General features: G+C 44.0%; 43 protein-coding genes (2 of these 43 cut by a window edge). 32 read left to right on the top strand and 11 right to left on the bottom strand.

Going from position 1 to position 57,671, the window contains the following annotated elements; translation table 11 throughout:
- The 10 genes from AC1DO4_RS07250 to AC1DO4_RS07205 form a co-directional block, all read left to right on the top strand.
- On the top strand, nt 1-1,387 hold the 3' portion of the coding sequence (locus AC1DO4_RS07250) for an acetylxylan esterase (RefSeq protein WP_477414312.1). Its footprint begins 14 nt before the window's first position; only the last 1,387 of its 1,401 coding nucleotides appear in the window; its start codon lies beyond the left edge, outside the window; its stop codon occupies nt 1,385-1,387.
- A gap of 5 nt (nt 1,388-1,392) precedes the next feature.
- A complete protein-coding gene (locus AC1DO4_RS07245; protein WP_477414310.1) occupies nt 1,393-2,286 on the top strand; it encodes a sugar phosphate isomerase/epimerase family protein in 894 nt (297 codons plus the stop codon).
- 6 nt (nt 2,287-2,292) lie between these two features.
- On the top strand, nt 2,293-4,215 hold the full coding sequence (locus tag AC1DO4_RS07240; protein WP_477414308.1) for a right-handed parallel beta-helix repeat-containing protein: 1,923 nt from the start codon (nt 2,293-2,295) through the stop codon (nt 4,213-4,215).
- Nucleotides 4,212-4,946 (top strand): L-rhamnose mutarotase, encoded by a 735-nt coding sequence (locus tag AC1DO4_RS07235; protein ID WP_477414306.1) that lies wholly within the window; start codon nt 4,212-4,214, stop codon nt 4,944-4,946. The genes AC1DO4_RS07240 and AC1DO4_RS07235 overlap by 4 nt, the downstream gene beginning before the upstream one ends.
- Before the next feature lie 7 nt (nt 4,947-4,953).
- Nucleotides 4,954-6,033, top strand: coding sequence for a Gfo/Idh/MocA family protein (locus AC1DO4_RS07230; protein WP_477414303.1), 1,080 nt, complete (start codon nt 4,954-4,956; stop codon nt 6,031-6,033).
- Nucleotides 6,034-6,041: 8 nt separating this feature from the next.
- Nucleotides 6,042-7,631: a sodium:solute symporter family transporter gene (locus AC1DO4_RS07225; protein ID WP_477414301.1), complete on the top strand. Its 1,590-nt coding sequence runs from the start codon at nt 6,042-6,044 to the stop codon at nt 7,629-7,631.
- The gene (locus AC1DO4_RS07220) at nt 7,631-9,826 is read left to right on the top strand and encodes an alpha-L-rhamnosidase-related protein (RefSeq protein ID WP_477414299.1); all 2,196 of its coding nucleotides are present in this window, start codon (nt 7,631-7,633) and stop codon (nt 9,824-9,826) included. The genes AC1DO4_RS07225 and AC1DO4_RS07220 overlap by 1 nt, the downstream gene beginning before the upstream one ends.
- 3 nt (nt 9,827-9,829) lie before the next feature.
- Nucleotides 9,830-13,102: a glycoside hydrolase family 2 TIM barrel-domain containing protein gene (locus AC1DO4_RS07215; RefSeq protein WP_477414297.1), complete on the top strand. Its 3,273-nt coding sequence runs from the start codon at nt 9,830-9,832 to the stop codon at nt 13,100-13,102.
- A 31-nt stretch (nt 13,103-13,133) separates the two neighbouring features.
- Entirely contained in the window at nt 13,134-16,541 is a 3,408-nt protein-coding gene (locus tag AC1DO4_RS07210) for a glycosyl hydrolase (RefSeq protein WP_477414295.1), read from the top strand.
- Between the two features lie 242 nt (nt 16,542-16,783).
- Nucleotides 16,784-18,829 (top strand): aceric acid hydrolase, encoded by a 2,046-nt coding sequence (locus AC1DO4_RS07205; protein WP_477414293.1) that lies wholly within the window; start codon nt 16,784-16,786, stop codon nt 18,827-18,829.
- Nucleotides 18,830-19,329: 500 nt separating this feature from the next.
- Here AC1DO4_RS07205 and AC1DO4_RS07200 read toward each other — a convergent pair whose 3' ends face one another.
- From AC1DO4_RS07200 to AC1DO4_RS07170, 7 genes are read right to left on the bottom strand one after another with little or no spacing between them, the layout of a single operon-like run.
- Nucleotides 19,330-21,657, bottom strand: a complete 2,328-nt coding sequence (locus tag AC1DO4_RS07200) for a DUF5703 domain-containing protein (RefSeq protein WP_477414291.1) — start codon at nt 21,655-21,657, stop codon at nt 19,330-19,332.
- A 1-nt stretch (nt 21,658) separates the two neighbouring features.
- A complete protein-coding gene (locus AC1DO4_RS07195; protein WP_477414289.1) occupies nt 21,659-23,083 on the bottom strand; it encodes a sialate O-acetylesterase in 1,425 nt (474 codons plus the stop codon).
- A gap of 32 nt (nt 23,084-23,115) precedes the next feature.
- On the bottom strand, nt 23,116-24,699 hold the full coding sequence (locus AC1DO4_RS07190; RefSeq protein WP_477414287.1) for a sodium:solute symporter family protein: 1,584 nt from the start codon (nt 24,697-24,699) through the stop codon (nt 23,116-23,118).
- A gap of 12 nt (nt 24,700-24,711) precedes the next feature.
- Nucleotides 24,712-25,863, bottom strand: coding sequence for a four-carbon acid sugar kinase family protein (locus AC1DO4_RS07185; protein WP_477414285.1), 1,152 nt, complete (start codon nt 25,861-25,863; stop codon nt 24,712-24,714).
- Nucleotides 25,860-26,906 (bottom strand): 4-hydroxythreonine-4-phosphate dehydrogenase PdxA, encoded by a 1,047-nt coding sequence (gene pdxA / locus AC1DO4_RS07180; RefSeq protein ID WP_477414283.1) that lies wholly within the window; start codon nt 26,904-26,906, stop codon nt 25,860-25,862. Before pdxA ends, AC1DO4_RS07185 begins: the two co-directional genes overlap by 4 nt.
- Nucleotides 26,903-27,835, bottom strand: coding sequence for a dihydrodipicolinate synthase family protein (locus tag AC1DO4_RS07175; RefSeq protein WP_477414281.1), 933 nt, complete (start codon nt 27,833-27,835; stop codon nt 26,903-26,905). The genes pdxA and AC1DO4_RS07175 overlap by 4 nt, the downstream gene beginning before the upstream one ends.
- Nucleotides 27,836-27,841: 6 nt before the next feature.
- Complete coding sequence (locus tag AC1DO4_RS07170; protein WP_477414279.1) at nt 27,842-29,008, bottom strand: iron-containing alcohol dehydrogenase; 1,167 nt, start codon at nt 29,006-29,008, stop codon at nt 27,842-27,844.
- A gap of 446 nt (nt 29,009-29,454) precedes the next feature.
- Between AC1DO4_RS07170 and fbp the strand changes: the two genes are divergently transcribed.
- Nucleotides 29,455-30,477 (top strand): class 1 fructose-bisphosphatase, encoded by a 1,023-nt coding sequence (gene fbp / locus AC1DO4_RS07165; protein ID WP_477414277.1) that lies wholly within the window; start codon nt 29,455-29,457, stop codon nt 30,475-30,477.
- Here the strand turns inward: fbp and AC1DO4_RS07160 are convergent.
- Complete coding sequence (locus AC1DO4_RS07160; protein WP_477414537.1) at nt 30,474-30,728, bottom strand: ankyrin repeat domain-containing protein; 255 nt, start codon at nt 30,726-30,728, stop codon at nt 30,474-30,476. The genes fbp and AC1DO4_RS07160 overlap by 4 nt on opposite strands.
- 68 nt (nt 30,729-30,796) lie before the next feature.
- Nucleotides 30,797-31,906, bottom strand: coding sequence for an acetyltransferase domain-containing protein (locus tag AC1DO4_RS07155; protein WP_477414275.1), 1,110 nt, complete (start codon nt 31,904-31,906; stop codon nt 30,797-30,799).
- Nucleotides 31,907-32,377: 471 nt separating this feature from the next.
- Between AC1DO4_RS07155 and AC1DO4_RS07150 the strand changes: the two genes are divergently transcribed.
- The 3 genes from AC1DO4_RS07150 (at nt 32,378) to AC1DO4_RS07140 (ending at nt 34,184) form a co-directional block, all read left to right on the top strand.
- Complete coding sequence (locus AC1DO4_RS07150) at nt 32,378-32,830, top strand: GNAT family N-acetyltransferase (protein ID WP_477414273.1); 453 nt, start codon at nt 32,378-32,380, stop codon at nt 32,828-32,830.
- Nucleotides 32,831-33,199: 369 nt separating this feature from the next.
- The gene (locus AC1DO4_RS07145; RefSeq protein ID WP_477414271.1) at nt 33,200-33,673 is read left to right on the top strand and encodes a MarR family winged helix-turn-helix transcriptional regulator; all 474 of its coding nucleotides are present in this window, start codon (nt 33,200-33,202) and stop codon (nt 33,671-33,673) included.
- A gap of 4 nt (nt 33,674-33,677) precedes the next feature.
- Nucleotides 33,678-34,184: a transposase gene (locus AC1DO4_RS07140; RefSeq protein ID WP_477414269.1), complete on the top strand. Its 507-nt coding sequence runs from the start codon at nt 33,678-33,680 to the stop codon at nt 34,182-34,184.
- Nucleotides 34,185-34,295: 111 nt separating this feature from the next.
- On the opposite strand, the gene AC1DO4_RS07135 is transcribed toward AC1DO4_RS07140, so the two are convergent.
- Nucleotides 34,296-34,994 carry a Crp/Fnr family transcriptional regulator gene (locus AC1DO4_RS07135; RefSeq protein WP_477414267.1) on the bottom strand — a complete coding sequence of 233 codons (699 nt, stop codon included), beginning with the start codon at nt 34,992-34,994 and terminating at the stop codon, nt 34,296-34,298.
- Nucleotides 34,995-35,052: 58 nt separating this feature from the next.
- On the bottom strand, nt 35,053-35,496 hold the full coding sequence (locus AC1DO4_RS07130; RefSeq protein ID WP_477414265.1) for a DoxX family membrane protein: 444 nt from the start codon (nt 35,494-35,496) through the stop codon (nt 35,053-35,055).
- 130 nt (nt 35,497-35,626) lie between these two features.
- Between AC1DO4_RS07130 and AC1DO4_RS07125 the strand changes: the two genes are divergently transcribed.
- The 18 genes from AC1DO4_RS07125 to AC1DO4_RS07040 all read left to right on the top strand — a co-directional run.
- On the top strand, nt 35,627-37,489 hold the full coding sequence (locus AC1DO4_RS07125; RefSeq protein ID WP_477414263.1) for a chloride channel protein: 1,863 nt from the start codon (nt 35,627-35,629) through the stop codon (nt 37,487-37,489).
- A 23-nt stretch (nt 37,490-37,512) separates the two neighbouring features.
- Entirely contained in the window at nt 37,513-37,794 is a 282-nt protein-coding gene (locus tag AC1DO4_RS07120) for a hypothetical protein (protein WP_477414260.1), read from the top strand.
- A 311-nt stretch (nt 37,795-38,105) separates the two neighbouring features.
- Nucleotides 38,106-38,411 carry an ArsR/SmtB family transcription factor gene (locus tag AC1DO4_RS07115; protein WP_477414258.1) on the top strand — a complete coding sequence of 102 codons (306 nt, stop codon included), beginning with the start codon at nt 38,106-38,108 and terminating at the stop codon, nt 38,409-38,411.
- 48 nt (nt 38,412-38,459) lie between these two features.
- Nucleotides 38,460-38,900 carry an SRPBCC family protein gene (locus AC1DO4_RS07110; RefSeq protein WP_477414256.1) on the top strand — a complete coding sequence of 147 codons (441 nt, stop codon included), beginning with the start codon at nt 38,460-38,462 and terminating at the stop codon, nt 38,898-38,900.
- Nucleotides 38,901-38,926: 26 nt separating this feature from the next.
- A complete protein-coding gene (locus AC1DO4_RS07105) occupies nt 38,927-39,490 on the top strand; it encodes a dihydrofolate reductase family protein (protein ID WP_477414254.1) in 564 nt (187 codons plus the stop codon).
- A gap of 165 nt (nt 39,491-39,655) precedes the next feature.
- Nucleotides 39,656-40,324 (top strand): ABC transporter ATP-binding protein, encoded by a 669-nt coding sequence (locus tag AC1DO4_RS07100; RefSeq protein ID WP_477414252.1) that lies wholly within the window; start codon nt 39,656-39,658, stop codon nt 40,322-40,324.
- 343 nt (nt 40,325-40,667) lie between these two features.
- The gene (locus AC1DO4_RS07095) at nt 40,668-43,847 is read left to right on the top strand and encodes a histidine kinase dimerization/phosphoacceptor domain -containing protein (RefSeq protein ID WP_477414250.1); all 3,180 of its coding nucleotides are present in this window, start codon (nt 40,668-40,670) and stop codon (nt 43,845-43,847) included.
- A 5-nt stretch (nt 43,848-43,852) separates the two neighbouring features.
- On the top strand, nt 43,853-44,593 hold the full coding sequence (locus tag AC1DO4_RS07090; RefSeq protein WP_477414248.1) for a LytR/AlgR family response regulator transcription factor: 741 nt from the start codon (nt 43,853-43,855) through the stop codon (nt 44,591-44,593).
- A gap of 354 nt (nt 44,594-44,947) precedes the next feature.
- Nucleotides 44,948-45,613, top strand: a complete 666-nt coding sequence (locus tag AC1DO4_RS07085) for a peroxiredoxin (RefSeq protein WP_477400561.1) — start codon at nt 44,948-44,950, stop codon at nt 45,611-45,613.
- 243 nt (nt 45,614-45,856) lie between these two features.
- Nucleotides 45,857-46,984, top strand: a complete 1,128-nt coding sequence (locus tag AC1DO4_RS07080; RefSeq protein WP_477414246.1) for an NAD(P)/FAD-dependent oxidoreductase — start codon at nt 45,857-45,859, stop codon at nt 46,982-46,984.
- A 43-nt stretch (nt 46,985-47,027) separates the two neighbouring features.
- A complete protein-coding gene (locus AC1DO4_RS07075; RefSeq protein ID WP_477414244.1) occupies nt 47,028-47,321 on the top strand; it encodes a hypothetical protein in 294 nt (97 codons plus the stop codon).
- An 848-nt stretch (nt 47,322-48,169) separates the two neighbouring features.
- The gene (gene pxpB / locus AC1DO4_RS07070) at nt 48,170-48,886 is read left to right on the top strand and encodes a 5-oxoprolinase subunit PxpB (RefSeq protein ID WP_477414242.1); all 717 of its coding nucleotides are present in this window, start codon (nt 48,170-48,172) and stop codon (nt 48,884-48,886) included.
- A gap of 1 nt (nt 48,887) precedes the next feature.
- The gene (locus tag AC1DO4_RS07065) at nt 48,888-49,880 is read left to right on the top strand and encodes a 5-oxoprolinase subunit C family protein (RefSeq protein WP_477414240.1); all 993 of its coding nucleotides are present in this window, start codon (nt 48,888-48,890) and stop codon (nt 49,878-49,880) included.
- A gap of 9 nt (nt 49,881-49,889) precedes the next feature.
- A complete protein-coding gene (locus tag AC1DO4_RS07060; RefSeq protein WP_477414238.1) occupies nt 49,890-50,651 on the top strand; it encodes a LamB/YcsF family protein in 762 nt (253 codons plus the stop codon).
- Nucleotides 50,652-51,833, top strand: coding sequence for an NRAMP family divalent metal transporter (locus AC1DO4_RS07055; protein WP_477414236.1), 1,182 nt, complete (start codon nt 50,652-50,654; stop codon nt 51,831-51,833).
- Nucleotides 51,749-54,430, top strand: coding sequence for a M1 family aminopeptidase (locus tag AC1DO4_RS07050; RefSeq protein ID WP_477414234.1), 2,682 nt, complete (start codon nt 51,749-51,751; stop codon nt 54,428-54,430). Before AC1DO4_RS07055 ends, AC1DO4_RS07050 begins: the two co-directional genes overlap by 85 nt.
- Nucleotides 54,431-54,773: 343 nt before the next feature.
- Entirely contained in the window at nt 54,774-55,124 is a 351-nt protein-coding gene (locus tag AC1DO4_RS07045) for a hypothetical protein (RefSeq protein WP_477414232.1), read from the top strand.
- A gap of 224 nt (nt 55,125-55,348) precedes the next feature.
- A protein-coding gene (locus tag AC1DO4_RS07040; RefSeq protein WP_477414230.1) for a SusC/RagA family TonB-linked outer membrane protein crosses the window boundary here: on the top strand, nt 55,349-57,671 show its 5' portion. 842 nt of this gene lie beyond the right edge of the window; only the first 2,323 of its 3,165 coding nucleotides appear in the window; it begins with the start codon at nt 55,349-55,351; its stop codon lies beyond the right edge, outside the window.

Below are 57,671 nucleotides of genomic sequence, written 5' to 3'. Positions count from 1 at the left end.
CGGTATACTCATAGCTTGTTTTACATTACTGTTTTACGCAGCTGGTGCCCAGCAAACCACGGATGGCCTGTACAAAAAATCATTAAGGGAAGTACTTGATGAGATTCAGGACAGGTATCATGTAAAGATTAAATACACCGATGCCCAGGTTCAGGATAAATGGGTAAACTATGCAGAGTGGCGTTTCCGGCCGGATGTGGATACTACGCTGGCTAATGTGCTTACCCCGCTCGATCTGAAAATAAATAAAGAAGGCCCCGGCAAGTATAAGCTAAAGGAGTACGAATATTTCCGCTGGGCTGTTACCGATGGCTGGAAGGAGTTGGACCGTATTGCATCGCAGTATCATGATAAAGCGAGCTGGGAACAGCGCAAAGTTTTACTTAAACCGCAACTGTATAAAGCTTTGGAACTATGGCCTTTACCCGCAAAATCAGCTTCAAAACCTATCATCACTCCAAAAAGAGTATTTGATGGTTATACGGTAGAGAACATAGCTATTGAAATTTTACCGGGTTTATACATCAACGGGTCGTTATATAAACCATCAAAAATAAAAGGGAAGATCCCGGTAGTATTAAGTCCCGACGGGCATTGGGAGCATCAGCGCTACCGTGCCGATTGCCAGTTGCGTTGCGCCACCCTGGCCCGTATGGGGGTTATGGCCTATAGCTATGACCTTTTTGCCTGGGGCGAGTCGCTGTTGCAGTTTAAGTACGAAGATCATCGCCGCAGCCTTGCGCAAACCATTCAGGTTTTAGGAGCTATCAGGATATTGGATTATGTATCATCATTAAAAGAAACGGACACTGCAAGAATAGGAATCAGCGGCGGATCTGGTGGTGGCAGCCATACTGTTTTAATGACCGCGCTGGACGACAGGATTAAGCTGAGCGCACCGGTAGTTTCTGTATCATCCTATTTTTATGGCGGTTGCCCCTGCGAAAGCGGGATGCCTGTACACCAGTGCGGAGGCGGAACAGATAATGTAGAGCTTGCCGCTATGGCTGCCCCAAAACCGCAATTGCTTGTATCTGACGGGCAGGATTGGACAGCCAATATGCCCGAACATGATTTTCCTTACCTCAAAAAAATGTATGGATATTATGGCGCCGAAAATATGGTGGAGAATGTACATCTCCCCAATGAAGGTCACGATTTTGGACCATCCAAAAGGTTTCCGCTGTACAGGTTCATTGCCAAAAATTTCCACCTCAATATTAAGGCGATTGAAGATAAGAGCGGCAATATAGATGAATCAAAAGTAACCATTGAAAAAGAACCGGCTATGTATGTATTTGGAGATAAAGGCGAAAAACTGCCTGCCGGTGCCATAAAAGGGTTTAACCAACTGCAAAAAGTTTTCGCGGTAGCAATAAACAAATAAGGGATATGAAAAGCAGGATGATATTGGTTTTGGGCGTTGTGCTATTTACAATAGGGGTGGTACAACAGGTAATAGCGCAAACCCCATCGGCTAAACAGCGGTACAAGGTGGCCGTAGTTGACCTCATGATAATCAAAAGGCAAAAAATTGGCGCTTTCCAGCTTGCCAAAGATATAGGCGCCGATGGGGTTGAGGTTGACATGGGCGGCCTTGGCGATCGCGAGACATTTGATAATCAACTGGCAAAAGATTCGGTACGGGAACTGTTTTTAAATAAAGCTAAAGAACTGGGTTTGGAGGTACCCTCATTGGGAATGACCGGTTTTTTTGCACAATCATTTGCAGAACGGCCCACTGCTGTTAAGGCTGTTGAAGATTGCATCAATACCATGAAGCAAATGCATGTAAAAGTTGGCTTTTTGCCATTGGGTATTAAAGGCGACCTGGTTAAATATCCAAACCTGCGCCCTGCAATAGTTGGCCGCTTAAAGGAAGTGGGTAAAATAGCCGAAAAAGCGGGTGTGGTGATTGGTGTTGAAACTTCACTGGATGCCAGGAGTGAATTGCAGTTGTTAAAAGAGATAGGTTCGCCGGCTATAAAAAGCTATTTCAACTTTCAAAACGCGCTTGATAATGGCCGAGACCTGGAAAAGGAATTACAGATACTGGGCAAGAAAAATATTGTAATGATCCACTGTACCAATACTGATGGGCAATGGCTACAGAACGACCCCGAAATAAACATGGAACGGGTAAAAGCTATTTTGGATAAAATGGGCTGGAGCGGCTGGCTGGTGATTGAGCGGTCGAGAGATACCAAAGATGTGCATAACGTTAAATGGAACTTTAGCGCCAATGCCACCTACATAAAATCAATTTTTCAAACATCAAACCAATAATTGTTAATGAACATCTACCGCATATTTATCGTCGCTTTGCTGTTAATTGTTGCTTTAACGGGCAGCGTTTTGGCGGCGGAAATATGGGTATCGCCTAACGGCTCGGATAAAAATACGGGTACACAACAGCAACCGCTGGCTACAGTAGCTATGGCCCTTAGAAAAGCGCGTGAGCTGCGCCGCCTGAATGATGTATCCCTAAAGGGAGGGATTCATATTATGGTGGAGAGGGGAGTTTATCAATTATCCGAACCTTTGTTTATTCGCCCCGAAGACTCGGGCACTGCAGATAGCCCCACCATTATTGAAGGCGCTGACAAGGGCGAAGCTATTTTAAGTGGTGGTGTTAACTTAAGAAGCTGGAAAAAGCTGCAGGGAAATATCCCCGGTTTGCCCAAGAATGTTGTCGGGAAAGTATGGGTCGCCAACGCGCCCTTAATTGGTGATGATGTAGTGAATTTTAGGCAATTATGGGTTAATAATAGTAAAGCAACCCCGGCAAGGGAAACAGATGCGCCATTAATGAGCCGTATTTTATCATGGGACCATCAAACCCAAACCTGCTGGATCCCTAAACCCGCGGCTTTTGACACCATGTACATTAAGGGTATAGAAATGTTTATACACCAGTGGTGGGCTATCGCTATACTAAGGGTTAAATCGGCAAAAGTGGCGGGTGATAGTGTGAGGTTATCTTTTTATCAGCCCGAAAGCCGCATCCAGTCGGAACATCCCTGGCCTGCACCCTGGATCTCCAAAAAAACGGGTAACTCTGCCTTTTATCTTAGCAGATCGATACAGTTTTTAAACCAGCCCGGTGAGTGGTGCCTGGATATGGAACATCGTAAAATATACTACATGCCCCGCCCCGGTGAGGATCTGTCCACCGCCAGGGTAACTGTTCCTGTCCTTGAAAATATTGTAAAGATTGAGGGGACGATAGATCATCCGGTAAGTTATATCAGTTTTAAAAACATTGGTTTTCAGCACAGCAGCTGGCTCCGGCCTTCAAAAGCAGGTTTGGTGCCGCACCAGGACGGTATGTATATGCTGGATGCCTATAAACTTAAAATACCCGGTACGCCCGATAAAAAAGGACTGGAAAACCAGGCATGGGTTGGCCGGCCTGCCGCTGCTATTGAAGTGGCTTACGCTGCTTATACCACCTTTGAAGGCTGCCGTTTTGAGCACCTGGCCTCAACAGGCTTAGATTACCAGCGCGGAACACATGATGATGAAATAAAAGGCAACCTGTTTAAAGACATTGGCGGAACAGCCATCCTCGCAGGAGTTTATTCGGATGAGGCACAGGAGGTTCATTTACCTTATAACCCAACCGACAAACGCGAAATATGCACCAACGATCGCATTGAAAACAACCTTGTAACAGATGCCACCAATGAGGATTGGGGATGTGTGGGCATTGGCGCAGGATATGTAAAAGGCATTACCATAGCTCATAACGAGGTTTGCGATGTAAGCTATACCGGCATCAGTATGGGCTGGGGCTGGACAAAAAGTACCAACGCCATGAGTGATAACCATATTACAGCCAATAAGGTTCATCACTATGCGCGTAATATGTACGATGTGGCAGGTATTTATACCTTGTCGGCACAACCCGGTTCGGTGATCAGTAATAATTACGTGGATAGTATTTATAAAGCTCCCTACGCGCATGATCCCGAACACTGGTTTTACTTATATACTGATGAGGGATCATCATACATCACCATTAAAAACAACTGGTGCCCTGGAGAAAAATTTCTTAAAAATGCCAACGGCCCCGGCAATGTATGGGAAAATAATGGCCCGCAGGTGGCAAATGAAATTAAGAAAGCGGCAGGAGTGGAGCCGGCTTATCAATACCTGCTTAAATACAAAACAGTTAACCGGGAAGGGCAGCCCATTAATTATAAAGCGGAATGAGGCCTTTAATTATTCACATCACCCGGAAAAGTTTAGGATTAATGACGGTCCTGGTATTGCTGTTTAATGTAGCTTATGCACGGGAAATTAACAACCCTTACGCTGTCATTGAAATTACCGGATCGGTTGGGAAAACTATAGATCAACGACCGTTATTGAGCCTGGTTAAAAAGCAAAACGTGCCATTATCATCAATTTATGAGTGGAGTAATCATTTAGTTGTTTACGGTAAAAATCTGAATATAAATAAATTATATGATTTAATTAAACAATTGTACCCCGGAATGACAATAAGGACATATAGTCATCCCTTTTACACTTTCAATAAGCAACAATGTTGCGTTAACTGCAACATAGCGCCGGAATGGGACAACATTATACTCACGGCCAATTTGGTGAAAAATCCCAAACTGCAGCAGGAATATTTAAACTATCATGCCAGCCAGTTTAAGAAATGGCCCGAGGTTTCCAAAGGCTTTTGCAACGCCAATTTTCAGCAACTGCTGGTTTTTAAAAATGGGCGGCAGTTGATGTTAGTCATCAGCATCCCCAAAGGTGAAAGCCTGGATAAGCTGAATCCCAAAACAACAGAGAACAACCCAAGGGTGAACGAATGGAATAAACTGATGAAAAAATACCAGGAAGGCCTTCCCGGCACAAAGCCCGGTGAAGTCTGGGTGTTTTTTAAGCCATTGAAAAATGAACAAATCAATAATTCAATAATTCGATAATTAAAACATGAAGGTAGGAATATTAGGATTAGGCGAAGGCCGCAGTACCATGTCGGCAGTATTACAGAGCAACAAGCTGGAATTGAAAATGGTATGCGATATGAGTATTGAAATGTGCAAACGCCGTGCAGCGGAGTTTAACTTTCATAACTATACAACCAATTACCAGCACATGCTGAATGATGCAGACATTGATATTATTGCTATTTATACGCCCGACCACCTGCATGCCGAACATGTGAAACAAGCCCTGATTTATGGCAAGCATGTAGTATGTACCAAGCCCTTTATAGATGACCTTAGCAAAGCCGCCGAATTACTGGAACTGGTTGAAAAAAGTGGAAGAAGGGTGTTTGTTGGCCAAAGCTCCCGTTTTTTTGAGCCGATGAAAAAGCAGCGCCAGGATTATGAAGCAGGCCTGGTTGGCGACCTTATCACCATTGAGGCTTATTATCATGCCGATCACCGCTGGTTTTTAGATAAGCCATGGTCATTACAAAATGCTTTTAAATGGCTTTATGGGGGCTTAAGTCACCCCACAGATTTTATTCGCTGGTATCTGCCCAATATTGAGGAAGTAATGGGATACGGCATGTTAAGCTCAAACGGGGCAAAGGGCGGATTGAAGAACCCCGATACTATGCATTTTATATTTAGAGCAACCGATGGGCGCATTGCCAGGGTAAGCGGCTGCTATACCGGCCCGGTACAGCCCGCTACCCGTGACAGCGAGATGAGCTGCATTTTACGGGGTACCGAAGGTTGCAGCCAGGGCGACTATATGGACCTGCGTTATGCCATAACCGATAAAACGGGCGAAGAAAGGATCATCACCTGGGAGCATAAGCTGAAACATTATTTCCGCTTTGAAGGCAAAAGCCACCATGCGGGCGAATACCAGAATTACCTTGAATATTTTGCCGACAGCATTACCCAAGGTTTTACGGCTTACCCCGATATCAAAGAAGGTGTAGGCACCATTGCGCTGTTGCAGGCTATGGATCGTTCCCTGCAAACAGGCAGGCCGGTTAAAGTTGGCGATATTTTGGCCGAATATCATTTAACCGCTAATCAACTCAGTGCATGATTATCGCAATGAGCAATATTGTGTCGCGTTTAACGGCCCTGGATTACGCGGTGGTGGCCGTTTACCTGGTGCTCTTATTGGTGATTGGCTATCGTGCCAGTTTTAGCAATAAAAACAAAACCAACGAAACCCTTTTCCTGGCCAATAAATCATTGGGGTGGCCAAGTATAGGTTTCAATATGTGGGGTACCAATGTGGGGCCATCCATGCTGCTGGCTTTTGCCAGTATTGGCTATAGCACGGGCATAGTAGCCGTAAATTTTGATTGGTATGCCTTTGTATTCCTGATGCTGCTGGCCCTGGTTTTCGCGCCCAAATATATTGCTGCTAAAGTATCTACCATGCCCGAGTTTATGGGCAACCGTTACGGCGACTCGACCCGGAACATCCTGGCCTGGTATGCACTCATTAAAATGCTCATTTCCTGGTTGTCGTTAGGTTTGTTTGCCGGTGGTTTTTTGGTAAGGCAAATATTAGGAATCCCTATGTGGCAATCGGTTATTGTATTGGTTTCATTTGCCGGGCTGTTTGCATTTGCAGGGGGCTTAAAAGCCATTGCCAAGGTGAATGTATTCCAGATGTTATTGCTCATCGGTGTATCATTAACCTTAACGGTTTTAGGTATAAACAAGGCGGGCGGTCTTTCGGCAGTATTTCATAAAGTGCCCGGCAATTACTGGAACCTTATTCATCCGGCCAGCGATGTTAAATATCCCTGGTACGCTATATTGCTGGGTTACCCGGTATCGGCCATTGCGTTTTTTTGTACCGATCAGGCTATGGTACAATCTGTGCTGGGTGCAAAAAACCTGGAGCAGGGCCAGCTTGGGGTTAACTTCATAGGCTGGCTTAAAATCCTGTCGCTGCCCCTGTTTATCCTTACGGGTATTTTGTGCTTTATCCTTTACCCGCACCTGGATGATCCTGCATTGGCCTACATGACCATGGTGACCAACCTGTTTCCTCCCGGCATGAACGGATTGGTGATAGTAGTACTGATAGCTGTTTTGGTGGGTACTATCGGCTCGTCATTAAACTCGTTAAGTACGGTTTTTACCATGGATATTTATGCCGAAAAGATTAACCGGGAAGCCAGCAACCAGGACCTGATCAGGATTGGCCGGTGGGTGGTTGTTGCAGGCTGCCTGTTTGCAATAGGCATGGCACTGGCTATTGATAGCATTAAAGGGCTTAACCTTTTCGATGTATTTCAGTCGGTACTGGGCTTTATAGCGCCGCCACTGGCAGTTGTGTTCCTGCTCACAGTTTATTGGAAACGCACTACACGTAAAGCCGTGAATACTATTCTTTCGGCAGGTTCGGCTTTTAGTTTGGGTACGGGAGTGGTTTACCTGTGGGTGCTGCCATCTGCTAAGTACCATTTCTGGCCGCATTACCTGCTGCTGTCTTTTTACATTTTTGTTTTTCTTGCCGCCCTGGCTGTTGCCATTTCTTTACTGGATACCTCGCCCGAAATTTATAAACCGGATGCTTCGGAAATCAGCCGGATAGCCAAACCAACCAAACGGGTAAAATTAGCCTGGACATTGCTCACCATAGTAATGATTGTTTTATACCTCATTTTTAACGGACACTAATGAAAAACACTACTACACATAAAAAATTAAACGGCTGGCATTATGTGATGCTGTGCCTGGGCTTCCTGTTTTTTGCTGATACAGCAATGGCACAAAAAGCCACCTGGATCTGGTATCCCGGCGACTATGAAGTATGGCTGAGCAATAAGATGCAAAACAGGCGTACGGAGCGTGGAGCATTCCTGCCTCCTTTCTGGAAGCTGGACAGCCATTATGTGCTGATTGACTTTCACAAGGATTTTGTGTTGCCTAATGCCGAAAAGGTAGAGTTAGCCGTTGAAGGGCAGTACAACGTAAAGCTGGATGGTAAAGCTTTACCGGGCTATCCAAAATCAATAAATATCCCCGCCGGTAAGCACCGGCTGAGCCTTAAGGTATCTAACCAGGCAAGTGTACCGGCCATATATGTAAAAGGACAATACCTGGCATCAGATACCTCCTGGCTGGTTACCTACGAGGATAAGGAGTGGATAGACGAATCCGGCAAAACATCTGATGTATCAGCCACAAAATATGTAGCAGCCGGAGCCTGGAATTTTGATTCATCAGCGCAGCTGCCATCCACATTCCGTTTGCCTGTGGAAGAGCATCAACCCGAAAAAACTGAGAAAAAAGATCATTCTATACTGGTAGATTTTGGCATGGAAACCTTTGGTTATGCCAGGCTGATCGGCTTAAAAGGTAAAGGCAACATCAGGCTTTGCTATGGCGAATCAAAGGAGGAGGCCTTGTCTGCCGCCACCTGCGAGTTGATGGATAGCATCTACATTGATCAGCCGCAAAAGGCCGATGTTACGATGGAAGGTTCGCGCGCGTTCAGGTACATTAATGTATTGTTTGACGATGATATTAGCATAGATAATGTAGCTATGCTTTACGAGTATTCGCCGGTGCAGCAGCGGGGAAGTTTCCGTTGTTCTGATGAGCAGGTTAATAAGATCTGGGATGTATCGGCCTATACACTTCACTTAAATACCAGGGAATTTTTTATTGATGGTATAAAACGCGATCGCTGGGTATGGTCGGGTGATGCATATCAAAGCTATTTAATGAACTACTACCTGTATTTTGATTCGCCAACGGTAACCCGCACACTGTACGCCCTGCGCGGGAAAGACCCCGTAACCAGTCACATCAATACCATTATGGATTATACCTTTTACTGGTTCATGGGTATTTATGATTATTACCAATATACGGGCGATAAAGCTTTCATTAAACAAATGTACCCCCGCATGCAAAGCATGATGAACTATTGCCTCTCCCGCAGGGATAAGGATGGCTTGATGGAAGGCCAGCCCGGTGACTGGGTGTTTATTGACTGGGCTGATAAACTAAGTAAAAAGGGAGAGGTGAGCTTTGAGCAACTACTGCTTTGCCGCAGCCTGGAAACCATGGCTTTATGTGCCAATATCATGCAGGATCAATCCCAGGCTGCTCAATATCAGCAATTATCAACCGGTTTAAAATCAAAAATATTTGCTTATTACTGGAATAGTGAAAAGCACGCCTTTGTACACAGCCGTGTAAACGGCGTACAAACGGATAATGTAACCCGCTATGCCAATATGTTTTCCATCTTCTTTAACTATTTCACCGAAGCCCAAAAGCAGGAAGTTAAAAAATACGTGCTGCTGAACGATAAAATTCAAAAGATAACCACCCCTTATATGCGTTTTTACGAACTGGAAGCCTTATGCGCCATGGGCGAACAAAGTTACGTACTTAAAGAAATAAAGGATTACTGGGGCGGAATGCTCAACCTTGGGGCTACTACTTTTTGGGAGGTATATGATCCGGCTGAAAGCGGCGCGGCACATTACGCCATGTATGGCCGCCAGTTTGGTAAAAGCCTTTGCCATGCCTGGGGTGCAAGCCCTATTTACCTATTGGGTAAATATTATTTAGGCGTTAAGCCAACAGCGCCAGCATACCAGCAGTACCTTATTGAGCCAAAACTTGGCGGTTTGCAATGGATAGAAGGCAGTGTGCCAACCCCACATGGCGACATTAAAGTGTATTGCAGCACTAAACAAATAAAAGTAAGTGCCGGTAGCGGCACAGGAACATTGCGTTTTGCCAGTAAAATAACACCAGTTTGTAAGGATGGTGCAATAGTAGTAAAAGATAAAGGCCTGTATGAAATAACCATTCAAAAGGAAAAAAAATACACGGTAGCATATAGTGCATTGTAAGTGATGATGAAAAGACTGATTTTTATTTTTTTCGTTTTAGGATTTTTGCCCTATAGGCTTTACGCCCAGTTGGTTGATAAAACCCCGGCGCCTATACCCAATGTGCCGGCGGTTTATGATAACGAACCCTGGGAAAACCCATTGGTTGATGGCATAAACCGCGACCCGGCCAGGGCTACAGCTTATTCATACAGCAGTATTAAAGACGCGCTTGTAGGCAACCGCGAAAAATCGGGCAGAATGATGTCCTTAAACGGTTACTGGGATTTTAGCTATGCCGTTAAACCGGGTGATGCGCCAAAGGATTTTTATAAAGGCCGGGCAAGCGGGTGGAAACAGATCATTGTACCCTCCAGTATCGAGATGCAGGGCTATGATAAGCCTATTTATAAAAGTGCTGTTTACCCGTTTCGGCCGGTGAACCCGCCGCATGTGCCACAGGATTATAATGGCGTTGGCAGTTATCAGCGTACTTTTATCCTGCCTCAAAACTGGAAGGATCTGAACATCACCCTGCATTTTGGCGGTGTAAGCTCGGGTTTTAAAGTATGGCTTAACGGCAAATTTTTAGGTTATGGCGAGGATAGCTTTCTGCCGTCGGAGTTTAATATCACTCCTTATTTGCAGGCAGGCGAAAACGTAGTGTCTGTACAGGTGATCCGCTGGAGCGATGGCTATTTTTTGGAGGACCAGGACCAGTGGCGCATGAGCGGCATCCATCGCGAAGTATTGCTGCTGGCCGAGCCCAAACTGAGGATTGCCGATTTTCAGTGGCAGGCCAAGCTGGATAAGCAATATAAAGATGCCGTGTTCAGCATCCGCCCGCGGATGGAGAACCTTACAGGCAAAGCTGTTCCCGGTTATAAAATTGAGGCGCGGCTTTTCGACAAAAATAATAAGGAAGTATTTCAAAAACCGCTGGAACGTAGTGCAGAGAGTATGATCAACGAGATCTATCCCCGCCTGGATAATGTAAAGTTTGGTTTGCTGGAAACAACGCTGAAAAACCCAGATAAATGGAGCGATGATCAGCCCAACCTTTATACACTTACCCTATCGCTGTTGGATAGCGCCGGGCAAACTGTGGAAGTTAAGAGCTGCAAGGTTGGCATCAGGAGCATTGAATTTGGCAAGGATGATGGTAAATTACTCATCAACGGAAAAGTTACTTACCTGTACGGCGTGAACCGGCCCGATCACGACCCGGTAAAAGGCAAGGCGTTATCCCGCCAGGATATTTTAAATGATGTGCGCACCATTAAGCGCTTTAATTTTAACTGTATCCGTACAAGCCATTACCCAATGGACCCTTACCTGTACGACCTGTGCGATGAATATGGCATCCTGGTAATTGACGAAGCCAACCTGGAAACACACGGTCTCGGCTCCAAATTAAGTAACGACCCTATGTGGACAGGCGCTTATCTTGACCGTGCCACCCGCATGGTGATGCGCGATAAGAACCACCCCAGCATCATCACCTGGAGTTTAGGGAACGAGGCTGGCAGGGGGCCAAACCATGCAGCTATGGCCGCATGGATCCATGATTTTGATATTACCCGCCCGGTGCATTATGAACCCGCCCAGGGAACCCCGCAGGCCGAAGGTTATATTGATCCTACAGATTCGCGCTATCCCAAAACAAACGATCACTCACACCGGTTGCAAAATCCAATTGATCAGCCTTATGTAGATATTGTGAGCCGCATGTACCCCGGTTTATACACGGCGCCACTATTGGCCAACCAGCAAAACGGCGACAACCGGCCAATATTTTTTGTAGAATACTCACATGCCATGGGCAACTCCAACGGCAACCTGAAAGAATTTTGGGACCAATGGCGATCAACCAAACGCATCATTGGCGGGGCCATATGGGAATTTAAAGACCAGGGGCTGTTAAAAAAAGATTCTGCCGGGGTATCATATTACGCCTATGGCGGCGATTATGGTGAACGCTACTTTGATAACTTCACCATCAAAGGAATTGTAGCGTCAGACGGGCGGCCAAAACCTGCTATTTACGAATGCAAGCATGTTTTTCAGCCAGCAGCATGTAAGTTGCTTGATGCCGGTAAAGGATTGATCAAAATTAAAAACTGGCATAGTTCGACTTCATTAAGTCAATACGATGTGTATCTCCAGGTGCGGGAAGATGGCCATATCATTGCCAAAAAACAATTCCCGCATATTGATTTGGCTGCCGGTAAGGATACCATCATCAGCATAAAGCAATACCTGCCCCGTTTTAAAACAGACCATGAGTATTTAGCCGATATTCATTTTACACTTGCCGAAGATAAACCCTGGGCTGCAAAAGGATATGAAATTGCGGAGGATCAGTTTATACTGACGGGCTTGCCTGTTGTTAAATCAATTACTGCTAATTACCCGGAGATAACAGCTGATGATGCTAACTCGGCCTATACATTAAGCGGGAAAAATTTCAAGATCCAGGTAGATAAAACAAACGGCGCCTTAAGTTCATATGTATTGCAGGGACAGCAGCAGATATTCGCGCCGCTGTTACCACATTTTACACGGCCCGTTACCGATAACGATCACCGGGGATGGAAAGCCGAAAAAAAACTAAAGCCCTGGTTTATCAACCAGCCCCAATTAAAAAATATCAGCATTGACCGCTCTGCAAAGGGCCTGGTGAAAATTAACAGCACTTACACGCTCATTAATGACAGTGCTTCTGTTAAAGTAACGTATACCATAAACGGAAAAGGTACTATCAAAGTTGATTACAGGCTGGTAGCCGATAAAAACCTGCCCGATCTTCCCAAAGTAGGTATGCAAATGGGCATTTTACGGGCTGATAGCAATATCGCCTATTATGGCCGCGGACCTTACGAAAACTACACAGACAGACGCACTGGTTCCGAAGCCGGTATTTACAATCAGGTCATCAGTCAGTTTATGGAGCCTTATGTGGTACCACAGGAAAACGGCAACCGGACCGATGTACGCTGGATGATGTTGCATAATAAAACTAATGGCCTGCTAATAACAGCCGATAGCCTGCTCAGCATGAGCGCCTGGCCTTATACCGAAGATAACATCCTGCATGCTAAACATACCAACAAGCTAAAAGACGCTGGTTTTATAACCCTTAATATCGACCTGGTACAAATGGGAGTTGGTGGAAATGATAGCTGGTCGGAAGTGGCGGCGCCGTTAGAACAATACCGCATATCTGCAAAGGATTATCATTATACGTTTTATATCGCGCCATGCCGTATAACGGAGGTGTTGATAAAGCAAGAGTAGTGGCTGGTAAAACAAAATTTAACTGATGTTTATGAAAAGGTTCATCCTGGTACTTCATACATGTATTTGCTGCATCGCATTGCAGGGCAGGGCCCAGGTGCGGAGTGTTTCCTATACAAAGGACGAATTAAAACAAGCTTTTTTGCACCCCGCCGAGGCCGCGAAACCCTGGGTGTTCTGGTACTGGATGCAGGCAGCAGTAACACGCGAGGGCATCACTGCCGATCTGCAGGCTATGAAGCAGGCAGGCATTGGCGGCGCTTATCTTATGCCAATAAAAGGAGCCGCAAATCCGCCATACTTAACTCCACCGGTTGAGCAATTAACGCCCGAATGGTGGGCTATGGTGAAATTTACCATGCAGGAAGCCGATAGGATAGGCGTTAAACTGGCTATGCATGATTGTGATGGTTTCGCGCTGGCAGGCGGGCCATGGATCACACCCGAATTATCGATGCAAAAAGTGGTTTGGTCGAAAGTTAAAGTAGCCGGGGGTAAAGTTTATAGGGATACTTTACCAACTCCGGTGCATTACAAAAACTATTATAAGGATATCGAAGTGCTGGCCTATCCCTCTCCGCAGGGTGAGGGCATCAGCAGTTATGATGCACAACCTAAAGTAAGCACCAGTATTGCCAATGCCGATGTTCAATACCTTGCGGAAAAAAACAATAAAAAGGGTTTTACAAGCAATGAGCCCTGTTGGATCCAGCTGGAGTTTCAAAAACCTTTTACCTGCCGCACAATTGTTATCCATACTGCAGCCAGCAATTACCAGGCAGAGCGGTTGCTTATCGAGGTTAGCGATGATGGTAAAAACTTCCGGTCCTTAGGCAGACTTAATCCTCCCCGGCATGGCTGGCAGGATGGGGACTCGGAGATCACCAACGGAATTCCTGCTACTACAGCCAAATATTTCAGGTTTATTTATGATAAAGCGGGATCGGAACCCGGTGCCGAAGACCTTGACTTTGCCAAGTGGAAACCCACATTAAAGTTATCGGGCATCGAGTTATCGTCCGAAGCGCGCATCCATCAGTATGAAAGTAAAACCGGCGAAGTATGGCGGTTAAGTAAAAGAACCAGCGCAGCACAATTGCCCCCTGAGCTTTGTGTTGATAAAAGCAGGATCATTAACCTCACGGATAAATTGAGCCCCGATGGTAAGCTCAACTGGAACATACCGGCAGGCGAATGGACAATATTACGCATAGGCCACACCTCAACAGGCCATACCAACGCTACCGGTGGTGCAGGCAGCGGTTTGGAATGCGATAAGTTTAATCCTGAAGCAGCCAAAGTACAATTTGACCATTGGTTTGGCGAGGCCATCAGGCAGGGCGGGCCCGATCTTGCAAAAAAGGTTTTAAAGATCTTTCATGTCGATAGCTGGGAATGCGGCAGCCAAAACTGGTCGCCGGTTTTTGCCGGGGAGTTTAAAAAGCGCCGGGGGTATGATGTGCTCCCTTACCTGCCGGTGATGGCGGGTGTACCTGTGGAAAGCGCCGATGTATCTGAAAAAGTGTTAAGCGATATAAGACAAACCGTTGCCGAATTACTGGTTGATAATTTTTACGGCACCATGGCCAAAATGGCCCATGAAAAAGGCTGCGAGTTTACTGCCGAAAGCGTGGCCCCAACCATGGTAAGCGATGGTATGCTGCATTACAGCAAGGCAGATATCCCGATGGGCGAGTTTTGGTTTCGCAGCCCTACGCATGATAAGCCTAATGATATGCTGGATGCGATATCGGGAGGGCATATTTATGGTAAAAATATTATCCAGGCCGAAGCATTTACCGAGTTGAGGTTATTATGGGACGAGCATCCGGCCATGCTGAAAACTATGGCCGACCGCAATTTTGCCCTGGGTATTAACCGCCTGGTATTCCACGTAAATGTGCATAACCCCTGGCCCGACCGTAAACCGGGAATGACCTTGGATGGCATCGGGGTATTTTTTCAACGCGACCAAACCTGGTGGAAACCCGGTAAGGCATGGTTTGATTACCTTCAGCGTTGCCAGGCATTATTACAAATGGGCCATCCGGTTGCAGATATAGCTGTATTTACCGGTGAAGAAACACCCCGCAGGGCAATTTTGCCTGATAGGTTGGTTGCTACCCTGCCGGGGATCTTTGGTGCCGAAAGAATAAAACAGGAAGCCGAAAGACTGGCCAACAAAGGCGAGCCGATAACAAGTAGCATCTCAGATGCCAGTCACTCGGCCAACATGGCTTTGCCCGAAAACTGGATTGATCCTTTACGTGGCTATGCCTATGATTCCTTTAACCGGGATGCGTTGCTGCTTTTGGCCACAGTAAAGAATGGCAGGATTGAGCTTCCCGGTGGTGCAAGTTACGCCATGCTGGTAATTCCAGGCGCGCATTCCATGTCGCCCGATCCGGGTTTGATGTCACCGGAGGTTGTAAAAAAGTTGCAGCAATTGATTAAGGATGGCGCAACTGTACTGATTAATAATAAACCGGTAAAGGCTATTGGCATGACTGATGACCAGCAGTTGAAACAAGCCGGCGAAGCATTATGGGCATCAGCTAAAGACAAAACCACCCACGGCAAAGTTTTAACCGGGCCATATAAAGAAGAAACTTTTGATAAGATAGGCATATCGCGCGATGTGATCCTTAAAGACCCTGCAGGGAACTACGCTGATGGTATCGCCTGGACACATCGGCTTGCGCCTGGTTTTGATATTTATTTTATAGCTAACCAACAGGAGCAACAACGTACGATTGAATTATCCCTAAGATCAACAAAGGGCGACCCCGAACTTTGGGATGCTTTAACCGGCAAAAATGTTTTAGCTGCTAATTGGCAGGTAATAAAGGGCCGCACCGTTTTGCCTTTGCAACTCGCGGCAAACGGGTCTGTGTTTGTTGTGCTCAAAAAAGGCGCTGCCCCGCTTAAAGTGGTTCAGCATGTTAAAGGCGAAAAGGAAACGCTATTACAAACGCTTAAACCACAATGGGAACTTAGTTTCGACCCTAAGTTTGGCGGTCCGGCAGTGCCTGTTATGTTTGATAGGCTGGATAGTTGGTCGGAACGGCAGGAGGAGGGTATTAAATATTATTCTGGTACGGCAATTTACAAGCAAACTTTTATCAATGGAGGAGTAGTGGCCGAAACATGGCTCGACCTTGGGAAGGTCGCCAACATGGCACAGGTTTATGTAAATGGTATTGATTGCGGCGTGGTCTGGACTTACCCTTACCGGGTAAATATAACCAGGGCAATAAAGCCCGGCGCTAACAAGCTGAGCATCGAAGTAACCAATACCTGGGCCAACCGCCTGATGGGCGACCATGCCAAACCCGAAAAAGATAGAATTACCTGGACAAATGCACCATACCGTTTAGAGGGAAAGGCTTTGCTGCCCGCCGGTTTATTGGGGCCTGTGAGGCTGGTATGGGTGCGATAAGAAAGGAAATGTGCAAGATGTACAGCATGTAGGTGGAACGCTGGCGACGACTCACCCCGGCTACGCTGCGCCGGCCGACCCTCTCTCCGGCTTACACCGCAAAGAGGGTTGGGGAGGATTTTTTTAATTTTCAACCCCCTCTATGCGCGAAGCGGAGAGAGGGGTGACGAGCGCAGCGATGTCGGGGTGAGTCGACTCGGCGCAATACAGGCAGTATATTAAAAAGGAATAAAATATCGAATATGAAAAATATATGGAAATGTGCGGGGATTTTGTTGTGCCTGGCATCAGTGGTTAAAACGTCTTACGCTCAAAATAAGGGGCTGGTTAATACAGGTAAAAGCCCCTTTGCGCAGCTGAGCAGTGTGGATATGGGTAATGTAACCTGGACGAACGGCTTCTGGGCAGACAGGTTTAAAGTTTGCCGCGATACCATGATTCCCAACCTGTGGCGCGTTTATACAGATCCGAAGATCAGTCACGCTTATCGAAATTTCGAGATAGCCGCCGGGCTGGATACCGGCTCGCACGAAGGGCCGCCCTTTCATGATGGGGATTTTTACAAACTGTTTGAGGCGGTTGCCAGTATGTATGCCTCAACGCACGATCCTAAATTGGATGAGCTGATGGATAAAACCATCACCGTGATTGCCAAAACACAACGCGCGGATGGCTACATTCATACCCCCACAATTATTGAGGAGCGCAAGCATACCGGCAAGGAAAAAGCATTTAATGACAGGCTAAATTTTGAAACCTATAACCTGGGCCATTTAATGACCGCTGCCTGCGTGCATTACCGGGCAACAGGCAAAACCACCTTGTTAAAAGTGGCCATAAAAGCAACGGATTACCTGTACAAGTTCTACAAAACGGCATCGCCGGAACTGGCGCGGAATGCCATTTGTCCATCGCATTATATGGGGGTGATTGAGATGTACCGCACTACGCGCGATCCCAAATACCTTGAGCTGGCAAAAAGCCTGATCAATATCAGGGGCCTGATGGAGAACGGTACCGATGATAACCAGGACAGAATCCCTTTCAGGCAGCAAACCCAGGCTATGGGCCATGCGGTGCGGGCCAATTACCTTTTTGCCGGCGCCGCCGATGTGTACACTGAAACAGGTGATACAACCCTGATGCATACGTTAAACCTGATGTGGAATGATGTGGTAAACCGTAAAATGTATATAACGGGTGGCTGCGGCTCGCTGTACGATGGCGTATCGCCCGATGGTACATCCTATAACCCCAATGATGTGCAGAAAGTACACCAGGCTTACGGGCGCGATTACCAGCTGCCAAACTTTACCGCGCATAACGAAACCTGCGCCAATATAGGCAACGTATTATGGAACTGGCGGATGCTGCAAATTACCGGCAAAGCCCAATATGCCGATGTAATGGAGCTGGCTTTGTACAATAGCGTACTATCGGGCATCAGTTTAAGCGGGCGGAATTTCCTGTATACTAATCCGCTGAGTTATTCGGATGATTTGCCCTTTAGCCAGCGATGGTCGAAAAATAGGGTGGGGTATATCAAGCTTTCCAATTGCTGCCCGCCGAATGTGGTGCGAACTATAGCCGAGGTGAGCGATTATGCCTATAGTGTATCCGACAAGGGCCTGTGGTTTAACCTGTATGGCGGCAACACCTTATCAGCAAGGTTAAAAGATGGCACGCCAATTAAGCTTACGCAAACTACCAATTACCCATGGGATGGTAAAATTACTATCCGTTTGGATGAGGTGCCGGATGATAAAGCGTTTTCCATTTTTCTGCGGATACCGGGTTGGTGTAAGGGGGCCAGCATTAAAATGGCAGGGCAGCCGGTACCGCAACTGGATACATCGCCAGGGGCGTACACGGAGTTAAAAGCAGTATGGCGAAAAGGCATGGTTATAGAACTTAACCTGCCCATGCCGGTAACCATGATGGAAGCTAATCCCCTGGTTGAGGAAACCCGTAACCAGGTAGCCGTGAAACGTGGCCCGGTGGTGTATTGCCTGGAGTCGGCGGATCTGACCAAAGGACAAAAACTATTCAATATTGCTTTATCGGCCCAAAACGAACTGAAGCCGGAAATGATCATGATTGATAACAGCAGTATCATGAGCCTTACCGGCAAAGCCGACGTACGCAACGAGGCCAATTGGAAAAACCAGCTTTACAAGGAAGTATCAGCCCCAAAACAAAACGCAGTGGATGTAAGACTAATCCCTTACTACGCCTGGGGCAACAGGGGCCACGTAGATATGGAAACATGGATCCCGTTGGACAGATAGCTTTTGGGTGAAAGGCGAAAGGCGAAAGGCGAAAGGCGAAAGGCGAAAGGCGAAAGGCGAAAGGCGAAAGGCGAAAGGCGAAAGGCGAAAGGCGAAAGGCGAAAGGCGAAAGGTAAAAGGTTTTACGCGGTTTCAGGAACGGTGATTTAAAACTTGCGAAGTTTTTGAAACTTCGCAAGTTTGGTTGATGCGCTTTTAAGTTCATTTTTAACGCCGGTAATTTTTAAAATAGCCCGAAATTTTGTAAATTTGTGTACCGCCCGGCCAATACGTTACTTTTAAAAATAAAAGTAAGCTTCCGAAGATTAAAAATATATTTAAGTTGTTGGTTTTTAGATACTTAATTAAAATTCATCGGTGCACGAAAGGTAACCAATGGTGTATCAAAGGTGCATGAAAGGTGTATCAAAAGGTATCTCAAAGGTGCGCGAAAGGAGCATGGAAGGTTATGGTTTAACAGCTGCACAGGGAAGCTTTTTTTCTCCTCTTTCCGGACTTTGCTATTCTGCTTTTTGATCTTTAAGCATCAGTATAATATCCTTCTTTCTTTCCTCCGGGATGACCTTTAAATTTTCCACTTTTCCGTTCTTCAAAATGCCTTCAACCGTTGTATTGTAAGGTGCGTGCAGCTTAAAATGTACATCCCAATCCTTTGGCCATGCCGGGAAGAGGTAGATTTTTTTATCGTCAACCTGCATCAGCATTTCCTGCAAACCGATCATGCCCGAACCTCCCCAATTATGGTCGGGCGTCCAATCGAAACCCGGTCCCCAAAAAGCCGGGAAACGCCTGCCGGAGTCTTTGAGCTTAACGGTGGTTAGTTCGGCGGCTTCTTTGGTTAAACCCAACCGGGCTGCAAATATATTATCCTGTTTCCAGCCCATACCACTCCTGAATTTGATGGCAAGGGTATCATATTTCCAGCTGTTAAGGGCTACGTCTAACCCTGGTTTGCCAATGCCGTGTATACCCCAGGGAAAAACAGTGTAAAATTGGGTGCTCTCTACATTACTTACCCGTTCCCATGACTTTGCAGGGGTTAGAACCTTATGCCCGTCTATTTCATGATAAGTAACAGGAGGGATGCGTTTTAAAAATCCCGTTAGTTTTAACCGTTCATCTTTGTCTAAATAATTATCGGGCAAAGCCAGCAGGCGCCGGGTAATGGTTTGTAAAGCCGCAATAGTAGAGTTGGAGTTATAGGCCATCTTAAACGTTTCGGCTCCCGATCCCGGGTATAATACCAAATGGCCATCGCCATCCAGCGGCTTGCTGCCGCGTTTAAGGGCAAGGTACTGGTAATGCTCATCAAAAAATGTTAAACAGCTCCCGATAAAAGGAATATACTGGTGGATATCTTTATCAGCATAGCGCTCCGTTTCCAGCATCATGAGGCAAAACTCAAAAACGGTATCCCAGGTATATTCCAGCCATTGGTTGTATTCCAACCCTTTATCAAAACCAATAGGGCGTTTCCAGTTGTACTCGGCACTGTTTGGCAGTCCGAAATTTTCCAGCTGCTCGGTAAAAGCCGCCCCCTTATGCCCCCAGTAAACCTGGCTGCGCAGTTCGGCATTATGTAAGGATCGCAGGTAGAAATCGAACTGCGGTTTCATCATATCGATGTCGCCGCTTTTAAGCATCGGGTAATAAACCAGCCGCTGGTTTTGGGCTGTCATCAAACCACCGCCCCAGTTACGAAAATCGGGTGTGTAATTGGTTTTGTCACTTACAAAAACCGGGTCGTAGGTGAATAGTCCGCCATTAAATTTTGTAGGGTACTCCCCGTAAGCATTGCAGCCCAACATATATCTGAACAACTGGTAATTTTTGCCGGTTTGCCATGCGGCCGTGTCCTGGTTGTTTTTAGGGTTGATGTAGATAAAGCTTCTATCCCAATATTGCTGCCACCAATTGGCTGTTTGCCGCCAGGCGGTTTTGTTATGGGCATCGGCATCAAGTATGCCTTTTTGCAGGTTGTTTTGCCATTCGGAAACAGCTGCTGTTTGTGTGGTATTAAGATAGATAGCTATGTTTTGGGTACAGGCTGGTTTAACACTTTGCAGTTTCCAGCCCTCAAAATCAGTATCCATGTACTTACCGCTATAAGTGCCGGCGGCTTTAAGGTTTTTGCCCAGCATTAACCCGCCAAAAGTGAGATTTTTAAGCGGGTTAAACAGCTGGTTTTTCACAACATCCATACCCTGCTGCTTCACAGTTACATCAAATATGGTAGAATCAAGGTTATGATGGTAAAAAAGGATTCCACCATCCCGGAAAGCGATTGAATCCTTTAGCGTTTTAACATTACCATGCGCACCAAATTTCCAGGAGCCCTGGTTGTTTTCAACACCGTTTACAGGTCTGTCTTTATATCGCCAGCTTTCAAAAGCTGCTTCGATTTTTATAGCTTTATTGCTGTTGATCTCCAGGTGAATCACCGGCCGGTACACATCAACCCAAAGCTTTATTTCTGCGTTGATACCGTCATTTTTCCCTGTGACAAGTACCGCTCCGTTTTGCAGCATTAACCGTTGTTTAAATTCGGTACCGTCAAAAGGATTTGGGGAAAGCTTTACCCTTACACGGCCAGGTTTGAGCATAGCATTGTTTTCATCAAACGTACCGCTGCGGGCTATATAGAAAAACAGTTCGCCTTTTTCAACCCATACGTTTAAACCTACATCACCACCGCCACAAGGCATAGATTGGCCTGAATTTTGGCTTTGGCTGGTCCAGGTAACATTATATTGCTCAATACCTTTATCGGTTTGCGCATAGGCAACATCGCCCCATAATATAAATATAAACAGCCACAGGTTTTTCATATTACCAATCGTCTGTCCTGAATGAAGATACGGGTAGTCCATTGGTGCCAAACAGATCGCCAATTACAAAATCGCTAAAAGCATAACGTACAGCAACAGGTTCTTTTACCAATGGAGATGAAACCACAATAGTACCGCCCGAAATAGCGGCCTGCGCCGGGTAAAATCTTTTGTCTTTCCCGGCAATTTCAAAGTATTGGAGCGGTTTGCTGTATGATGTCAGGCCATTTTCGGCATGCTCAAACCTGATAGTGGCTCTGCTGCCTTCAATGGTCATTGTTTTATATAGCGGACTTGCATAATCGAAGCCGGTTATGCCATATGTTTGGGCAAGGGCAAGATAAGCCAGGCGCGTACCGGCCGGTTCTTTCCGCGGCGGATGAATGGTTGCCTGTTCGCCCACATCAAGCAGTACGGCCATACCGCTATTGGGGATTATATTTAATGATTTTCGCTGGGCATCGCGCAGGTAAGACGAGTTGTATTTGCCGCCTGAATTGTATGGCGGAAGCTGGGTATAATCATAGGGCGCTATCTGTACATAATAAAAAGGAAAATCGCCTTGCTGCCATAATTCGCGCCAGCGCTTCACCATAGCCGGGAAGAGTTTTTCATACTGATCGGGGCGTTCGTAGTTTGATTCGCCCTGGTACCAAATACAACCTTTAATGCCATAACCAATTACCGGGTTAAGCATGCCATTAAACAGCGTTGTTGGCGTACGCGATACCGCTTTAATGGAGTCTGTTTTGGCGGGGATTTTTATTTCGGGAAAGTTTTTTAATCCTTCAGCATCCATCCAGGCTTCTGCGCTCGAGCCTCCATAGCAATTGCTGATAAGGCCGATGGGGATATGCAGTATATCATTAAGCAGGCGGCCAAAATAATAGCCCGTGGCACTAAAATTAGCCACAAACTCCGGCGAGGCGACATGCCATTCGGACGGCTTACTGTTTTCCTGTGCTTCGGTTACAGATGAACGGGGAACTGTATAGATATGAATATTATTGTTCGCCGATCTTAATATGGCATCAACCGAACCGCTGATAGGCTGGCTTTTATAACCCTTCATCGGGATCTCCATATTTGATTGCCCTGTACAAAGCCAAACTTCGCCAATAAGTACATTATCGAGCTTTATGGTATTGCCATCGCTGATAGATACAGTATACGGACCTCCATACACTGGGGTCGAAATTTTTACCATCCATTTACCACTGGCATTTGCCCTGGTTTTATAGCTTTTTTTATTCCAGGAGGTGCTTATTGTTACACTGGAGCCGGCTTTGTCCCATCCCCAGATGGGTACACTGCTTTGCTGCTGCAATACCATATTGCTGGTAAACAAGGAAGCCAGTTTTACCTGCGCGTTCGCAGGTGCATATAAAAATAAGATAGGGGCAAACAGGATGATTAATTTCTTCATTCGTTTTTTTTATAGAGTGCCGGTCAACAATCTCAAATTGTAACCTCATGTTGCTCACCGATCTTACCGGCGCGTTTAGCTTCGAGCCAGCCGCTGAAAAGTAGGTTTTTGTTGATATCAGGCTTCGGCCAAAACAGGCTGGCTACCGATCCAACAACGATCACAACCAGGTGACTGTAAACGCCCAGCATGTATTTATGCTGATTAAAGTTGTATTCTTCCAAATCGAGCAGGATATGCTTTTGAGCACCTAAACCAATTTTGGTGGAGGTTAAAAAGGCATAAGCCGTAAATACAATACAGGCTGCTATCCCTATATTAAGTCCCTGCCGGTTGGCACGGCTGCTAAACAATCCTAACAGGAATATACCCGCAATCCCTCCCGAAAATATGGCATACAAGGTGAATACGATACCTAAAGCCCCCTCATCGCCTGCAAGCAGGTAAAGCGAGGCAATCATTATAGCGCCTATACCTGCAATTACTACTATCCACCTGCCCGCTTTAAGGTATTCTTTATCAGTTTTATTTGGCCTGAACTTTTTGTAATAATCTTCAACCCCGATGGCCGAAAGGCAGTTCAGATCGGCGCCAAGACTTGATATGGCAGCTGATATTAACGCAGCCAAAATAAGGCCGACTACGCCTGTAGGCAGCTTGCTCATGATAAAATAAGGGAAAACCGCATCGGCTTTAATGCCTGCAGGTAAGGGGTTTTGCTGGTAAAAAGCAAACAAGGCCGTACCTATAAACATAAAAAGCGCCCATAACGGGACTGTAAGGGCTACACCCATTATGGAGGCCCGGATGGCTGCCTTATCTGTTTTGGCCGTCAGGTAACGCTGCACCATGGTTTGATCGGTGCCGTATTTTTGTATGGCATAAAACACCCCGTTAATGGCCATCACTATAAAAGTGAGCTTTTTGAAATCCCAGGTGTAGGGGCCAAAATTGTTTTTATGATTGATACTGGCAATATGCCAAAGCTCGGGCAGGCCGCCTTTTATAGAACAGATGAGTATAATAAATGATACGATGCCGCCGCCAATCAGCAGGAAACCCTGTACCACATCAGCCCAGATCACAGCCTCAATACCGCCAATGAGGGTGATAACGATAATGACAAATCCTATGATCCAGATAATGGCGTAGGTATTGGTATCTGTCATATTGGCGAGGGCGAGGGCGAGTAAGAAAAATACCGTGCCCATTTTTGAAAAATGGGTTAATACAAAGCTTATTGAGCTATAAAAACGGGCAAAAGTGCCAAAGCGTTTTTCGAAATATTCATAGGTGCTTACCCCAATAACTTCGCGGTAAAGGGGGACAATAAACCATACTATTAAAAGCAATATTATCGGCACCATTAAACCCTGTACAAGCAGGATCCAGTTTGATGAAAAACCTTCCCCGGGATAAGCCAGGAATGTTACACTACTAATGAGCGTAGCCATAAGCGACATGCCAATTGCCCAGGCGGGTATTGAGCCGCGCGATACAAAGTATTTTTTGGTTGAATTTTGTCCTTTTGAAAACCTTATGCCTATGGTTAATGAAATGGCCAGCGCTAATGCTATAATAATATAATCTGCCAGGTGCAGGGTTTCATGTTTCATAATCAGGTATAATTAATTGGTTACCCAAACCGCGGCAGGCCACTCATAGCTGCCGGGCTTTAAAGTTACATATAATTGGGTATCACCAGGTACGCTCATACGGATAACACCCGGAGCTAACTGGTTAACAGGATACATTTTTTTAAAATTTAACTGGCTTAAAACCGACCATGCAGTTGCACCGCCTTCAATTAACAGTTCATTTAGCGTAGTGTATTGGATCACCTGTTTTACAATGGCGGCTATTTTATTACTTAGTAAAACGGGATCGATTTTTATGCCACTGATAGAATCAGGATTTATGGCGATGATAGCATTATTTTGCTGAATAATACTTGTGGCAACGTGACTGGCAAACAGATAAATTATTTGCTTGTCATCATCTTTGCTGCAAACGATGGCCGCCGGTACATAATGTACAGCTATATTGTTCAGAAGGCCATTATTGACCGCAAGTTTGCCCTGGTAAAATGTGCTGCCAAATACAAACAAGCGTCGGCCTAGCAAGCCTGGATATGAATAACCGGCCGGTTGTGCAGAGAACAGGTGTTGAAGCAGATTGTTAAATAAACCTGATGCACCGGCTAAAAGTGTATCGCCATCAGCTTGTTCAACCCAATAGTTTAAATCAATTTCATCAAATACCTCACCAACCATAATGCCGGTTTCCGGTAATTCTTCCCCGGTTTTTAATAAGTTTATCGGGTTGGCTGCCCTAAGCATTTCTTTAACATTTGATGTTGTTGCCGGAAATGCAGGATCATTGGCATAATCGCTAAGGTGTATCGGCTCGTTTTTATAATAATAAATACCGTCAACAATCTTTTTTTCATGTGATGGATTGCCCGGGATAATTAATGTCCTTTTTAATCCGGATACCGCTAACTGGCTTTCAATTTCATTTAAAATATGCCCGCGTAAAACAGAATCTATCTTTTTAAAAATGAGCCTGGGTTTAAGCGACATCAATTGAATGGTGAGTTCGGCCATGATGTGCGTGGCCTCGGCTTCGGGTAATGAACGTGTATTGGTTGCAATGATAAGCAGGTCGGCATTACAGTTTGAATCAATAACGGTACTAACCTCGGTTTTTAGCTTATAACCAAGGCCAATGCCGGCAAGCTCTGCTGCTCCTGTTAAATCATCTGCAATTACAGCTATCATGCGTTTTGCATTATCCTGTTTTTACTAAGCTGTATGGCCGATTCAATAGCCAGTATCATTGCATCGCTGCTGGCTACTCCCTTTCCTGCTATTTCGAAAGCCGTTCCATGATCAACCGAAGTGCGTATAATAGGCAATCCCATGGTAATATTCACTCCTTTTACACTATCCATCTGTTGTTTTTGCGCGTTCCATTTAAAGCCGGTAAGCTTAAAGGGGATGTGCCCCTGGTCGTGATACATGGCCACTACGCCGCCGTAATATCCTGTTGAAGCTTTTGAAAATAGCGTATCGGCAGGCACAGGACCCTCTACGTCATAACCTGCCTTAAGCGCTTCCTGTACGGCAGGCAGTATTTCCTGATCGTCTTCCGTTCCAAATAAGCCGGAATCACCCGCGTGAGGGTTAAGACCGGCAATGCCTATTTTGAGGTTGGTTTCACCCAATTGAATCAATCCACTATGTAGCAGTTCAATTACCTGTACAATACGGTCTTTTTTTACCAGGTCGCAAGCCTGCCTTAGCGATACATGGGTTGAAACGTGGATTACTTTCATGTTATCCTCAACCAGCAGCATGGCGTATTTTTTAGTACCTGTAAAATGCGCGTATATTTCTGTGTGGCCGGCAAAATGATGCCCGGCCTCGTTTACCGATTTTTTATTGATGGGCCCGGTAACGGTGGCATCAACCTCACCTGCAAGGGCAAGATCAATCACTTTTTTTACGGCCTCAAAAGACGCGTTACCGGCCATAGCCGATATTTCGCCAAAACGGAGCTGGCTCATATCAACATTTTGAAGGTCGTACACATCGGGTTCGCCGTAAATAAAGGCGGCATCCTTTATACTTTTTATAGGGTTGATGGTGGCCTGCATGCCAAGCCTTTTAACAATATCATTAAAAACAGCGGCATCGCCAATAATTACAGGGCTGCATATATCAAACAATCGTTTGGTAAGCAGGGCCTTTATAGCTATTTCGGGCCCTATACTTGCCGGATCGCCCATGGTGATGCCTATAATTGGTTTTTTATTGATCATTGGTAAATTGGTAAATTAAGGTTTTCGCGGGTTACTATGTTTTGCAGGTCCTGCTGTAACTGGGCGGCACTTGCTTCTGATACCGGTTGCAAAGGCGGCATCATGTATGGCTGGCACAGGCCGGCGCTTTGCATTAATGATTTTAAAGCGGCCAACGAGCCGCCCAACAAGCGCTTGCCCTGGTACAGATCGCCAATTAAGTTTGAATGTTTTTGTAAAAGCAGTGCGGCAGGTTCGTTATTATTGTCGGCAGCTACAATCATTTTATAGTAAATATCCGGAAACAGATTGCCGGTACTTGGTACAAGCCCATCGCCCCCGGTAAACAGGGCATGTGCAGATTGTGCCCCCCATCCTAAAAAGTGGCTGAAATCGGGCCTTTTAGCCCATAAACCGAGCGACTGCTTTAAACGTTCATAATTGCGTTCAGAATCTTTTGTACCTACTATATTTTCGTGATGGCTTAACTCATTAAGTAAATTTAACTGTATAGATACATTGGTTGTAGCCGGTATATTATAAATAATAAGCGGCAACGGAATGTTATTGGCCAGGGTTTCAAAGTAATTTTTTATTTCGGCCTCTGTTAATGTAAAATAGGTTGGCACGTGTGCTACCGCTACATCAACCCCCTCATCGGCGCATTGCCTGGCCATTTCAATTGATTCGGTTACGCAATTTGATGATATACCTGCATACAGTAGTTTATGGGGTTGCTTAAGTCTTGCGGCCAGCTTTATAAAGTCGCGTTTAACGTCATTTGGCAATGATGGAGATTCGCCCGTGGTACCCAAAATAAAGGGAACACCTCCATAATTGAAAATATTGTCAAAAATTTTCTCAACAGCTTCATGATCCAGCTTGTGATTTTCGGTTAAGGGTGTTATTGACGGTACCACTAAACCGTTGTATTTCTTTTTTACTTTCATTTTATTTCAATAAGCTGCTTCATAAATACTTATAGCATCTTTAAAAGCTATTGTACGTGGGTTGTTTTTTAGTAATCGTGTAATTTTCATTGCATCAGTGGCCATTATTGGTATAGCAGCTTTATCTATGCCCGCCTCGCTCAGCCCTCCGGGGATGCCACATTGTTTTAACAGGTCGCGGACTTTTTCGACACCGGCGTACGCGGTTTCAATGTCACTATCAAAGCTGTTACAGCCGAGTGCACGGGCCACATTTGCATAACGGGCAGGAGCAGCAGGTATATTAAACTTCATTACATGTGGTAAAAGCAAAGCGTTTGACAGGCCATGTGCTAAATGAAACATGCTGCCTAAAGGATAGGAGAGTGCATGTACGCCTGCTGTATTTACCGGCCCTAAACAAAAACCGCCCAGCATACTGCCAATGGCCAGTTGAGTGCGGGCAATTTCATCCGTCCCGTTATTAACCGCTTTTACAAGGTTGCCCGCAATAAGCCGCATGCCTTCATAAGCATACATATCAATAAATGGATGACCAAATATGTTTGTATAAGCCTCAAGGCAATGTGTAAGCGCGTCAAGCCCGGTGGCGGCTGTAACATCAGACGGCAGGTTAAATGTTAGTGACGGATCAATTATTACCGTATCCGGAATAAGGTATGGACTTATAATTGCCTTCTTTTGATTATCGGCATCATCAATGAGTATGGCATTTGGAGATACCTCGCTGCCTGTGCCAGCGGTTGTTGGTACACAAATTAATTTTATACTGCGGTTTTTAAGCAGGCCAATGCCGGCAATGTCGCTTAGGCTTTGGTCGTTATTAATTTGAGCGGCTAATAATTTTGCAATATCAAGTACACTGCCACCGCCAATACCAATAACTACATCAATAGGATTACCGGCTATAGACTTTAATAAAATATCAAGATCATCGTACGATGGCTCCTGTATAACAGAGGTGTTTACCAGGATATTGATGCCCTGTTGCTTTAGTTGTTGTATAAGCGGGTTAAGCCTGGTTAAAAGTGGATTTATAGTAATTATTAATACATTGGTATACCCGGCGCCAACAATTTCGTCTTCCAGCTTCAGGATAGAATTTGTTCCGATAATAATTTGAGCCGGGAATCTTATCGTAATATCCCGGAAGGCAGTATTTGTTTGTATCATTTAATAGAAATACGCTGTTTAAAATTGAACACCACTTTGCCAGGAAAAATAATGAGTTCGGTTGCTTAGTTGGTATAGACAAAGATGTGTAAAGACCTATATGGTTTTTACCTATCTGTTATCAAATTATTGTACGATATTATCTAAAGAGTTACCGTCTTTTATGATGAAAAGAAATATAATAATTAAGCTTTAAGTATAAATATCAATGATGACCTTATGTTGACAGGGTATACAGGGTTCAAATCCTTAAGACAGTGCATGACAGTTAGGGGATACAGCCCAACTACCTTAGTAAAAAGGGATTTGGATAATAACCCGGCTATAATTGACCCGTACAAACAGGCACCATAAACCTGCCTGGTATTTAAAAATCACCTTTTGACACCTTATAAAGCACTTTGCTCCAATGCAAAGGTTATGTTAACAAACCAGTAAATATTTATATGAAAGCAGTAAAAACGTTAGGACAATTTATTATAGAGAAACAAAGTCATTTCCCGTATGCAAAAGGGGAACTTTCCAGGCTTTTGCGGGATATTGGTATTGCTGCAAAAATTGTTAACCGTGAAATAAATAAAGCCGGCCTTATGGATATTATTGGTGAAACCGGCGAAACCAATACACACGGCGAACAGCAAAAGAAAATGGATATTTATGCCAACGAGCAATTTATTGCGGCCCTTAAAAGTGGGGGCGAATGTTGCATTGTTGTATCAGAGGAAAATGAAGAACATGTATATATTGACTCAGACATATCAAAAAATGCCAAGTATATAGTTGCTATTGATCCTTTGGATGGCTCATCAAATATTGATGTAAATGTGAGCGTAGGAACTATATTTTCTATCTATCGCAGAAAGTCGAACACTGGAAAAGCTACGCTTGATGATGTTTTACAAAACGGAACCGAACAGGTTGCAGCCGGGTATGTAATATACGGCTCATCAACCATGCTTGTTTATACCACGGGGAAAGGTGTTAATGGTTTTACGCTCGATCCCTCCATAGGGGAGTTTTGCCTGTCGCACCCGGAAATGAGTATTCCTAAAGATGGTAACACTTATTCAATAAATGAAGGCTATTATATGCATTTGCCGGCCGGGGTAAAAAAATATATAAAATATTGCCAGGTGGAGGATGACGAAACCAACCGGCCGTATACCTCAAGATATACCGGTTCGATGATTGCCGATGTTCATCGTAGTTTAATTAAAGGGGGCATATTTATATATCCAACTACTTCAAAATATAAAAACGGAAAGCTGCGCCTGGTTTATGAATGTAACCCTATGGCATTTATAGTTGAGCAAGCTGGGGGGATAGCCTCAAATGGCTATGAAAGAATACTTGAGTTAGAGGTGGAGGAGCTTCACCAACGCTCTGCTATTTTTATTGGTTCAGAACAGATGGTGGAAAAAGCACAGGAGTTTATGAGGTCTTTTTCACCTCAAATAGTTAATGCTTAATTAAAAAAAGGGAGGCGGGGACCCGGCGGGGGGCTATCATAACCATTTTTTAATAAGTTAATAATGTCGTGGTGCCCTTTGCGGGTAGCCCAGGCCAGTGGTGCCGACCAGCCCGCGCCAGAGCGGTTGGGGGCGGCACCCTGTTGTAATAAATATTTCACCATGCCCAAATGCCCCCAACGGGCCGCCAACCCTAACGGTGTAGACTGATATTCTTCTTCTATGGCATTTATATCTGCTCCATATTTAATTTAAGCAGCAGTTGCAAGCAACCCCACATCGCCCACCCGCGCAGCCCCGGCGGCTGCTTTTCTTTGTATCACAGGTATTTCAGCCATGGTTGATGCGGGTGTAGTGATTTATACCGGGCATACCAGCGACAGGCCAGGTACAGTAAAATTTCGGTTATGGTAAAAATGAGGTATAGCAAGGGTAAACCCCAGCGCCGGTCTTCCGGCACTCCTGCAAAAGGTGCAGTATGATACCATTCCTGGTGACTATTGCCATACAGCACAAAATTGAGGCCCAGCGCCAGCAGGTGAATCAGCAGGATATGCAGTATGTAATAAAACAGGGGTACCCGGCCAAAAGTGGTTAATACACCGGCAAACCAGCCGCGCACTTTCTCTACAAAAGGTGTCAATGCTATCAGCGGCCCCAGAGTCATGAGCAGGAAGAGTTGCGAGGGCGGATATTTTTGCTGGTTCAGCAAACGGTAAATAAAGGGCATATCGCCTTTATTTACAAAAAAAGCCAGTAAACTGCCCGCCACCAAAAACAAGGCGGTAGCCGAAAGTCCGATCTGCCGGCATAACCTGTTACGTTTAACCGGTTCTATAGTCAGCAGCTTCCCAAAACCATAGCCCACCATCATCACCCCGATCCAGGGAACCAGCACATACAGTACATTTATCCAGCCTAATCCATCTTCGCTGTTAGGATAAATGAAATGCCACCATGTCCAACTTGCCGGCGCCAGGCCGAATAGTTGTTGTAAAGCGATCATAACCAGCCCGGAGATCCAAACTGCACGGACAGGCAGCCAGACAATTGCTGACATCAATACCATACACCAACCCAGCATCCAGATTACCCCGGCCAGCATGAAGGATTTAAAATCCAGGTTAAAAGTCCAGCAGAAACGGATAAGTGTCAGCTCCAGCGCTACCAACAGCAGGCCACGAACCAACAGATAGCGCGACAAGACCCCACGGTCATTCAGTTTTTGGTAATAGAGAAATGCCGAGGCTCCCGCCAGGAACACAAAGCCCGAAACACAAAAATGGGTAACCCAGCGGGTAAAGAAAATAGCGGGGTCACGCCCGCCGGAAGGCATACCTGAATAGACGCGCACATGGTCAATGGCCATCAGCACCATGATAGCGCCGCGCAAAAGGTCAACAGAACGTACTCGTAGGTTATTTGTCATTACACAGGTCCGTTAAATAGTTTTCAATAATTGAATATTTATTTTCAGCAACGATAAATGGTAAACAAGGTTTTTCATTTCGTTTAAAGTTAACTACGCCGGCGATTAAAAAAAAGCAAAATAATACCTGATTTATTAATACACAGTTGGTTGGCTTGATGGCCCCGAACCAAAAAAGGATTAAAACTGCCCTGAAATGCGGATTAAAAAAATGACAAAAATGATAAACCGCGATTCTGGCCTGGAATCGCGGTCTTATTCATTCGGGTGTGGTTAAACTGAGCGCTTCCAGAACCATTTTATGGATGAGTTGAAGCGCTGTATGCTCTAAATCCATTTTTTATAAGAATCCAATTGTGCGTTTGTCGAAACGGTATCATGTTTTTAATAGTTAAAATAAATTATTACGGCCCCGGCCAACAGGGTTCCGGTGTTTGCAGCTCAATACATTTTATTATTTTAAATTTGAAGATGTTGTCAACCGATAGCCTCAAATTAATAGAATTTACGGATCTGAATTTTTTCCTCGTTCATAGTTTGTTGAAGGAATCGAAGATCAACGGGAATAATTTCATACAACGAACAATCGATGATTGGAACAGCGGAGCAAATAAATTCTCCAAGCCGGGTGAAAAATTATGGGGACTGGTTTTAGCAAAAGATTTGGTTGCCATCGGCGGCCTGAACTATGATCCTTATGCCAGGGATTTAAACATTGGACGGGTCCGTCATTTATATGTTCAGGAGGTTCATCGAAGAAAAGGTTACGCGTCGTTACTAATGGAAACCATCATTGATAAAGGAAAGCCACATTTTACTGTTCTCCGGCTGTTTACTGATAATCCTGCTGCAAACGAATTTTATGAAACCTTAGGCTTTCAAAAGATTAACGAACCTAAAGTAAGTCATGTCCTAAATCTTTGAACTGAATTACTGTTATGCGGTTATATCAAAAAAAACAAAGCTATTCCCAAGTATAACGGCGATTATTCGCAATCTTACAAAAAAAACCGCTGTTCGAAGTTTATAACTTCAAACCAATATGCCGTAGATCCCATTTATGAGCCCAAAGTCAAACCATAAAAAAGCGAATAACCAATGGCTATTCGCTTCCGGTGCACCCGCCTGGGTGCTTCCCTAACCACTTATGCACGATTTGATGATATAGGCTTGCCGGAAATATAAAATAACCCTGGAAAGTTTTTTGAGTTTTATGAAAAAATGATTTGAAAACATTTTCAGTTTATTATCTTTGTAACTAAGATGCTTATATTGTAAGATAAATATTGTTCTATGAAGAGGGAATTAGACAAACAGAATATACAAGCAATTTCCGATATGGGAAGACAGTTCTCAGACATTACCATCGCAATGCACGAAGCAATTGCCCATAGTGCAGGTTTGTCTGGAACAGATCATAAATATTTAGGGATTTTAATAAGAAATGGTTCTATGTCGGCGGGTGACCTATCGAAAATTACAGGCTTAACAACAGGTGCAGTAACAGGAGTAATAGATCGGCTTGAAAGAAACAATTTGGCAAAAAGAGAATTTGACAAGCATGATCGAAGAAAAATTATAATAGTACCTAATACTCAAACTGCAATGAAGCTATTGGGTGGACCATTTTCAGATTTACAAAAAAAGATGGTAAGCATGATTTCAAAATTAAAAGAAAACGAAATTGAAATTATAGAAAGATATATGCTTTCAGCGATGGAAATAATGAAGGAAGTGACAGACAATTTAAATAAATCTAAAAAATAGGAATATGGATAGTATAACATCAAATTACTTGTTAAGGGCAGAAATATGGCTTTTCGTTACTACACTTATTTACTTCTTAATGAATGGCGCTCAAATATTTGAGACAATAGTTATCGTCCCAAAATGGACGGCATCACCACCTGATTCATTCCAAATATTCAAGGGCAAATATGGACTCGACTTTAAACTCTTTTGGATAGTATTACATTCCATTCACGAGATAACTTTTATCCTTGCAATTATATTTTGTTGGAAATTAGACTTAGTCAGAAATTGGCTTTTAATTTTATTTGCAGTACATTTTGTTGTCAGAGTATGGACATTACTGTATTTTGCGCCTAATATCATTGATTTTCAGAAGATTGCAAATGCCTCTTCCGTAAGAACTGATTTATTAAATAAAACTATGCTTTGGAAGAGTTTGAATTATGTAAGGGTTGGTTTATTTATTCTGGTATCAATTGGGCTTATCCCATTGTGCGTTAAATTAATGACCTTCACTCTTAATTGAATTCAAACCAAAACAGCTTCCTTGTTATACTTTGCCTTTTAAGCCAAAGGAGCCAGGTCGGTTATTTTTTTGAAAAAGCGAAAAACGTAATATATAATTTAAACAAAGCGGCTATTTGTTTTTTAAATCCAGGGTCATTTCCATCAAGGCGTTTTCATTTGTGATGCTGAGATTTTTGCCTTTAACTTCTATCAGGTTATTACGAATAAAGTCGTTTGTAACTTTGAATAGTGTTTCATAGGAAACAGCTGCAAAGGAAGATAAATCCTGCCGGGAAAGCTCAATATTTAGTGCGCCGGTATCATCAACCCCAAACTGCTTTTTTAAAGTAAGCAGGGCTAATGCAATGCGTTCTTTCACAGGCATATGAACCAAATTTCGCATTCGTTTTTCAGATTCCTGGAGTTCATTGGCAAAAAACTTCATCAGCGAGTAAGTAAGCTTCGGGTTCATATTCAATGAAGATTCGAAGAACGGCAGTTCAATAAAACAAACCGATGCAGGTTCAATCGCTGTTGTTGACACCGGGTATACCGGCTCATTCCCTAAGCCTAAATGACCCAGAATATCTCCTGGTTTTGCAAACCGAAGTATGATCTCTTTATCGGCATCCCATCGTTTATGTACCTTTACCTTACCCGAGAAAATAAAATAGATCCCGGTAACCGAATCGCCTTCGCTAAAAATCCGCTGCCCCTTTTTAATGGTAAAGTTTTTTTTATGAGCCGCGATAGCTGGTCTCCAATCCCCGGCGCAGTGCGTACACAGATAGCAGCTGGTTAAATCGCAACCGTTTTTTGTTTCCTTCATTCAGGGGCTAAATTGCAAAAATAAATGTGACATAACAGCATGCCGTGTTGAACTTGCTTCATTCCGCTTTTAATTTATTAAAGTAGTTATCGAGCGATAAAGGCCCGGAGCCAAGCAGTAGAAACACCAATAACAATATTCCACTTGAAATTGAAAGCCAGAGCTCGGTATTAAGGGAAGATTTAAAAATATTGATCACAAATATGGCGGCTAAAATAATCGGCAATTGCATTAAACAAACCAACCTGGTTAAGATCCCCAGCATTAACAATGCTCCGCCGGTCATGTGACAGAAAATTACATAAAACATGATAACGGAAATGGCTTCCGGCGGCAGGTTGGCAAGGTCCTGGGTCGAAAGCATCCACCTTAAATAAGCCATGTTTTGTAAAAAAGCATAACCTTTCAAAAGCAGGAATAGCCCAAGCAATATCCGCACAACATCTATAGCGGCAGGATGATGCCGGTTACCCCAATCTTGAAATTTATTGATAGTTTTCATGTTTTACATGATTGTCGTTTCTGAATAAGTTATATGCTTGTTTTATTTAAAACATTGTTTATGCAATAAAATTATCTAATTTTGCAATTAAAATTAATAAATAAACATTGTTTAAACAATATAAATATCAATGATCAACAGTAAGCGCGCTGACAGTATTCCCATTTCGCCAATTTTAACATCATTAGAAGAAGACGTAAAATATGTAAGCTTTAAAAAAAGCCGGTTAATAAAAATATCCATGTATGCGGTATTGGTAGCTGTAGCCATAAGTTTTATAGCTAAATTCCTGGTGCTGCTCATCAACCTCGTTACCAATATTTCCTTTTACGGAACATTTGATTTAAGCTTTCATAGCCCTGCCAATAATCACCTGGGTATTTGGGTAATTGTTATACCAGCCATCGGTGGCGTTTTAGTTGGCTTAATGGCGTTATATGGCTCCAAAGCAATCAGGGGGCATGGCATACCAGAAGCAATGGAACAAATTTTAGTGAACCAAAGTAAAATTAAACCGTCTATTACTTTTTTAAAGCCAATATCATCGGCTATTGCAATTGGTACCGGCGGGCCTTTTGGTGCCGAAGGGCCAATTATTGCTACAGGCGGGGCGCTTGGTTCAACGCTGGGGCAATTGTTAAAAATTACTTCAAGCGAACGTAAAGTTATATTAGCAGCAGGCGCTACGGCTGGTATGTCGGCCATATTCGGTACGCCTATCGCGGCTGTTTTTCTGGCTATTGAGTTGCTGCTGTTTGAATTTTCGCCTAAGGCTATCCTTCCTGTTGCCCTGGCCTGCATTACGGGTGCGGCAGGTCATCATTTACTTTTTGAAGCCGGACCGGTGTTCCCGATGCCTGACCTCGAGACGCCGTCTAATTTAGCCTTAGCTGTATACAGCTTTATCGGGATACTTATTGGTTTTCTTTCATTAGCATTAACAAAAGCAGTTTATTTGATTGAAGACTGGTTTGAAAAATTACCTGTTCATTGGATGTGGTGGCCGGCATTAGGCGGTTTGGCAGTTGGATTAATTGGCTACTTTTATCCGCATACGTTGGGAGTGGGGTACGATAATATAACCCATTTACTTACCGGCCAGGTGCCCTTAGCCTTAATTTTAAGTTTATGTTTATTTAAGTTTCTTTCCTGGGCTATTGCTTTAGGTAGTGGAACATCAGGCGGTACCCTGGCTCCGTTGTTAACTATTGGCGGCGCTGCCGGTGCAATTATCAGCACCGTGTTACTGGGTTTATTTCCAGATATCGGTATCAGCATACCAATGGGGGCATTAATTGGCATGTCTGCCATGTTCGCGGGTGCATCCCGGGCTTATCTTACAAGTATTACTTTCGCTTTGGAGGCTACTATGCAATCACATGCACTGCTGCCATTGTTGGGCGCCTGCACGGCATCGTACATTGTTTCTTTTTTCCTGATGGAGAATACCATTATGACCGAAAAGATAGCCCGAAGGGGTGTTGTTACGCCTGATTCCTATGAGCCGGATGTGCTTCAAAAAATCAACGTGTCACAGGTAATGAGTAAAGAGAACATTAAACTCAATGCAGGCATGAGCATCCGGCAAGTAAAAGAATGGCTGGCCGTAAACCCGGTTAAAGATAGTTGGCTCGCCGTGTTTAATGATAAATCAGAATTTCAGGGTACGGTAAAAGTTTCAGATATATATTCTGCAAAGTACGACGATGGTTTTAAGGTTGCCGGGTTATCGAAAAAAAATAATGGTGCAATAAAAGTAAGCGATAGCCTGCGGAGCGCTGTTGAATTAATGGCACAGCAGGATGTTGATGCGCTGCCGGTATTTGCCGGTAATAAGGTAGTGGGTGTATTAAGCTATAGGCACATTATATCGAGCTACAAACAACAATTTGATGAAAATGAAACGGCCATTACGCATATCTCTTTAAAGCGCCAGCGGATGAAAATGGTATTAAAAGGGAAGACCATTTTTAAAAAAGCATCTGAAAAATAGGACAGAAGTGCCCCCGGCAGCCCATGGAAAGCCAAAAAAGAAATATAACATTAACACTCATATTCAGGGATGAAAGATACGTCATCCAGGTTTATTATAAGGAATACCACAGCCTGATGACATTAATCGCTGATCGTTTGGCTATTCCGGGTTTTGGCTTGTGCTGTGGTATGGGCAGCTGCGGCACATGTGTGGTTGAATTGTGCGATAAATACACCAAACGTAAAAGAAGCGTATTGTCATGTGATACCATGATTAATGATACCCTGGCTAATACAGAAGTATACATTAGAACAATTTATTAACGGTATCTGTTTGAACGATACAAAAACTTTTAACGCCTCGTATTCTCCTTTATTAGGATCGGGGAGGTGATTCCGGGGCCTGTAAATGTTCATCTCATAGGTGCCTTTTCCTTGTTAACGGTATGAAACATAACTGGGTTATTGGGAAAAGGTTACCTTTCTAAGGGTACACTAAACGGCTTTGCCGTCTTCAATCTACAAGGATCACTTTTATACTTCCGCACACACTAATTATATCGCCAAAAAATGTTAAAAAAAAATGCGCAACTGAATAATTGCATATATATTTGCAATTAAACAGTTGCATATATATGAGACGCGATATTTACCAGGCCATAGCCGATCCTACCCGCCGGGCCATTCTTACCCTGCTTACCGTAGGCGCCCTGACTCCCAACGCCATTGCCGGGCATTTTGGCAGCAGCCGGCAAGCGGTGTCTAAACACATTCAGATATTGGCCGAATGTGGCGCCGTTGACCAAACACACAGCGGCCGCGAGATCTATTACCAGCTTAACATAGAAAAGATGAAAGAGATAGACCATTGGATGGAAGCCTTCCGTAAGCTTTGGGAGACCCGTTTTGACCAGTTAGACAACCTTTTAAATAACATTTAAAACAAACACAACATGATCAGCATCAGCAAAGACACCGCGAACAAGACAATGCACATTGTTAGGGAATTTAAGGCGCCGCGCCAAAAGGTATGGAGCGCCTGGACGGAAAGCAATAAATTGGATCAATGGTGGGGGCCCAAACCATGGAATGCCAAAACAAAGACCATGGACTTTAAAGAGGGTGGGCACTGGCTTTATGCCATGGTAGGCCCGGAAGGTGATACGCATTGGAGCATAAGCATCTATAAGGCCATTGACGCGCCGAACAGTTTTAAGTCGACCTGTAAATTCTGTGATGAGAATGGCAAGCCCTTAGACGACTTTCCAGCTATGTATTGGCTGGTGGAAATGAGCGAGAACAACGACATTACCATTGTAAACGTGACCATCACCTTTGATGATACCTTCGGGTTGGAGCAGCTTCTAAAGATGGGCTTCGAGACGGGCTTTACCATGGGCCTCAACCAACTGGAAGAGCTGTTAGGATAATACATCACTTTTTAAAAACGATTACAATGCGAAAATTAAAATTACAGGTAAACATAACACTTGATGGCTTTGTAGGCGGGCTTAATGGCGAAATTGACTGGGTGTTTCTGGCCGGCCCGGATGAAGCCGGTTTCCAGAAAATAATTGAGTTGGCCGACAGCTGCGATACCATTTTGCTGGGGCGTAAAATGACCCCCGACTTTATCGCTCACTGGGAAAATATGGTTGATAACATGCCCGACAACCCCGCTTATCCTTTGGCGCAACGGATGGTAAATATGCGCAAGATCGCCTTCAGCCGCACGGAGACAGCCATCACTGGCAGGAACCTGGAAGTAGAAAACGGCGACCTGGCTACTGCAGTACAGGCGCTAAAAGAACAACCAGGCAAGGATATCATTGTTTATGGCGGCGCCAGTTTTGTAAGTTCGCTCATCAGCCTTAACCTTATTGATGAATATTATATCATCGTTAACCCTGTAGCCATCGGTGCAGGGCTTTCCATTTTTAAGGAAAGGAAGATACTGAAATTAGAAAGTTCAATAGCCTTCAAACACGGCAAAGTGCTCAATAAGTACCTGCCGGTATAAGTTGCACTATATACAATATCATAATCACCCCTAAAGGGCGATTATGATATTATATTGACCTGGTTTTGTGGTATTTTACCTATCCTACTCCATCTGTTTTTTTTAAATAGAAGACAGGATAACGTTAGCTTTATAATGATTTTAACCCTCTAAAATCTAAAGCATATGATAAAGATCTCTGATATCGAAAAATGCTACCATACTGATGAGCTGGATATTGTGGCATTAAACAAAATGTCCATCGAGGTTGATGAAGGCGAATTTGTGGCGATCATGGGCCCATCAGGCTGCGGAAAATCAACCCTGCTGAATATTTTAGGGTTTCTTGACGATCCCGATAGCGGAAGCTATGTTTTCAACGGTGTTGAAGTAACCCATTTTAATGAGCGTAAACGTGCAGCCCTGCGTAAGCAAAATGTTGGCTTTTTATTCCAGAATTTTAACTTGATCGATGATCTGACCGTATTTGAAAATGTGGAGCTTCCTATGATCTACACCGGTTTACCAACTTCAGTACGTGCAAAGAGGACCGAGGAAATATTGGATAAAATGCATATAGATCAGCGCCGAAAAACTTACCCGCAGCAATTATCAGGTGGTCAGCAGCAGCGCGTTGCATTGGCAAGGGCAGTGGTGAACAGGCCTAAATTGATACTTGCAGATGAGCCAACAGCAAATTTGGATTATGAGAATGGCAAGGAAGTTATGGACTTACTAAACGAGCTGAATAAAGACGGAGCGACTATCATAATGGTTACCCACTCGGAAAGTGATGCCAAATATAGTCACCGGGTTATTCGGTTGCCTGATATTCCGATACCTGTAAAAAAATAATAGCTTACAAAAAAGACGGATAACCACCGGCTACTCGCTTTTGTGCGCCCGCCTGGGTGCTTCCTGAACCATTTTATCGATGATTTAAGAAAATTAGCCTCACTATCAACCTGGTAAAACTCGTTCGAACCCCAGGGGCCAAAAGATTATGAATCTTCCAGTCATTTTTTTCTGAGTAGTTGATTTATGCATACTTGTTTTAACTCCAAATGTGGTGTTGAAGCCTTCAGGTTTTTTGTACTACATGGTGCCCTATTGATGAGTAAATAGCTGCAAATCTTAATCGGTGCCTGTTAACAGGGCAATGGGATTATAATCAAAAAAAAGTATCTTCAACAATATTATGAGCCGCCTGTTTCTTTCTCGCCACATATTGATTTTGGTTTTAATATTAACCGGCGTATTTGTTTTTGGGCAAAGCAAATTTGAAAATAATACTGCCGGCTATACCATCACCAAAAGAATGATTTCTATTGAAGATGGGCTGGCTTCTCACGAAGTGTTTTGCGGCTTACAGGATAAGGCTGGTTTTATGTGGTTTGGTACACGCAACGGGCTTAATCGCTACGATGGGAAAAATTGTTTGCTTTTTACCCGCCAGAGAAATCGTCTGCAGGATAACAAAGTGGTACAGCTTGCCAAAGATGACGCCAATAACCTGTTCATTGAATACGGCAGTACCGGCTTTCAGCTTACAACTAACGGTAAGGTAGATGTGATGAATGCTGTGACACAGGAGGTTAAAACACTAACGGATGCTTTTCCAAAACTGCCTTTTAAAGAGCGCGATGTTTACTGGATCTCCAATGACGGTACTAATCAAATTGATTTCCTTACAGCCCGTCCTTTCAGGCTTTGGCAATACACTTCCCAAAAAGGGTTTACACTTCGCTATGAAATGAAAGACTGGGATAGGTCGGGTGTCGCGTCTTCTTTGGATTATAGGGCTACAGGTCATTTCTGCATGTTCGGCATGGGAAAAACGTTGTTGAAAATATTCACCCAGTCCACACAGTATTTGGTAACAAAAGATACCGTGATCGCCTTTATTCAAAAAGATGCGCAAAGATCGCTGCCGGTTGGTTTTAACAGTCGGCATGATCTTTTAATTACCTATACCACTACCGCCCAACCCAATACATTTAATATTGGGATGATAACGGGTAAGGGTGAAATTAAGTTCCCGGCCGATATAAAAGGATTTAATACAGACAGCATAAAAGGAAAATATTGGTACCAGGCCGCAAACTCAACGGATGGCACATCCAGTATTCTTGATATTCCCGATGGGCTATACCTATGGAATGAAAATATTTTTTTGAAAGTAGCCTCAAACTCAGAAATAAAGACCTTTGAAAATCTTTTCATTTACAACCTCTTTCCAGACAATTTTGGAAACCTCTGGCTTTGCACTACGCTCGGCGTGTTGCAATTGAAGATAGAGAAAAACCGCTTTAAACCCTATTTTACAACCAGGCAACAATCTGTTGAAAAAAACAACCAGGCCCGTGGAATATACGCCGACGAAACCGGCAAGGTAGTGGCGAATATCTGGACACATACTTTTCAGCAACAAGGCAGTGAAATGCAGTACGTTACCGACGATCAATATAAGTACGCACTTACCAATCATCATTCGTCGTTGTACTGTGGTGGCTATAGTCTGTATGAGTATAATGACAAAAAAAATACACTGTCTAAATACACGGGCGGGCAAATGGATGAAATATGGTCCTTGTTTTCTGTGAATGACAGCCTGCTGTTGTTGGGAAGAACCAACGGGTTTTCGTTATTCAATTCCAACAGCAAAAAGTTTGATTCACTTGAGTATGAATCTAAAAAACTTCCCGAAGCAAAATTTGTGTACCGTTTTTTTACAGATAAGGCGGGAACGATATGGGCAGTGGCAGAGAACGGGTTATACAAAATTATTGATGGTCATAAACAAGGCAATCGGCGATGGACAATTGTTAATGAACGATCACCAGTCATCGCTCAGCTTAGTTTATTAGATGCTTATGCCGATGCTAATGGCATTGTATGGCTGGCCACCAATGGAGAAGGCCTATACCGCTGGGACAGGAAAGCAAATACATTTCAGCAATTCAATATCGCCAGCGGCTTCTCTTCGGATGTCTTGTACAGGATAGAACCGGATGAATATAATAACCTTTGGATCAGCTCCGATTATGGCTTGATCCGTTTCAATAAGAAAACATTTGCTGCAAATACCTATACTATAGCAAATGGCATATCGAACAACGAGTTTAACAGGACTTCTTCGTTCAAAGCAAAGGACGGACAGCTTTTTTTTGGCGGATTAGACGGCATTATCGGGTTTAACCCAAAAGATCTGATAGAAGATACCCGCTCGTTTAACGTGCCGTTACGTGTAATTGCTTTTAACCAGTTTATTGGTTCGCAAAACAAGCTGGTTAATGAAACAACGGAGTTATTGAATAGCTCACAAATTATACTGGCGCCGAATGATCGTTTTTTTACACTTGAATTTCAGTTGCTGGATTTTGCAAAAGACGAAGTGCACCATTATGCCTATAAGATTGAAGGGGTGGACAAAGATTGGATCTATTTTAATGAAAATTCTATTCGCATCAGTGGTTTGCCATATGGGCAGTTCATATTACATATCAAAGCACAGAATCGGGAGGGCGCCTGGAGTAAAAGCGAGTTAACTATCCCCTTATTTGTGCTAAAGCCATTTTATTTTAAATGGTGGTTTATTACATTGCTTGCCGTTTTTCTGATAATGGCAGTTTACCGGATAATAAAATGGCGAACAAAACAATTGGCAGCTGATAAAAGTAAGTTGGAGCAAATTGTAAGCGAAAGAACCGCACAGCTAAAACAATCATTATCAGAAAAGGTGGAACTACTTACGGACAAAGATGTGCTTATGAAAGAAATTCATCACCGCGTAAAGAATAATTTGCAGGTTATTTCGGGCCTGCTGGAGTTGCAAAGTAAAACCGTGAATGATGAAACCGCAAAAGATGCATTGATGGAAGGTCGCAACCGCGTAAGAAGCATTGCGTTGATACACCAAAATCTCTACCAATTTGAAAATCTAAGCAGTATCGAATTAAAACGCTTCGTAAACGATTTGTGCCGACAAGTAGAGAGTGTTTATAAAAAGCAAAATAAGATAGTGATAAATGTCGGGGTGCCTGTTTTTCATCTTGACATTGATTCTGCAGTTCCCCTTGGCCTGATTATGAATGAATTGTTATCCAATTCTTTCAAATACGCATTTAATGATAGCACCGCCGGTGAGATAGACCTCGAAATTCATACTGTAGCTGAAGGTAAATATGAACTATTTTATTCCGATAACGGCCCTGGTTTGCCTACAGATTTTGATTTAGCCAGTGCGACTACACTCGGCTTACAATTGATTAATGACCTGAGCAGGCAAATTGGTGGTAATGTGAAATATGAGTACAAAAACGGCGCTTCATTTATTATTAACTTTACTAACCGCGACTTGCGTAAAAAAGAAGACTAAAGCCCATGAGCGTTTTAAAAATAGGTATTGTAGAAGATGAACTCGTAATAGCCAGAACCATTTTGAACACCCTGGATGAATTGGGCTACCCTCATTGCGGTCCTGCTATTAACTATACCGAAGCAATGAAAATGCTTGATCTGGATAAGCCTGACCTATTATTGCTGGACATCCAGTTATCAGGCAAAAAAGATGGGATAGATGTAGCCGAAAAGCTTAATGAATTGTACCGCATACCATTTATTTTTTTAACCGCTAACAGCGATGGCGAAACGATTGAACGCGCTAAAAAGGTGAAGCCTCATGCTTATATTGTTAAGCCTTTTACAAAAGAAGAACTGTTTGCCGCTATTGAAATTGCATTCAGCAATTTTACCGCTAACCGCGACAACGCAAGGCAAGACCATCCAAATACCCATCATCCAAAAGAGTATATGTTTGTGAGAGATGGGTACATATTCAGGAAGATATTTTTTAATGACCTGCTATACCTGGAGAGTGATGCGAATTACGTCACATTGAATCTCAAGTCGCACAAGAAAGTAATGGTTCGGTCGACGCTTAGCGATTTTATTGAGCAGCTGGATATGCGAACGTTCATTCGTATCCATCGCAGTTATTCTGTAAACATCAACCTGGTTGACGATGTTTTTCCTACGGAAGTTTCGGTTAACGGAACTAAGATCCCCGTTGGGAAATCGTATAAAGAAGATCTCTTTAAAGCTTTAGGAATAAAAGAAGCTTAATAGCCCGATACTTTTCTTTTTCACAAACTTCCGGTAGTTCGTCCCTAACCGGGTGCGTTTATCCCTTTTATTTCAGAATCATTTTAAACGTATGCAATTTCATACCTGTTATGACACTGATAGATTTAGACAAGATAATTATTAAACGAACAGTGATAGGGGTACGCTGCACAGCGTGCGGGGGTAATTTGGTTGATTCAAAAAAAAAACATTTATAAGCCGCTTTATAACACTGATCACATTCGGAGCCGTAAAGCCCCAAATTTACGAATGCGAAAACTGCAAAAAGAGACACATCTTATTATAATAAGACAATTCACTTCATCATTATCAAACAATTAAAATACAAAAGTCATGAGCATCAGATTAGGCGATATCGCACCAGATTTTCAAGCCGAAACAACAAAGGGCACCGTCAAATTTCACGACTGGATCGGCAATGGCTGGGCTGTTCTTTTCTCCCACCCGAAAGATTTTACGCCGGTTTGCACTACCGAGCTCGGTTACATGGCAAAAATGGCACCTGAGTTTGAGAAAAGGAACTGCAAGGTTATCGGTCTTAGTGTCGACCCTGTAGAGAGCCATTTAAGATGGGAAAAAGACATTGAAGACGTACAAGGAGTGGCAGTAAACTATCCCATGATTGGCGACCCTTCACTAACCATTGCCAAATTGTATGACATGCTTCCTGCCGACGAACCTGGTACTTCAGAAGGCAGAACGCCTCTTAACAATCAAACTGTACGCACTGTATTTGTTATTGGCCCAGACAAAAAAGTAAAGCTACATTTGACTTATCCAATGTCGACCGGTCGTAACTTTAACGAAATACTTCGTGTGCTTGATTCTATGCAACTTACCGCAGCGTACCAGGTTTCTACGCCGGTAAACTGGAACAACGGGGATGATGTGATCATTCCGGCAGCATTAGCTGAGGCAGATGCACGGGAAAAGTATCCGGTGGGGTTAAAGATTGTTAAACCTTACCTGCGTTTTGTTCCGCAGCCAGGTAAAAACTAATCTGAAATCACTCATTTATTCCAACATGGTAAAGAAATTATGAGAGCGTCAAAATCAATGCGCATATGGTTTGCCTTTGTAGGCGCGATTTTGTGGACAGGCATTTATCTTACGGGTTTCTCCAGAACAAGTTGGGTGCTTATGTTCCCGCCGCTGGTTTTATTCTTGGAGCTGTTACAGGGTTATGCCCGTCCCTGGCTGTTATCTCAAAAATATTTTTTAAACAAACATAAAAAATAGGAAATGAAATTACGTGTGGTGGTATTGGGAGCTGGTTTTGGAGGGTTAGAGCTCAGCTCCATACTTTCTGAAACGATAGGGGAGAGCCTTGATCTTACGCTAATAGATCAGAATGATTCCTTTTATTTTGGCTTTTCAAAGCTGGATGTTATGTTTGGTTACAAAGCACCCGATGCAGTCAAAATATCTTATAGCAGTATTGCCAAACCGGGCGTAAGGTTTTGTAAAGAAACAATCACGGCTATTGACCCGCTAACCAGAACTGTTACTACGCAAAACGGAACTCATGAGGCAGATGTATTGGTGGTAGCGCTTGGTGCCAATTACAACATTAATGCAACCCCCGGACTCGCTGAACACGGCAACGAATATTATACTTTTAAAGGTGCAGAAAAATTGAGGGATCACATCGCCCGGTTTAGGAAAGGCCATGCTATTGTAGGTGTATGCGGAGCGCCTTTTAAATGCCCGCCGGCACCCAGTGAAGCAGCGCTGATGCTGCACGATCATCTTACCAGAGCCGGCGTACGTAATGCCTGCACAATAAGTTTGGTGATACCGTTTGGATCTCCAATTCCTCCGTCGCCAGATTCCTCGAAAGCTTTGATCAAGGCTTTTGAAGAAAGAAGTATTCAATTCATACCGCAGCACAAAGTGGCATCACTTCGCGCAAATACTGTAGTTCTTGATGATGGAACTGAAATGCCTTTCGATCTGTTTCTTGGTATTCCAAAGCACGTTGCGCCGGATGTGGTATTGCAAAGCGGTTTGACGGTTGACGGATGGATACCAGTTGACAGGCAAAATTTATTGACCAGGTTTCCAAATGTTTACGCAATTGGCGATGTAACCAGCGTAGGCACACCAAAGGCCGGCGTATTCGCCGAAGGCGCTGCAAAAATTGCCGCGGCTTCTATTATTGCGGCTTATCGGGGAAAAGAAAACGAAAGTGCTTACACTGGTGCAGGCTCTTGCTATATTGAATTTGGTAAAGGTGAGGTGGCGCGTGTTGATGTTGACTTTTTCTCTGGCCCCAAACCCTTTGGCATTCATCATGATGCTTCTGAAGCCCTGGTAATTGATAAGCAACATTTTGGCTCGAGCCGAAAAGCCCGTTGGTTTGGATTATAGCAAAGCAACCCTAATGATTATTTCACCAATTAAACCTAAAAAAATGACAACTTACCTAATAGAAATTCCCCATTCAGAAAACACTGTTGAATGCCAGCACGTGATCAAATTGTTTGTAGGGTCGGGCTCACACCTGCTTTCACATGCCTGGTGGGGCTGCAAATCGGGCGTTCACAAATCGTTTTTCATCAGTGAGTTCGACAGCAAAGAAGAAGCGCTTCAAATTGTTCCCCCGTTTTTACGGCGCCATGCAAATGTTATTGAGTTGGTAGTATTCAACAACAACGATATTCAGCAATTTGCGGAGGCTAATAAACAACGGGGATTGGTTGAATAGATTTATTCATCTTATGAAACGAAGATCTGTCTGAGTTGCTGAAACATCGAACCCAAAAAATCTCTGTATAGTAGATAAACTGCATATTGAGAAAATGGATGTAAATATTCTAAAGCAAAAACCCCGATTCTGACATAGAAGCGGGATTTTACCATTTTTGTGCGCCCACCTGGGCTCGAACCAGGGACCAAAAGATTATGAGTCTTTCTTCGGTAACCACCTTACCATGAGGCAAATCATCGTTTCTGATTTACAGAGGCCAATTTACGGGTTATTTTTTAAACGCCAAAATTTGGACTGTGGAATTATTGTGTCAGCAATAGGAAATAAACCGGGGTCTTTTGGTCTAGGTAAAATTCAACAGTTCGGAAAAACCGAACTCTTGAATAATTAAAAATGTATCTCCCTGTATTTAACAATCGTATTAAGTTTCGATTTTAATTTGCAACTGGCAAGTTTTCATTGGCTACTCAGTCAGTTATTTAACCAGATAACTGAGACACAAAGCGGACCTGCCTCGGAAAGCCCGGGTAAAAAAAATGTTAGTTGACACTTTTACCTAGTTTTAGCTTGATATAAAAGGCTATATCGCGCCAAAGTGATGCTTAATAATAAAGGCTTTATGGCTTGCTTTTGTTCGTTAACCTGCAACTTTTTAAACCCGCCCGTTCCAGGTTATTTATATTTTTTGTTTGTCTTTAGCCTGCTGTAGTCCATCCGGGTATTAAAACGAACCAACACCTGATTTCCATTAATTTTATGGAATGCCGGCGTATAATTGCAACTATAAATAGTATTGCCGAGATTTATCCAAATAAAACCCGGTTGCTTAACAGTTAAATATACCCATGCCTGACGGAGTCTTTAAAATTTATTATTTAAGCGAAGTGGCTGTTACGGTTGAGTTTGGACAACAAATTGCAGGGAATTTATCAGACGCGGTCAATAGTTTAAACGCATTGCTTTATCAGCGGCCATTTCCGGGTTTCCATACAACCACACCAGCCTATTCCACCCTGACCGTTTTTTATGATCCTGTTGTAGTGATTAAATCTTGTTTACCGGGCGCTGGCTGCTTTGAAAAAGTATCGGGTTACCTGAATGACTTAAATCTGCAGAAGAAAACAGCTAATCCGATTAAAGGAGATACCATTATTATCCCGGTATGCTATGGTGAAAATCTCGGTCCTGATTTGGATGAGGTAGCCAGTTTGCACCGGATGAGCACAAGCGAGGTAATTAAACTCCACAGTACAGCCACCTATATAGTTTATATGATAGGCTTTGTCCCGGGTTTCGCCTATTTAGGCGGTATGGACGAACGCTTGGCTACCCCACGCAAAGCAACGCCACGAAAGTCCGTACCGGCCGGAGCAGTCGGCATAGCCGGGCAGCAAACAGGCGTATATCCCTTGGAAACCCCTGGTGGCTGGCAGATCATCGGGCAAACGCCTTTGAAATTGTTTGACCTGAATCGCGGGCAGCCATCATTATTAAAGCCTGGTGATACGGTGATCTTTAAGGCCATCGATATAAAGGAATTTAACAAATTAATGGCCGGGTAACATGCAGATAAGAATAGTAAAGCCCGGCTTCATGAGCACCATACAGGATATGGGGCGTTACCAGTACCTTTCACAGGCAGTGCCGGTATCGGGAGCTATGGACACACTATCGGCGCGGATAGCCAACAAAGCTGTAGGTAACAGAGACAACGCAGCGGTAATTGAATTTACTTATGCAGATGCGGAGTTCATTTCCGAAACCGATTTGCTGATCGCTTATGCCGGCGATGGAGCAATATTACAATCAGGCGAACAAAGATTACCGGCCGGACGCCCTCTTTTTATTCCATCGGGAACAACCATAAAATTAACAAATAACCCATACGGCAGCCGCACCAACCTGGCCGTTGCAGGGGGCTGGGATGTGCCGGAAATTTTAGGAAGTAAAAGCACTTTCCTAACTGCCGGTTTTGGCGGGCTGGATGGCCGGGCGCTTAAAAAAGGAGATGTCTTAAAAAACGATGAGAGACTATCTGACAGCATACAAAAAATATTAAAAAGCCTTAATAACGAAAAAATCAGTTATCCCGCATGGAGCATATCGCGGCAATGCTTTTTACCTGCCGACCGTAAAACGATAAGGATGGTACGAGGAAACGAATCTGGCTGGTTTGATGGCCGGAGTATCACCGATCTTTTGTCAACACCATACCTCATTGGTCAACAAAGTAACCGTATGGGGTATCATTTGGAAGGCGCAATGATAGCGCGTCTCAAGAAAGATGAATTGCTGAGTACAGCCGTAACCCCCGGCACCATACAGGTTACCGGCGGCGGCAGCATGGTGCTTTTAATGGCCGATTGCCAGACCACAGGCGGTTATCCGCGCATTGCACAGGTGGCGGGAGTAGATATGCCATTGTGCGCCCAGCTAAAACCAGGCGATGCCATTTATTTTAAAGAGATCAGCCGGCGTGAAGCAGAAATGCTGTATATTGAACGTGAACAACAGTTACATCAGCTAACTACTGCTGTACAAATCAAATATTTATAAATTGATATCATGCAAAGCATAGACCTGAACTGCGATATGGGTGAGGCCTTTGGCAACTACCCCATGCCCAATGATGATACCCTGATGAACTATATCACATCGGCCAACATAGCCTGCGGTTTCCATGCCGGCGACCCCGAAGTAATGCAGCATACGGTTGGCATGGCGGTTAAAAAAGGCGTAGCCATTGGCGCCCACCCCGGCTTACCCGATTTGCAGGGATTCGGCAGACGGGAGATGAAAATATCAGCTAATGAAGCCTACCAGATGACCCTGTACCAGATAGGCGCCTTATCGGGCTTTGTTAAAGCCGCTTACGGAAAACTTCACCACGTAAAGGCACACGGGGCATTATACAATATGGCCGCTAAAGATATTAATTTAGCTAAAGCTATTGCCGAGGCTGTGCATGATTTTGATGCCTCGCTGATCTTATACGGACTGGCCAACAGCGAAATGATTACCTGGGCTAAAAAACTGGGTTTGGCTACCGCATCAGAAGTGTTTGCCGACCGCACTTACCAGGACGACGGCACGCTTACCCCGCGCACCCAAAGTAACGCGCTGATTACCGACGAACAACAATCTATCAACCAGGTGCTCATGATGGTGAAACAACAACAAGTCATATCGGCCAATAAAAAAGCCATCAGCCTGACAGCCGAAACGCTATGCCTGCACGGTGATGGCGCACATGCGGTTGAATTTGCCAAAAAGATCAGCGAAAGGCTGAAAGCCGAAGGCATCAGTATAAAAGCCCCGGCCCAATAAATGAAAAAACAGCACAATTGGAGCGTTTTAACAGGCGCCGCTTTCCTGATGGCATCATCAGCTATAGGCCCCGGGTTTTTAACACAAACCGCCGTATTTACGGCACAGTTAGGCGCCAGCTTTGGCTTTGTGATCTTATTATCTGTTGTCCTTGATGCCATTGCCCAGTTAAATATCTGGCGCATTATCACCGTAGCCGATCAGCCAGCGCAGGATATCGCCAACCAGCTTTTACCCGGCCTGGGTTATTTTATTTCGTTCCTGGTGTTTTTGGGCGGTATGGCTTTCAATATAGGGAATATCGCCGGGGCCGGGCTGGGCCTGAATGTATTGTTTGGCGTTAGCACAGGGCAGGGGGCCGTCATGAGCGCTATTGTGGCCATAGGCATATTTATCTATAAAGAATCCGGAAAAGCCATGGACTTGTTTGCTAAATGCATGGGTTGCCTGAAAATAGGGCTGGCCTTGTATGTTGCTTATGTCAGTAACCCGTCACTGGCCGAAGCGGCAATCCGGGCGGTGAATCCCACCCAATTTAGCTTTACAGCGGTGCTAACCATTGTGGGCGGCACGGTAGGCGGCTACATTACTTTTGCCGGGGCACACCGCTTACTCGATGCCAGGATAACCGGACAACAAAATTTGCCTGTCGTTAATCGTGGCGCTTTAAGCGCTGTCGGGTTAGCATCGCTGATGCGGCTGTTGTTATTTATCGCCGCTTTGGGTGTTGTAACTACCGGCGCCAAGCTCGATCCTGCTAATCCGGCGGCCTCCGTATTTCAACTGGCCGCCGGGCAGCTTGGTTATAAACTATTCGGGGTGATCATCTGGGCAGCAGGTATATCTTCCGTAGTCGGCTCCGCTTATACTTCCGTTTCGTTTATCAGAAGTTTTAGCCCGCTGATAGTGAAATGGAACCGCGAAATTATCATAGGCTTCATTATCATATCCTGCTTTATTTTTTTAGCGATAGGTAAACCGGTGAAAATACTACTGGCCGTTGGCGCCATAAACGGCTTTATATTGCCCATTGCGCTTGGCGTGATGCTGATTGCCGCTTACCGGTCAAAGATCATAGCAACATACCAGCAACCCTTATGGCTTACTATTTTAGGCGTGCTGGTCGTGGGCACCATGACCTGGATGAGCATTGGCGCGATAACCCAGATGTTAGGATATTAAATCAACGCATGAAATTATTAAAACTGATATTATTGTTGCTGAGCTCAAACGCTGTAGCCATAACGCAACAAAAAGTTAAACCCATACCTGTAGCGGCAGGCGTGTCGTACCAATTGGCACAGTACAGGCATTCGGTCATCAGTAAGGTAGGATATACCCTGTCATTTATAGTCCCTTTAAACCGGGCTGATGATATCACCGGTGTGGCGCATATCACATTTAATTTAAAAGACACCGGCCAGCCGCTACAAATAGATTTTAATCAGGATGCGCAGCACATTAAAAATGTACGGTCGGCCCAAAGGAAAGCAATCCCTTTTGAGGCGAAGAACGAACATATCATTATTGCCCCTGAATATTTAAAGGCAGGGCGTAACGATATCACGGTTAATTTTATTGCCGGAAACGAATCATTAAACCGTAACGATGATTATTTATATGCATTGTTTGTGCCCGACCGCGCCCGTACCGTTTTCCCTTGTTTTGATCAGCCTGACCTGAAAGCAACTTTTAATTTAAGCCTGAAGGTGCCAAAGGAATGGAAAGCATTAGCTAATGGTATCCTAAAGAACGTAAATGATGAGGGAGAATTCAGGAATTACCTTTTTAATGCCAGCGACAAACTGCCTACCTACCTATTCTCCTTTACCGCAGGGAAGTATACGGATGTAAAGCAGGTGACCGGCACACGAAGCACCGAATTTCTGCACAGGGAAACCGATTCCACCAAAATCAAATTAAGCACCGATTCCATATTCAGGGCACACCGGGATGCTATCAGCTTTTTAGAGAACTGGACAGGCATACCTTACCCCTTTCAAAAAGTAGGATTTGTGGCCATACCTGATTTCCAGTTTGGCGGTATGGAACACCCCGGCGAGGTACAGTACAAAGCTTCCAGCTTGTTTTTAGATGAAGGTGCGACCAAAGATCAGTTGATCGCACGATCCAATCTGATCTCGCACGAAACTGCGCATATGTGGTTTGGCGATATGGTGACCATGGAATGGTTCAACGATGTTTGGATGAAGGAAGTGTTTGCCAACTTTATGGCCGATAAGGTGACCGAAAAATTAATGGGTACCGAAACGTTTAACCTTAAATTTTTGCAGGACCATTACCCCGCGGCTTATGGAGTTGACCGGACCATGGGTGCTAACCCTATCCGTCAGCAACTGGATAATTTACAGGAGGCCGGTTCGCTCTACGGCAATATTATCTACCATAAAGCGCCCATTATGATGCGCCAGCTGGAAAGCCTGATGGGTAAGACCAGTTTCCGAAAAGGCGTACGCGAATACCTGAAAAAATACGCCTACGGCAATGCAACCTGGCCCGAACTGATCGCCATCCTGAGCAAATACAGCACGGCCAACCTGTATACCTGGAACAAGGTCTGGGTAAGCCAGCCCGGCAGGCCGGTGTTTGATTATAAAGCGAATTATAGCGGAAACAAAATCAGCCGCCTGGTCATCAGCCAGCATCCGGAAGCAGGAGCACAACGCCTATGGCCGCAGGTATTTCAGCTCACATTGGTTTACCCGGATCACTGCAAAGCCATCCCGGTGAATATGAATGCACAGCAAATCGTACTGAAGGCAGCGGCAGGCCTCGCAAAACCCTCGTTCATCCTGTTTAACTCGGATGGGACGGGCTACGGGCTGTTCCCGCCGGATAAAGCAATGACGGCCAGCCTGTTTAACCTGGAAAGCCCTCTGCAACGCGCATCGGCTTATATAAATGCGTATGAGCATATGCTGGCCGGGCGTGCTTTCAAGCCGGCTGAATTATTAAAGCTTTACCTGCACAGTATCAGCATAGAAAAAAACGAGATGAACCTGCGCCTGCTTACCGGTTATCTTACCAGCATATACTGGACGTTCACCTTACCCGAAGACCGCCTGGCTTTAAGCACCGGGTTAGCGCATACCCTATGGGAAGCAATGGAGCTGCAAACAGCCGCGAATAATAAAAAAATACTGTTTGGCGCTTACCAAAACATCGCTTTAAGTGCCGAAGCTACAAGCCGTATTTACCAGATATGGTTAACCCAAAAACCACCCGCCGGCATTAAACTGGCCGAAGATGATTATACAGCAATGGCACTTTCCATAGCCCTGAAAAGTGACACAGTTACTTCGGTACTAAAACAGCAGCAAGCCCGGATAAGCAATACTGAACGCAGGAACAGGCTGGCTTTCCTCATGCCGGCACTCTCCTTAAATGTACAGGAACGCGACGCATTTTTCAACAGCCTGTCCGAACGCACAAACAGGGCAAAGGAAGCCTGGGTAACCACCGGGCTGAGTTACTTAAATCACCCGTTAAGACAACGCACATCCATCAAATACCTGCCCAGAAGCCTGGAACTGCTTGAAGAAATTCAACGTACCGGCGACGTTTTCTTTCCGCAATCATGGCTGGCCGCAGTGTTTGGCAGCTACCAAAGCAAAGAAGCCTGCCAGATTGTGCATGATTTCCTGAAACAGCACCCCAGCTACAATCCGAAGTTAAAAGACAAAATACTTCAGGCTACCGACAACCTGTACCGGGCGCAGCAAATCCTAAAACCCATCCCAGGGTCAAATGGCGCTTAATCAATTTGAGCGAACAGCCGGCGACGACTTATTTGCAATTACCCCGCATCGCGTGGGTGTTTCTGCAATTCTGATTTTCTTGGAAAACAGGCAAGACGATTTCCTGACCCCGTATGTTGCAGCGTTTTAATTTAAATATTAGATCGCATCAACCTAGTGAAAACTGTGATCTGAAAAGCCTATGATATAGAATTGAAACTGTAAAGAACTCCTTTTGGTAAACGCTTTTATCAAAAGAAAGCCAATATTATTAACAAATAGATAATTATTGGTCAATAATTGATAATTTAATGAAATTTCAGGGGCCGGTTTTAGTTAATTTAGTGAATCCAATCTTATCTCTATGCATGGCAGACGTTTGTACCTGTTCCCCTTTTTGTTTATTGCGGTGTTTACTGCTGCTGTAGGCTATGCGCAGCAAAGCGGGGTTACACCGTACTTACCCAGCCATGCACAGATGTTGCAAACCTATGCCAATGTTGATAAGCTCGATTCGGCATGGAAAAAGCTGCCGCTTAATTATAGCATCAGGCCAAACTGGCAATCAAACGGTAAACAATTCTGGTACGGAAAAAGAGTGGCCGGCAACCCAAGCGAATACTATCTTGTTGATGTCGAAAAAGGAATAAAACATAAAGCTTTCGATACCCAAAATATGCCACGTGGCTGGGGTTATTTAACTATATATTTCTAAGTTTTTATATTTATTATTAGTAATAATATGTTAGTGCGACAAATGGTCGTAGTGGCTATGCTATGTTCTTTTAAATGGGTATAAATGAAGTATTTGCAAAAGTTAAAGTGTTAAGAAATGTTAAAATAATGTTGAAATTGGGTAATATAACGCATGTATAATTTGATATTGAAATATATATTTGATTTTATTAATTAACACTATTTATTAAAAAACTATTAACTATGAAAAAAAAAATTACTTTCTACAGGAAACTCTTGATTGTATGCCTTTTTCTTTGTTGGCTAATTCCCCGGCTAGCGTTTGCTCAAACGGTTGTAAGGGGAAAAGTAGTAGATAAAGACAATTTGCCTATTATAGCTGCTACTGTGACCGAAAAGGGTACCACAAACGTGACTACTACAAATGAAAAAGGAGAATTTACCATCCGGACCACCAAAGCCGGAGCTATTTTGGTTGGTACAACCGTAGGGTTTTTACCTTTTGAAGTAACGGTTGGTGACAAAAACACAGTTACTTTAGTACTGCAGGAAAATCAGCAAACACTGAGCGAGGTAGTACTTATCGGTTATCAGAAAATTACCAGGAAAAAATCAACAGCGGCTATTTCCAGTATATCGGCAAAGGAGCTTGCCAACCTGCCATCCGCAAGTTTTGATCAGCTTTTACAGGGCAGGCTTTCTGGTGTTAACGTGCAAAACTTTTCGGGTATGCCCGGTGCAACACCAACGGTATCGGTTAGGGGTAACTCATTAGTAAGCAGCGGCTATGATGAATATAACGTGGTAAACAGCCCTTTGTATGTTGTCGACGGTGTGCCACAGCCAACAGAACAATACGTAGGGCCGGGCGCAGGTACGGGCGCCAACTACCTGGCTGGTATAAACCCGGCTGATATTGAAACTATCGACGTATTGAAAGATGCATCGGCAGCGGCAATTTATGGTTCAAGGGCGGCAAACGGGGTTATATTGATTACCACCAAAAAAGGCCTATCCGGCGAACCGCGTGTTACGCTGGGGTCATATGTTGGGCTTACACAACGCCCTAACCTAAGGGACGTAACCTTAGGTACTACAGAACGCAGGCAAAAAATGGGTGTTTTGCAAAGCCAGCTAACCTATGACCAGCAACAACAACTGCCTTACATTTTAACAGATAGCTTAAATTCGGCTTTTAACGGTAACACCGACTGGCAGAGTCTTTTTTATCAAACCGGAAAAATTAACAATACCGATCTAAGCTTAAGCGGCGGCGGTAACGGGAACTCAACATACCGTTTTAGCACCGGTTACTATAACGAGCAGGGTATTATTAAGGCTACAGGATTTAAACGTTTTTCAACCAGGTTAAATCTTATTTCGCACGCGCTTAACGGTAAATTAACTATTAACCCACTGGTTGCTTATTCGCGTACTGATAATGCCAGGGGTAATGGAAATAATGCCAGTCCAATAAGTTTGGGATCGGGAAATATGCCTTCATCGTTACTGAATTTAGATGCTGATAAAAAAGCGTATTACTTAGGTGCTTATAGCCAAAATTTAGATAAAAACATAAGTAATCAATTTACATTCAATTTAAATTTATCTTATGATTTTTCTAAACACCTTTCATTCAACTCGCAGTCATCCTATTTATATAACACAAACCGCAGGGATTTAAGCAGGAGCGATCTGTTACAAAATAACCAGGGTAACTATTCATATAGCTATGCCGACAACTCTATTGCGGTAACCACGTCTAACTTTTTGACTTATAATAATGTATTTAAAAAACATACCATAAGCTTTATTGTAGGGCAGGATATTAACTATAACCAATTTCAAAATACTATAGCCTCTGGTTATAACGGCCCGTCAGATAATATCCAGGTTGTTAACGGTTTCCAGCAATCAAAAATTGATGCCAGTTCTGATTACCAGGCGTACGGCTTAGTATCTTATTACTCAAGGCTTTCTTATGATTATKATAGCCGTTACCTGTTTTCACTAAGTGCAAGAACTGATGGTTCATCCCGCTTTGGTAAAAATCATAAATGGGGCTTTTTCCCGGCCGCATCAGTTGGTTGGTTAATATCCGAAGAATCATTTATGAAAGATAATCCAAGTACTATTTTCACCCTGATTAAATTAAGGGCAAGTCTTGGTACATCTGGTAGCTTGCCTAATAATAACTACCTGCAGTATAACCTTTACAGTGTAAATAACGGTGGTTTTGATGGCAATGGCGGTGCTACCTCCTATAATGGCGTAACATCTGTAACCCCTAATTTTTATGATGGCGCGGCCCAGGATAACTTAAGCTGGCAGCGGTCGAAACAATGGAACATAGGTACTGATCTTGAAATACAAAACGGTAAATACGCAATTCAATTTGATGTGTATGATAAAGAGAATTCATTACAGCTTTTTGGGGTAAATTTGCCGGTAACAACCGGTTACGATATAGCGTTAACCAACTCTGTTGGTGTGCGTAACTCAGGCGTTGAATTAACATTATCGGCAAACCCGCTTGAAGGTGCTTTCAGATGGGGTTCACGCTTAA

Source organism: Mucilaginibacter sp. P5_A6 (genome assembly GCF_056400585.1).
This window is presented reverse-complemented; position numbering and strand designations above follow the sequence as displayed.

What these genes read in the sequence shown, in the direction of transcription:
- AC1DO4_RS07245 (WP_477414310.1), top strand. Translation starts at nt 1,393, where the DNA reads ATGAAAAGCAGGATGATATTGGTTTTGGGCGTTGTGCTATTTACAATA.
- AC1DO4_RS07240 (WP_477414308.1), top strand. Translation starts at nt 2,293, where the DNA reads ATGAACATCTACCGCATATTTATCGTCGCTTTGCTGTTAATTGTTGCT.
- AC1DO4_RS07235 (WP_477414306.1), top strand. Translation starts at nt 4,212, where the DNA reads ATGAGGCCTTTAATTATTCACATCACCCGGAAAAGTTTAGGATTAATG.
- AC1DO4_RS07230 (WP_477414303.1), top strand. Translation starts at nt 4,954, where the DNA reads ATGAAGGTAGGAATATTAGGATTAGGCGAAGGCCGCAGTACCATGTCG.
- AC1DO4_RS07225 (WP_477414301.1), top strand. Translation starts at nt 6,042, where the DNA reads ATGAGCAATATTGTGTCGCGTTTAACGGCCCTGGATTACGCGGTGGTG.
- AC1DO4_RS07220 (WP_477414299.1), top strand. Translation starts at nt 7,631, where the DNA reads ATGAAAAACACTACTACACATAAAAAATTAAACGGCTGGCATTATGTG.
- AC1DO4_RS07215 (WP_477414297.1), top strand. Translation starts at nt 9,830, where the DNA reads ATGATGAAAAGACTGATTTTTATTTTTTTCGTTTTAGGATTTTTGCCC.
- AC1DO4_RS07210 (WP_477414295.1), top strand. Translation starts at nt 13,134, where the DNA reads ATGAAAAGGTTCATCCTGGTACTTCATACATGTATTTGCTGCATCGCA.
- AC1DO4_RS07205 (WP_477414293.1), top strand. Translation starts at nt 16,784, where the DNA reads ATGAAAAATATATGGAAATGTGCGGGGATTTTGTTGTGCCTGGCATCA.
- AC1DO4_RS07200 (WP_477414291.1), bottom strand. Translation starts at nt 21,657, where the DNA reads ATGAAAAACCTGTGGCTGTTTATATTTATATTATGGGGCGATGTTGCC.
- AC1DO4_RS07195 (WP_477414289.1), bottom strand. Translation starts at nt 23,083, where the DNA reads ATGAAGAAATTAATCATCCTGTTTGCCCCTATCTTATTTTTATATGCA.
- AC1DO4_RS07190 (WP_477414287.1), bottom strand. Translation starts at nt 24,699, where the DNA reads ATGAAACATGAAACCCTGCACCTGGCAGATTATATTATTATAGCATTA.
- AC1DO4_RS07185 (WP_477414285.1), bottom strand. Translation starts at nt 25,863, where the DNA reads ATGATAGCTGTAATTGCAGATGATTTAACAGGAGCAGCAGAGCTTGCC.
- pdxA (WP_477414283.1), bottom strand. Translation starts at nt 26,906, where the DNA reads ATGATCAATAAAAAACCAATTATAGGCATCACCATGGGCGATCCGGCA.
- AC1DO4_RS07175 (WP_477414281.1), bottom strand. Translation starts at nt 27,835, where the DNA reads ATGAAAGTAAAAAAGAAATACAACGGTTTAGTGGTACCGTCAATAACA.
- AC1DO4_RS07170 (WP_477414279.1), bottom strand. Translation starts at nt 29,008, where the DNA reads ATGATACAAACAAATACTGCCTTCCGGGATATTACGATAAGATTCCCG.
- fbp (WP_477414277.1), top strand. Translation starts at nt 29,455, where the DNA reads ATGAAAGCAGTAAAAACGTTAGGACAATTTATTATAGAGAAACAAAGT.
- AC1DO4_RS07155 (WP_477414275.1), bottom strand. Translation starts at nt 31,906, where the DNA reads ATGACAAATAACCTACGAGTACGTTCTGTTGACCTTTTGCGCGGCGCT.
- AC1DO4_RS07150 (WP_477414273.1), top strand. Translation starts at nt 32,378, where the DNA reads ATGTTGTCAACCGATAGCCTCAAATTAATAGAATTTACGGATCTGAAT.
- AC1DO4_RS07145 (WP_477414271.1), top strand. Translation starts at nt 33,200, where the DNA reads ATGAAGAGGGAATTAGACAAACAGAATATACAAGCAATTTCCGATATG.
- AC1DO4_RS07140 (WP_477414269.1), top strand. Translation starts at nt 33,678, where the DNA reads ATGGATAGTATAACATCAAATTACTTGTTAAGGGCAGAAATATGGCTT.
- AC1DO4_RS07135 (WP_477414267.1), bottom strand. Translation starts at nt 34,994, where the DNA reads ATGAAGGAAACAAAAAACGGTTGCGATTTAACCAGCTGCTATCTGTGT.
- AC1DO4_RS07130 (WP_477414265.1), bottom strand. Translation starts at nt 35,496, where the DNA reads ATGAAAACTATCAATAAATTTCAAGATTGGGGTAACCGGCATCATCCT.
- AC1DO4_RS07125 (WP_477414263.1), top strand. Translation starts at nt 35,627, where the DNA reads ATGATCAACAGTAAGCGCGCTGACAGTATTCCCATTTCGCCAATTTTA.
- AC1DO4_RS07120 (WP_477414260.1), top strand. Translation starts at nt 37,513, where the DNA reads ATGGAAAGCCAAAAAAGAAATATAACATTAACACTCATATTCAGGGAT.
- AC1DO4_RS07115 (WP_477414258.1), top strand. Translation starts at nt 38,106, where the DNA reads ATGAGACGCGATATTTACCAGGCCATAGCCGATCCTACCCGCCGGGCC.
- AC1DO4_RS07110 (WP_477414256.1), top strand. Translation starts at nt 38,460, where the DNA reads ATGCACATTGTTAGGGAATTTAAGGCGCCGCGCCAAAAGGTATGGAGC.
- AC1DO4_RS07105 (WP_477414254.1), top strand. Translation starts at nt 38,927, where the DNA reads ATGCGAAAATTAAAATTACAGGTAAACATAACACTTGATGGCTTTGTA.
- AC1DO4_RS07100 (WP_477414252.1), top strand. Translation starts at nt 39,656, where the DNA reads ATGATAAAGATCTCTGATATCGAAAAATGCTACCATACTGATGAGCTG.
- AC1DO4_RS07095 (WP_477414250.1), top strand. Translation starts at nt 40,668, where the DNA reads ATGAGCCGCCTGTTTCTTTCTCGCCACATATTGATTTTGGTTTTAATA.
- AC1DO4_RS07090 (WP_477414248.1), top strand. Translation starts at nt 43,853, where the DNA reads ATGAGCGTTTTAAAAATAGGTATTGTAGAAGATGAACTCGTAATAGCC.
- AC1DO4_RS07085 (WP_477400561.1), top strand. Translation starts at nt 44,948, where the DNA reads ATGAGCATCAGATTAGGCGATATCGCACCAGATTTTCAAGCCGAAACA.
- AC1DO4_RS07080 (WP_477414246.1), top strand. Translation starts at nt 45,857, where the DNA reads ATGAAATTACGTGTGGTGGTATTGGGAGCTGGTTTTGGAGGGTTAGAG.
- AC1DO4_RS07075 (WP_477414244.1), top strand. Translation starts at nt 47,028, where the DNA reads ATGACAACTTACCTAATAGAAATTCCCCATTCAGAAAACACTGTTGAA.
- pxpB (WP_477414242.1), top strand. Translation starts at nt 48,170, where the DNA reads ATGCCTGACGGAGTCTTTAAAATTTATTATTTAAGCGAAGTGGCTGTT.
- AC1DO4_RS07065 (WP_477414240.1), top strand. Translation starts at nt 48,888, where the DNA reads ATGCAGATAAGAATAGTAAAGCCCGGCTTCATGAGCACCATACAGGAT.
- AC1DO4_RS07060 (WP_477414238.1), top strand. Translation starts at nt 49,890, where the DNA reads ATGCAAAGCATAGACCTGAACTGCGATATGGGTGAGGCCTTTGGCAAC.
- AC1DO4_RS07055 (WP_477414236.1), top strand. Translation starts at nt 50,652, where the DNA reads ATGAAAAAACAGCACAATTGGAGCGTTTTAACAGGCGCCGCTTTCCTG.
- AC1DO4_RS07050 (WP_477414234.1), top strand. Translation starts at nt 51,749, where the DNA reads ATGGCTTACTATTTTAGGCGTGCTGGTCGTGGGCACCATGACCTGGAT.
- AC1DO4_RS07045 (WP_477414232.1), top strand. Translation starts at nt 54,774, where the DNA reads ATGCATGGCAGACGTTTGTACCTGTTCCCCTTTTTGTTTATTGCGGTG.